Source organism: Achromobacter sp. 18P8.1.1 (genome assembly GCF_057799415.1).
Genome location: NZ_JBYOKH010000038.1, coordinates 1 through 56644, shown reverse-complemented (window position 1 = coordinate 56644; position 56644 = coordinate 1). Strand labels below are relative to the sequence as shown.

The 56644-nt window shown below is 66.2% G+C and carries 51 protein-coding genes (1 of these 51 cut by a window edge); 33 read left to right on the top strand and 18 right to left on the bottom strand.

Going from position 1 to position 56644, the window contains the following annotated elements:
- Together AC27VE_RS21835 and AC27VE_RS21830 are read left to right on the top strand one after the other, a co-directional pair.
- A protein-coding gene (locus tag AC27VE_RS21835; protein WP_488704943.1) for an NAD(P)/FAD-dependent oxidoreductase crosses the window boundary here: on the top strand, positions 1 to 681 show its 3' portion. Its footprint begins 222 nt before the window's first position; only the last 681 of its 903 coding nucleotides appear in the window; the start codon falls outside the window, past its left edge; its stop codon occupies positions 679 to 681.
- Between the two features lie 74 nt (positions 682 to 755).
- Positions 756 to 1634 (top strand): helix-turn-helix domain-containing protein, encoded by an 879-nt coding sequence (locus AC27VE_RS21830; protein WP_488704942.1) that lies wholly within the window; start codon positions 756 to 758, stop codon positions 1632 to 1634.
- 16 nt (positions 1635 to 1650) lie between these two features.
- Here AC27VE_RS21830 and AC27VE_RS21825 read toward each other — a convergent pair whose 3' ends face one another.
- Positions 1651 to 2448: an alpha/beta fold hydrolase gene (locus AC27VE_RS21825; RefSeq protein WP_488704941.1), complete on the bottom strand. Its 798-nt coding sequence runs from the start codon at positions 2446 to 2448 to the stop codon at positions 1651 to 1653.
- Between the two features lie 113 nt (positions 2449 to 2561).
- Between AC27VE_RS21825 and AC27VE_RS21820 the strand changes: the two genes are divergently transcribed.
- The 7 genes from AC27VE_RS21820 (at position 2562) to AC27VE_RS21790 (ending at position 9816) form a co-directional block, all read left to right on the top strand.
- The gene (locus AC27VE_RS21820; protein ID WP_488704940.1) at positions 2562 to 3464 is read left to right on the top strand and encodes a LysR family transcriptional regulator; all 903 of its coding nucleotides are present in this window, start codon (positions 2562 to 2564) and stop codon (positions 3462 to 3464) included.
- Positions 3465 to 3555: 91 nt separating this feature from the next.
- Positions 3556 to 5784, top strand: a complete 2229-nt coding sequence (locus tag AC27VE_RS21815) for a TonB-dependent siderophore receptor (RefSeq protein WP_488704939.1) — start codon at positions 3556 to 3558, stop codon at positions 5782 to 5784.
- A gap of 22 nt (positions 5785 to 5806) precedes the next feature.
- Positions 5807 to 6349, top strand: coding sequence for a hypothetical protein (locus AC27VE_RS21810; RefSeq protein ID WP_280029883.1), 543 nt, complete (start codon positions 5807 to 5809; stop codon positions 6347 to 6349).
- Between the two features lie 130 nt (positions 6350 to 6479).
- Positions 6480 to 7448, top strand: coding sequence for a Bug family tripartite tricarboxylate transporter substrate binding protein (locus AC27VE_RS21805; RefSeq protein WP_488704938.1), 969 nt, complete (start codon positions 6480 to 6482; stop codon positions 7446 to 7448).
- A 2-nt stretch (positions 7449 to 7450) separates the two neighbouring features.
- The gene (locus AC27VE_RS21800; RefSeq protein ID WP_280029885.1) at positions 7451 to 8116 is read left to right on the top strand and encodes a 3-oxoacid CoA-transferase subunit A; all 666 of its coding nucleotides are present in this window, start codon (positions 7451 to 7453) and stop codon (positions 8114 to 8116) included.
- 1 nt (position 8117) lies between these two features.
- The gene (locus AC27VE_RS21795; protein WP_488704937.1) at positions 8118 to 8816 is read left to right on the top strand and encodes a 3-oxoacid CoA-transferase subunit B; all 699 of its coding nucleotides are present in this window, start codon (positions 8118 to 8120) and stop codon (positions 8814 to 8816) included.
- A 37-nt stretch (positions 8817 to 8853) separates the two neighbouring features.
- Entirely contained in the window at positions 8854 to 9816 is a 963-nt protein-coding gene (locus AC27VE_RS21790; protein ID WP_488704936.1) for a Bug family tripartite tricarboxylate transporter substrate binding protein, read from the top strand.
- Positions 9817 to 9862: 46 nt separating this feature from the next.
- Here the strand turns inward: AC27VE_RS21790 and AC27VE_RS21785 are convergent, their stop codons facing one another.
- Positions 9863 to 11638, bottom strand: coding sequence for a M61 family metallopeptidase (locus tag AC27VE_RS21785; protein WP_488704935.1), 1776 nt, complete (start codon positions 11636 to 11638; stop codon positions 9863 to 9865).
- A gap of 28 nt (positions 11639 to 11666) precedes the next feature.
- On the opposite strand from AC27VE_RS21785, the gene AC27VE_RS21780 reads away from it, so the two are divergent.
- The 16 genes from AC27VE_RS21780 to AC27VE_RS21705 all read left to right on the top strand — a co-directional run bounded on the left by AC27VE_RS21780 (position 11667) and on the right by AC27VE_RS21705 (position 29973).
- On the top strand, positions 11667 to 12443 hold the full coding sequence (locus AC27VE_RS21780; RefSeq protein WP_488704934.1) for an enoyl-CoA hydratase: 777 nt from the start codon (positions 11667 to 11669) through the stop codon (positions 12441 to 12443).
- Between the two features lie 253 nt (positions 12444 to 12696).
- Complete coding sequence (locus AC27VE_RS21775; RefSeq protein WP_088591230.1) at positions 12697 to 14250, top strand: DUF1254 domain-containing protein; 1554 nt, start codon at positions 12697 to 12699, stop codon at positions 14248 to 14250.
- A 531-nt stretch (positions 14251 to 14781) separates the two neighbouring features.
- The gene (locus AC27VE_RS21770; protein WP_035214069.1) at positions 14782 to 15195 is read left to right on the top strand and encodes an ATP synthase subunit I; all 414 of its coding nucleotides are present in this window, start codon (positions 14782 to 14784) and stop codon (positions 15193 to 15195) included.
- 87 nt (positions 15196 to 15282) lie between these two features.
- Positions 15283 to 16164, top strand: coding sequence for a F0F1 ATP synthase subunit A (gene atpB / locus AC27VE_RS21765; RefSeq protein ID WP_006227276.1), 882 nt, complete (start codon positions 15283 to 15285; stop codon positions 16162 to 16164).
- A gap of 118 nt (positions 16165 to 16282) precedes the next feature.
- Positions 16283 to 16525, top strand: a complete 243-nt coding sequence (gene atpE, locus AC27VE_RS21760; protein WP_003815363.1) for a F0F1 ATP synthase subunit C — start codon at positions 16283 to 16285, stop codon at positions 16523 to 16525.
- A 144-nt stretch (positions 16526 to 16669) separates the two neighbouring features.
- Positions 16670 to 17140 (top strand): F0F1 ATP synthase subunit B, encoded by a 471-nt coding sequence (locus tag AC27VE_RS21755; protein WP_006227275.1) that lies wholly within the window; start codon positions 16670 to 16672, stop codon positions 17138 to 17140.
- Between the two features lie 12 nt (positions 17141 to 17152).
- Positions 17153 to 17692 carry a F0F1 ATP synthase subunit delta gene (locus AC27VE_RS21750; protein WP_088591229.1) on the top strand — a complete coding sequence of 180 codons (540 nt, stop codon included), beginning with the start codon at positions 17153 to 17155 and terminating at the stop codon, positions 17690 to 17692.
- Between the two features lie 28 nt (positions 17693 to 17720).
- Complete coding sequence (gene atpA, locus AC27VE_RS21745) at positions 17721 to 19262, top strand: F0F1 ATP synthase subunit alpha (protein WP_175170565.1); 1542 nt, start codon at positions 17721 to 17723, stop codon at positions 19260 to 19262.
- Positions 19263 to 19360: 98 nt separating this feature from the next.
- The gene (gene atpG, locus AC27VE_RS21740; protein WP_427956151.1) at positions 19361 to 20266 is read left to right on the top strand and encodes a F0F1 ATP synthase subunit gamma; all 906 of its coding nucleotides are present in this window, start codon (positions 19361 to 19363) and stop codon (positions 20264 to 20266) included.
- Positions 20267 to 20308: 42 nt separating this feature from the next.
- Positions 20309 to 21712, top strand: coding sequence for a F0F1 ATP synthase subunit beta (gene atpD / locus AC27VE_RS21735; RefSeq protein ID WP_006227272.1), 1404 nt, complete (start codon positions 20309 to 20311; stop codon positions 21710 to 21712).
- A 9-nt stretch (positions 21713 to 21721) separates the two neighbouring features.
- Positions 21722 to 22147 carry a F0F1 ATP synthase subunit epsilon gene (locus tag AC27VE_RS21730; RefSeq protein ID WP_006227271.1) on the top strand — a complete coding sequence of 142 codons (426 nt, stop codon included), beginning with the start codon at positions 21722 to 21724 and terminating at the stop codon, positions 22145 to 22147.
- Between the two features lie 195 nt (positions 22148 to 22342).
- Positions 22343 to 23185 (top strand): helix-turn-helix domain-containing protein, encoded by an 843-nt coding sequence (locus tag AC27VE_RS21725; RefSeq protein ID WP_488704933.1) that lies wholly within the window; start codon positions 22343 to 22345, stop codon positions 23183 to 23185.
- Between the two features lie 155 nt (positions 23186 to 23340).
- Positions 23341 to 24414 carry a uroporphyrinogen decarboxylase gene (gene hemE / locus AC27VE_RS21720; protein ID WP_006227269.1) on the top strand — a complete coding sequence of 358 codons (1074 nt, stop codon included), beginning with the start codon at positions 23341 to 23343 and terminating at the stop codon, positions 24412 to 24414.
- A gap of 351 nt (positions 24415 to 24765) precedes the next feature.
- Positions 24766 to 26856: a primosomal protein N' gene (locus tag AC27VE_RS21715; protein ID WP_315140484.1), complete on the top strand. Its 2091-nt coding sequence runs from the start codon at positions 24766 to 24768 to the stop codon at positions 26854 to 26856.
- Between the two features lie 207 nt (positions 26857 to 27063).
- Entirely contained in the window at positions 27064 to 29127 is a 2064-nt protein-coding gene (locus tag AC27VE_RS21710) for a UvrD-helicase domain-containing protein (RefSeq protein WP_088591225.1), read from the top strand.
- A gap of 18 nt (positions 29128 to 29145) precedes the next feature.
- Positions 29146 to 29973, top strand: a complete 828-nt coding sequence (locus tag AC27VE_RS21705; protein ID WP_488704932.1) for a helix-turn-helix domain-containing protein — start codon at positions 29146 to 29148, stop codon at positions 29971 to 29973.
- A gap of 28 nt (positions 29974 to 30001) precedes the next feature.
- On the opposite strand, the gene AC27VE_RS21700 is transcribed toward AC27VE_RS21705, so the two are convergent.
- Positions 30002 to 31063, bottom strand: coding sequence for a threonine aldolase family protein (locus AC27VE_RS21700; protein ID WP_488704931.1), 1062 nt, complete (start codon positions 31061 to 31063; stop codon positions 30002 to 30004).
- A 117-nt stretch (positions 31064 to 31180) separates the two neighbouring features.
- Here AC27VE_RS21700 and AC27VE_RS21695 point away from each other — a divergent pair, with 117 nt between their 5' ends.
- Both AC27VE_RS21695 and AC27VE_RS21690 read left to right on the top strand, forming a co-directional pair.
- The gene (locus AC27VE_RS21695) at positions 31181 to 32035 is read left to right on the top strand and encodes a class II glutamine amidotransferase (RefSeq protein WP_006227264.1); all 855 of its coding nucleotides are present in this window, start codon (positions 31181 to 31183) and stop codon (positions 32033 to 32035) included.
- A gap of 154 nt (positions 32036 to 32189) precedes the next feature.
- Positions 32190 to 32807 (top strand): hypothetical protein, encoded by a 618-nt coding sequence (locus tag AC27VE_RS21690; protein ID WP_035214049.1) that lies wholly within the window; start codon positions 32190 to 32192, stop codon positions 32805 to 32807.
- Between the two features lie 82 nt (positions 32808 to 32889).
- Here the strand turns inward: AC27VE_RS21690 and dapD are convergent, their stop codons facing one another.
- The 9 genes from dapD to AC27VE_RS21645 all read right to left on the bottom strand — a co-directional run bounded on the left by dapD (position 32890) and on the right by AC27VE_RS21645 (position 43814).
- A complete protein-coding gene (gene dapD, locus AC27VE_RS21685; protein ID WP_488704930.1) occupies positions 32890 to 33873 on the bottom strand; it encodes a 2,3,4,5-tetrahydropyridine-2,6-dicarboxylate N-succinyltransferase in 984 nt (327 codons plus the stop codon).
- A 1096-nt stretch (positions 33874 to 34969) separates the two neighbouring features.
- The gene (locus tag AC27VE_RS21680) at positions 34970 to 36100 is read right to left on the bottom strand and encodes a M20 family metallopeptidase (protein ID WP_315139716.1); all 1131 of its coding nucleotides are present in this window, start codon (positions 36098 to 36100) and stop codon (positions 34970 to 34972) included.
- A 39-nt stretch (positions 36101 to 36139) separates the two neighbouring features.
- A complete protein-coding gene (locus tag AC27VE_RS21675; protein ID WP_006227260.1) occupies positions 36140 to 37045 on the bottom strand; it encodes a prolyl oligopeptidase family serine peptidase in 906 nt (301 codons plus the stop codon).
- Positions 37045 to 38055 carry an ABC transporter ATP-binding protein gene (locus tag AC27VE_RS21670; protein ID WP_006227259.1) on the bottom strand — a complete coding sequence of 337 codons (1011 nt, stop codon included), beginning with the start codon at positions 38053 to 38055 and terminating at the stop codon, positions 37045 to 37047. Before AC27VE_RS21670 ends, AC27VE_RS21675 begins: the two co-directional genes overlap by 1 nt.
- Positions 38052 to 39035, bottom strand: coding sequence for an ABC transporter ATP-binding protein (locus AC27VE_RS21665; protein WP_088591028.1), 984 nt, complete (start codon positions 39033 to 39035; stop codon positions 38052 to 38054). Before AC27VE_RS21665 ends, AC27VE_RS21670 begins: the two co-directional genes overlap by 4 nt.
- A gap of 132 nt (positions 39036 to 39167) precedes the next feature.
- Positions 39168 to 40085 carry an ABC transporter permease gene (locus AC27VE_RS21660; RefSeq protein WP_088591027.1) on the bottom strand — a complete coding sequence of 306 codons (918 nt, stop codon included), beginning with the start codon at positions 40083 to 40085 and terminating at the stop codon, positions 39168 to 39170.
- A 6-nt stretch (positions 40086 to 40091) separates the two neighbouring features.
- The gene (locus tag AC27VE_RS21655; RefSeq protein ID WP_006227256.1) at positions 40092 to 41069 is read right to left on the bottom strand and encodes an ABC transporter permease; all 978 of its coding nucleotides are present in this window, start codon (positions 41067 to 41069) and stop codon (positions 40092 to 40094) included.
- A gap of 45 nt (positions 41070 to 41114) precedes the next feature.
- A complete protein-coding gene (locus AC27VE_RS21650) occupies positions 41115 to 42746 on the bottom strand; it encodes an ABC transporter substrate-binding protein (RefSeq protein ID WP_488704929.1) in 1632 nt (543 codons plus the stop codon).
- Positions 42747 to 42842: 96 nt separating this feature from the next.
- Positions 42843 to 43814 (bottom strand): M14 family metallopeptidase, encoded by a 972-nt coding sequence (locus tag AC27VE_RS21645; RefSeq protein ID WP_006227254.1) that lies wholly within the window; start codon positions 43812 to 43814, stop codon positions 42843 to 42845.
- A gap of 180 nt (positions 43815 to 43994) precedes the next feature.
- On the opposite strand from AC27VE_RS21645, the gene AC27VE_RS21640 reads away from it, so the two are divergent.
- A complete protein-coding gene (locus tag AC27VE_RS21640) occupies positions 43995 to 44915 on the top strand; it encodes a LysR family transcriptional regulator (protein ID WP_088591025.1) in 921 nt (306 codons plus the stop codon).
- A gap of 110 nt (positions 44916 to 45025) precedes the next feature.
- On the opposite strand, the gene AC27VE_RS21635 is transcribed toward AC27VE_RS21640, so the two are convergent.
- The 3 genes from AC27VE_RS21635 to AC27VE_RS21625 all read right to left on the bottom strand — a co-directional run bounded on the left by AC27VE_RS21635 (position 45026) and on the right by AC27VE_RS21625 (position 48280).
- Entirely contained in the window at positions 45026 to 46639 is a 1614-nt protein-coding gene (locus AC27VE_RS21635) for an ABC transporter substrate-binding protein (protein ID WP_006227252.1), read from the bottom strand.
- A gap of 407 nt (positions 46640 to 47046) precedes the next feature.
- A complete protein-coding gene (locus AC27VE_RS21630; protein WP_006227251.1) occupies positions 47047 to 47280 on the bottom strand; it encodes a hypothetical protein in 234 nt (77 codons plus the stop codon).
- A gap of 139 nt (positions 47281 to 47419) precedes the next feature.
- Complete coding sequence (locus AC27VE_RS21625; RefSeq protein WP_488704928.1) at positions 47420 to 48280, bottom strand: NAD(P)H-hydrate dehydratase; 861 nt, start codon at positions 48278 to 48280, stop codon at positions 47420 to 47422.
- 114 nt (positions 48281 to 48394) lie between these two features.
- Here AC27VE_RS21625 and AC27VE_RS21620 point away from each other — a divergent pair, with 114 nt between their 5' ends.
- On the top strand, positions 48395 to 49228 hold the full coding sequence (locus tag AC27VE_RS21620; protein WP_006227249.1) for an enoyl-CoA hydratase/isomerase family protein: 834 nt from the start codon (positions 48395 to 48397) through the stop codon (positions 49226 to 49228).
- A 205-nt stretch (positions 49229 to 49433) separates the two neighbouring features.
- Here AC27VE_RS21620 and AC27VE_RS21615 read toward each other — a convergent pair whose 3' ends face one another.
- Together AC27VE_RS21615 and AC27VE_RS21610 are read right to left on the bottom strand one after the other, a co-directional pair.
- Positions 49434 to 50171, bottom strand: coding sequence for an enoyl-CoA hydratase-related protein (locus tag AC27VE_RS21615; RefSeq protein WP_488704927.1), 738 nt, complete (start codon positions 50169 to 50171; stop codon positions 49434 to 49436).
- A complete protein-coding gene (locus AC27VE_RS21610) occupies positions 50168 to 51139 on the bottom strand; it encodes an NAD(P)H-dependent flavin oxidoreductase (protein ID WP_035214045.1) in 972 nt (323 codons plus the stop codon). The genes AC27VE_RS21615 and AC27VE_RS21610 overlap by 4 nt, the downstream gene beginning before the upstream one ends.
- Before the next feature lie 205 nt (positions 51140 to 51344).
- Here AC27VE_RS21610 and AC27VE_RS21605 point away from each other — a divergent pair, with 205 nt between their 5' ends.
- From AC27VE_RS21605 to AC27VE_RS21590, 4 genes are all read left to right on the top strand, one after another.
- Complete coding sequence (locus AC27VE_RS21605; RefSeq protein ID WP_488704926.1) at positions 51345 to 51968, top strand: TetR/AcrR family transcriptional regulator; 624 nt, start codon at positions 51345 to 51347, stop codon at positions 51966 to 51968.
- A gap of 67 nt (positions 51969 to 52035) precedes the next feature.
- The gene (locus tag AC27VE_RS21600) at positions 52036 to 53184 is read left to right on the top strand and encodes an acyl-CoA dehydrogenase family protein (RefSeq protein ID WP_006227245.1); all 1149 of its coding nucleotides are present in this window, start codon (positions 52036 to 52038) and stop codon (positions 53182 to 53184) included.
- Positions 53185 to 53422: 238 nt separating this feature from the next.
- Positions 53423 to 54652: a CaiB/BaiF CoA transferase family protein gene (locus AC27VE_RS21595; RefSeq protein ID WP_488704925.1), complete on the top strand. Its 1230-nt coding sequence runs from the start codon at positions 53423 to 53425 to the stop codon at positions 54650 to 54652.
- A 97-nt stretch (positions 54653 to 54749) separates the two neighbouring features.
- Positions 54750 to 56273 carry a 3-hydroxyacyl-CoA dehydrogenase gene (locus AC27VE_RS21590; RefSeq protein ID WP_006227243.1) on the top strand — a complete coding sequence of 508 codons (1524 nt, stop codon included), beginning with the start codon at positions 54750 to 54752 and terminating at the stop codon, positions 56271 to 56273.
- A gap of 129 nt (positions 56274 to 56402) precedes the next feature.
- Here AC27VE_RS21590 and AC27VE_RS21585 read toward each other — a convergent pair.
- Positions 56403 to 56644 (bottom strand): c-type cytochrome (locus tag AC27VE_RS21585; protein WP_488704924.1); only part of this gene is annotated, 242 nt, incomplete at its 5' end.

Sequence of the window (56644 nt, the reverse complement as noted above, 5' to 3'; positions counted from 1 at the left end):
GCCGGCGTGCCGCTGCGCCTGGAAACCCGCGTGACGGGCGTCTTGCCTTGCAAGGGCGGCATCCAGGCCACTCTGACCGGTCCCGACGGCGGCCAGACGCAGGTGCGCGGACGCACGCTCGTCATCGCCTCGGGCGTGCGCGCCAAGGGACTGCCGGACCACCCGCCGGGCGCATCCTGGCCCGGCGTGCTGACCGGCCCGGGGTCCCCCATCGTGGCGCAGGACTATTCCGGCCTGTCGGTCGCGGTGCTGGGCGGCGGCGACAACGCGTTCGAAAACTACGTCTATGTGCGCAACCGCGGCGCCCGCGCCGTGCATCTGTACGCCCGCAGCGTCCGCGCCCAGCAGCAATGGGTGACGCGCGCCGGCCGCGAAGGGGTGCGCATCGGCCCGTACCAGGTGGATCCCGCCCGGCGCAGCGTGGACGGCCAGCAGTACGACCTGATCCTGGTCTTCTACGGCTGGGAGCCGCAAGCCGCCTTCGCCGACGGCCTGCGGCTGGCCCGCGACGACCGCGGCTACATTCGCACGGATTTCGCCACCGCCGAAACCAGCGTGCCGGACATCTACGCCGTGGGCGAAGTGGCGCACCGCATGCATCCCTGCGTAGTCACGTCGATGGCGGACGGGGTCGTGGCGGCCAAGGCCATCCAGCGCCGCTGGGAGCGCGCAGGGGAATAAGCCTGCCGCCGTCCGGACAGGCGGGCCTTATTTGGGTAATAATAATTATTCTCAAATAAGAACCGGATCCGTCCATGCCTTCCCTGCGCGCCGCCGCCGAACACCATCGCGTTGACGCGGCAGTGAGCCAGCCCGGCGGCGTCGCCCTGCACGCGGGCGTGTTCCGGCGCAACGCCACCCGCTGGCGCGACGAACCGCTGCACCGCGGCCTGAAAGTCATCATGCTCGATGGGGATGTGCACAGCCGGATCGAAGACCGCACCGCCTTGCGCTTGCAGGGCCCCACGCTGTTCCTGGCGTGGAACACCGGCCAGGCGCAAGGCGCGGACGCCTTCGAGGCGGGCGTGGACCAGCAGTACGCGATGGTCAGCCTGCCGGAGACGGCGTTGTGGTCGGAACTGGGGCTGGAGCCTGACTTCTTCAAGCGACTCTCGCCGGGGCAGCCGTCGAGTGAGCCGATCGTCTGGCACGGTGCCGCCGGGCGCGACGCGCGCCGCATCGCCGACCAGGTGCGCGTCTGCGCCTTCGACGGGGCGGCGCGCCGCCTGTATCTGGCTGCCAAGGGGCTGGAACTGGCGGCCGTGGCCTTGGCGCAGGCGACCCGGACCGCCGCCTTGTCCGCGGAACCCACCCACGCTGCCGCGCGGGAACTGGACGCGGCGCATGAAGCGCGCCGCCGGCTGTTGGCCGACCTGCGCCAGCCGCCAGGGGCCTCCGAACTGGCGCGAGATTTCGGTCTGCACACGCGCAAGCTGGAACAGGCGTTCAAGCGCGTGTTCGGCCTGAGCATGGCGCGTTGCGTGCAAGAGGCGCGGTTGTTGCGCGGCCGCGATCTGATACTGAACGGCGGCATGAGCGTGTCGGAAGCCGCCTGGCACGTGGGCTACGCGCCCGCCCATTTCTCGGTAGCGTTCCGCCGCCGCTTCAACGCCAGCCCCAGCGCCTTGCGCTGATGCCGGGCGGGCCGCTTCAGCGCGGCAGCAGGAACCCCAGCACCGCGTCCATGAACGCCTCGGGCTGTTCGACGTTCGACAGGTGCACCACCGGCAATTCCAGCGACTGCGCGCCCGGTACCGTGGCCGCGATGGCGGCGCCGTGGCTGGCCGCCGTCACGGTGTCGTCGCGCCCTGAAATGACCAGGGTCGGCGCCGTGATCAACGCGATGGTGCGCCGCAAGTCCGCGTCGCGCACGGCCGCGAACGCGCCCGCCAGGCCATGCTTGTCGGTGGCCATCAGCCCGGCGCGGAACGCGTCGATGACGGGGCCGCCGGCGTGCAGCAGGCGGGCGGGGAACCAGTTTCCCAGGAACATGGCGGTTGTGTCCGTCATGTCGGGCGCCTCCAGCGTCGCGGCGATGCGCGCGTCCCATTGCGGCGCGGGTCCCAGGTAGGCGGACGTGTTGGCCAGGATCAGGCGGTCGATGCGATCCGGCGCATGCACGCCCAGCCATTGCCCGATGAAGCCGCCCAGCGACAGACCCAGGAAGTGGGCGCGCGGGATGTCCAGGCCGTCCAGCAGCTCAATGACGTCGCGGCCCAGCCGGTCCATCGAATAGGCGCCTGCCGGCACGCCGGACGCGCCGTGGCCGCGGGTGTCGTAGCGCAGCACGCGGAAGTGGCGCGACAGGGCGGGGATCTGGCCGTCCCACATGTGCAGCGTGGTGCCGATGGAGTTGGACAGCACCAGCACCGGCAGGCGGACGTCGCCATCGATGCGGTAGGCGATGCGCACGCCGTCGCCGGTGGTGAAGAAGGAAAGGTCTTGCATGGCGGGTCTGCCTGGTCGGGTGGAGATGAGGTAAATCGTAGTTGCGCGCCGATCCGGAAGAAATTACAAAGTCCGGACCATCATTATCAGAAAAACAGACATCAGAGGCACGCATGAGCGACTTCACCCTGCACGACCTGCAGTGCTTCGACGCCGTGGCGCGCGCGGGCGGCTTCCAGGCCGCTGCCGTCGCGCTGCATCGTTCGCACCCCGCGGTGTTCGCGGCCGTGGCCAAGCTGGAGCGCCAACTGGATCTGGCGTTGCTGGACCGCAGCGGCTATCGCGTGCGGCTGACGCCTGCGGGGCAGTCCTTCCACCGCCGCGCGCAAGGCCTGCTGCGCGAACTGGAAGGCTTGCGCACACACGCCGCGCAGTTGGCGATGGGCGAGGAAAGCGACCTGCATGTGGTGATCGGCGACTTCTGTCCGCGGCCGTGGATGCTGGCCATGTTGAACCGCTTTTCCGCGCAGTGCCCCGGCACGCGCCTGCATCTGCACTTCGAGGCCGTGGGCGGCCCGGCCGAACGCCTGCTCGATGGCGACGCGGACCTGATCCTGCATCGCGTGGACAAGCAGGATCCGCGCATCGAATGGCTGGACCTGGCCAAGGTGCCGTTCGTTCCGGTGGCGGCGCCGGGGTTCCTGCCCGCCGCGCGCGGCCGCGCCATCAGCTTCCCGCAATTGCGCGAGGCCACGCAATGCGTGATGCGCGACACGGCCCGCCATACGCCGCCGCGCGATTACTTCATGGTCGATGGTGCCCCGCAATGCACGGTGCCTGACCAGCTCATGAAGAAGGACGTCATCCTGCAAGGCATGGGCTGGGGCCATCTGCCGCGTTTCCTGATCGAAGACGAATTGCGCGACGGCCGGCTGGTGTCGATTGCCAGCCGCCATCTGCCCGGCAGCATCGAAGAACTGGTGGCCGCCCGGCGCAGCGATCGCCCGCAAGGCCCCGTCGCGAACCGGTTGTGGCTGGCCTTGCAAGCGGCGTCCGCAGAAATTCGAAAGCCTTAGTCCCAAAATCGAAAGCCTTTTCGATTGCCCGCAATTCCCCCATTGAAGATGATTATCAGTCTTATTTGAGGACGGATCGTCGGAGGGAATTGTGGGTATCAAGACAGGTGGGGGCCGGCGGGCCCGGCAGGGCGGGGCGCGCGTGGGCCGCGCGGTCTGGCTGGGATGCGGCGCCATGATGTTCGGCCTGGCCGCGGGGGCGGCCTCGGCGCAGACGGCGCCGGAAACCACCACGCTGGCGCCGGTGACGGTGCGGGGCGAGGAAGCGGGCGTGACCGAAGGCAGCGCGTCCTACACCGCGCCCAGCGTCACCATCGGCGGCAAACTGCCGTTGTCGCTGCGCGAGATCCCGCAATCGGTGTCCGTCATCACGCGCCAGCGCATCGAAGACCAGAACATGACGTCGCTGGAAGACGCCATGGCGCAGACCCCCGGCATCACCACCGACCTGGCAGCCACCGCGGCCATTCCGCAGTTCTATTCGCGCGGCTTTCAGATCGAATACTTCCAGTATGACGGCGTGCCCATGCAGACGGGCGGCGCGTCGTGGGCGCAGCCGGATCTGTTCATGTTCGATCACGTGGAGCTGCTGCGGGGTGCCGCCGGCCTGTTCAACGGCGCCGGCCAGCCAGGCGGCGTGATCAATCTGGTCCGCAAGCGCCCCACGCGAGAATTCCAGTTCTCGGGCTCGGCCAGCGCCGGCTCCTGGGACAACTACCGCGGCGAAGCGGACTTGTCTTCGCCGCTGAACGCCTCGGGGTCGGTGCGCGGCCGCGTGGCCGCCGCCTATGAAGACCGCAAGTACTTTTACGACGTCGCCAACTCGCAGAAGCAGGCCTACTACGGCATCCTGGAATCCGACCTGACGCCGGACACGCTGTTGACGCTGGGCGGCAGCTATCAGCAGCGCGATTGGCTGCCGTTCATGATGCAGATGCCGCGCTACAAGGACGGCGGCGATCTTGGGTTGACGCGCGGCACCTATCTGGGCGCCGACTGGAACCGGTGGGATTTCGAGAACACGCAGATCTTCGCGGAACTGGCGCACCGATTCTCGTCGGACTGGACGGTCAAGCTCAACGTCAACCAGGCCGAAGAAACCAGCAAGTTGAAGTACGCCTATGTGCGCGGCGCGGTGGACCGCGCAACCGGGCTGGGCCCGCGCCTGTACGGCGGCGGCAACCAGTACCGCAATCGGCAACTGGGTATCGACCTGATGGTGTCGGGCGCGTTCGAAGCGCTGGGCCGGCGCCATGAGCTCGTCTTCGGCGGCAACTGGTACGACCGCAGCGCGCGTTCGTACAACGCCTATTCGCTGCCGGGATTCCCGGCGCAGCCGGTGGACGTCTTCCACTACGACGTCCGCGACTATCCCGAACCTGGCGATCCGCAATGGGGCAGCCAAAGCGACGTGAAGACGCGTCAGTCCGGCGTCTACGCGATGGCCCGCCTGAAGGTGGCCGACCCGCTGACGCTGGTGCTGGGCACGCGCATGAGCTGGTGGCGCACGCAGAGCGAAAACCTGATGACGGACGTGACCGCCCCGGCCGTCACCGAACACGGCCGGATGACGCCGTATGCCGGTCTGGTCTACGACATCGACGACCACTGGAGCGCCTACGCCAGCTACGCCGACATCTTTCGCGTGCAAAGCGACCTGCGCACCGCCGACGGCGGTTCGCTGCCGCCCGTGGTGGGGTCGAACTACGAAGCCGGCGTGAAGAGCGAATGGCTGGACGGGCGCCTGAACACCTCGTTCGCGCTGTTCCGCATCACCGAACGCAACCGTGCGCAGAGCGACCCCAACTATCCGGAAGTCGGCGACTGCTGCTACCAGGCCAGCGGGCAGGTGCGCAGCCAGGGCTTCGAGGCGGAAGTATCCGGCCGGCTGGCGCCGGGCTGGGAAGTGGCGGGCGGCTACACCTTCAACACCACGCGCTATCTGAAGGATGCGGAGAACGGCGGCGCGCCGTTCCGCACCTTCACGCCCAAGCACATCTTCCAGCTCTGGACGACCTATCAGCTGCCCAGCCAATGGAACCGCTGGAGCGTCGGCGGTGGCGTCAATGTGAAAAGCGGCGTCTACACCGAAAGCGCGGTGCAGGGCCCCGTCTCGGGCAGTTCGGTGCGCGTGTCGCAGGGCGGCTACGCCATCTGGAACGCGCGGATCGGCTACCGCGTGAGCGACCACGTGTCGCTGGGACTGAATGTGAACAACCTGTTCGACAAGGTCTATTACCAGCGGCTGGGCAACGCCGACATGGGCAACGCCTACGGCGAACCGCGCAGCGTCATGCTGAACATGCGCGTCAAGTATTGATCGAACCCTCAGGAGAAAAGCGATGAAGATTTCCTTGCAACAGGCGCTGCGCGCCGCCGCCTTCGGCGTTGCGCTGTGCGCAGGTTTGCCGGCGCAAGCCGCCCCGGCGGCGCCCACCCCGCAGGCGGCCGCGGTGTCGCCCGTCTTGTCCGCCGGCGAGTACCGCTGGACGATCGACGACGGCCGGGGCGAACCGCCCTACACCTTGCGCCTCTACGTGCAGCCGCTGCCCACGGGCGACTACGCGCTGACCGGCAGCCTGCTGCTGGACGACGCCGAGCTGGGCGCCTCCGGGTCGGCGCGGGTGCGCGATGGCAAGCTGGTGCTGGACCTGACTGCCAGCGGCGGCGTGCTGCAAGCGCCGATGGAAGACAGCAAGCGCGCCCTTTACCCCAAAGGCGGTGCGCCGGCGCGCGTGGATTCGGCGGGTTTCGCGACGATGCGCGCGCTGCTGGATCCCGCGACGCTAGGCGGCGTCATGCAGCGTTATCAGACCAACGTCATGACCGGCCATCTGGTGCAAGGCCCGATGTACGCCAACAGCGTCATCCGCCGTCAGCCGTAGCGCGCAGGCGGGGCGGCGTTCACCTCAGGCGAAGGCCGCCCTCCAGATTGCAGAATAGGCATTTGCCCCCGCGACGCCCACACTCTGTCTCCACAAGTTGATCAATCAATGATCACGTCGGGAGACAAGCATGTTGCACGCGCATCGCTGGCTGGCTGCCGGCGCGGTGGCATTCGCCCTGGCAAGCCAGGCCCATGCCGCCTGGCCTGAACGGCCGATCACCCTTATCGTTCCGGCCGCGCCCGGCGGCACTACCGACATCGCCGCGCGGCTGATCGCGGACAAGCTGGGCACCCGGCTGGGGCAGCAGGTCATCGTGGAAAACCGCGCGGGCGCCGCAGGCATCATCGGCGCGCAGACAATGGCGCGCGCCAAGCCCGATGGCTACACCTTGCTGATGGGCAACATCGGCCCCAACGCCATCAACTACGCGCTGTACAAGACGCTGCCCTACAAGCCCGCCGACTTCGCTCCCGTGACGCTGGTGATCTCGGTGCCCAACGTGCTGGTCGTGAACGAAGCCTCGTCCGCCCGCACGGTCGCCGACCTGCTGGCCCTGGCCAGGCAGAACCCGGCCAAGGTGTCCTTCGGCAGTTCCGGCGCGGGACAATCGCCGCATCTGTCGGCCGAACTGTTCAAGCAACGCGCCGGCATCCCCGGCACGCATGTGCCCTATAAGGGCGCGGGCCCCGCAGTGGCCGCGCTGCTGGGTCAGCAGTTCACGTTCATGATCGACAACCTGCCCAGCTCGATGCCGTTCATCCAGTCCGGCAAGCTGCGCGCGCTTGCCGTTACGAGCGACCGCCGGCTAGCCGAACTGCCAGACGTGCCGACGATGGCCGAAGCCGGCGTGAAGGACATGGTGGTGACTGCCTGGTTCGGCCTGGTTGCGCCGGCCGGCACGCCGGAGGACGTCATCGGCAAGCTTTACGCCGCCACGCGCGACGTCGTGCAGAGCCCCGAAGTCAGCGACCGCTTCAAGGCCATGGGCGGGCAGGCCGGCGGCAACACGCCCGCCGAATTTACCGCGTTCATCGGCCAGGAGCGCGCTCGCTGGAAGCAGATCGTGGACACGGCCGGACTGGCACAGGAGCAATAGACGTGATCGACAAGATCCAAGCATCCATGGCCGAGGCCGTGGCGGTGATTCCCGACGGCGCGTCCGTGCTGGTGGGCGGCTTTGGCGAAGCGGGCGTGCCTTACGAGCTGCTGCAATGCCTGGCGGAATCGGGCCGGCGCGACCTGACCATCATCTCGAACAACGCCGGCACGTTCGAGCGCGGCATTGCGGCGCTGCTGATCCGCAAGCAGGTCCGCAAGATCATCTGCTCGCATCCGCGTCCGCCCAATTCCGATGCGTTCGCGCGTGCGTTTCGCGCTGGCGAGGTGGAACTGGAATGCGTGCCGCAGGGCACGCTGGCCGAACGGCTGCGCGCCGCGGGCGCGGGGCTGGGGCCGTTCTACACGCCCACCGGCTACGGCACCGAACTGGCCGCGGGCCGTCGCCAGGAAGTGATCGACGGCGTGGGCTACGTGCTGGAGCATCCGCTGCGCGGCGATTACGCGCTGATCCGCGCCCATCTGGGCGACCGCTGGGGCAATCTGATGTACCGGCACGCGGCGCGCAACTTCAACCCGGTGATGTGCATGGCCGCCGGCCACGCCATCGCGCAGGTCGACGAGGTCGTGCCGCTGGGCGCGTTCGTGCCCGAGCAGGTCATGACGCAAGGCATTTTCGTGAAATCCGTGGTGCGGGTGGAGGCCTGACATGCAAGACATCACCGGCTTGACCCGCCAGCAGATCGCGCAGCTGCTGGCCAGCGACATCCCCGACGGCTCCATCGTCAACCTGGGCATCGGCATGCCGACGCTGGTGGGCGACTACCTGCCCTCCGACAAGGACATCCTGCTGCACAGCGAAAACGGCATCCTGGGCATGGGCCCGGCCGCCAGCGGCGGAAACGTGGACCTGGACCTGATCAACGCCAGCCGCCAGCCCATCACGCTGCTGGACGGCGCCTCGATCACCGAGCACACCGTGTCGTTCGCGATGATGCGCGGCGGCCACCTTGACTACGCCGTGCTCGGCGCGTTCCAGGTATCGGAGTCAGGCGACCTGGCCAATTGGAAGACCGATGCGGCCGACGCCATTCCCGCCGTGGGCGGCGCGATGGACCTGGCCGTGGGCGCCAAGCAGGTCCTGGTCACGATGGAGCACCGCGGCCGCGACGGCACGCCCAAGGTGCTGCGGCAATGCACGTATCCGCTGACGGGCAAGGGCGTCGTGACGCGCATCTATACCGATCTGGCGGTGATCGACGTGACGCCCGGCGGCTTGAATGTCTACGCCATGAAGGCAGGCGTTACCGCGGCCTTCCTGCGTTCCGTGACCGAGGCGCCGCTGCATTTCCCGGCGACGCCGCGCGTGATCGTGCTGGATCCAGCCGGCACGCCGCGCTACGCCTGACGGTGTGCATCCGCCTTCGGGCAAAGGAGACCCCCTGATGATCCGTTCGCTTCTGATCGCCGCGTCGCTCGGCGTCCTGTCCCTGGGTGCTGTCGAAGCCGCCCCGGCCTACCCCGACAGGCCCATCACCTTGCTGATCCCGTATCCGCCGGGCGGCAGCGCCGATATGCTGGCCCGGCCGCTGGGCGCGGAACTGCAGAAGAAGTGGGGTCAGCCGGTCGTGCTGGAATACAAGCCGGGCGCGGGCGGCGCCATCGCGTCCGCGCAATTGGCGCGCGCCAAGCCTGACGGCTACACCTTGCTGATGGTGCTGGCCGCGCATGCCATCAACCCCAGCCTGTATCCGTCCTTGCCCTACGATACCCGCCGTGACTTCGCGCCGGTCTCGCTGGTGGCGACGTTGCCGATGCTGGTGGCTGCGCCGTTGTCCACGCCGGCCAGCACCATCCCCGAACTGATCGCCTACGGCAAGAGCCATCCCGGCAAGCTCAGTTTCGCGTCCGCCGGCAACGGCAACACCAGCCATCTGGCCGCCGAGATGTTCAAGAACCAGACGGGCGTGGACATGATGCACGTGCCGTACAAAGGCAGCGGCCCCGCGGTCGTCGCCTTGCTGGGCGGCGAGGTGTCGTTGATGTTCGACAGCATCTCCACGTCGTTGCCACAGGTGCAGGCAGGCAAGTTGAAGGCCATCGCGGTCACCGGCGAACGCCGCTCGCCCTTGCTGCCCGATGTGCCCACGGTGGCCGAAAGCGTGCCTGGCTTCGTGGTGAACGGCTGGTACGGGGTGCTGGCGCCGGCGGGCACGCCGCCCGATGTCGTCAACGCCTTGAGCCGCGGCATCGCCGACGCCGTGGCGTTGCCCGCGTTGAAGCAGCAACTGGCGGGCTATGGCTATGAAACCGTGGGCTCTACGCCGGCCGACTTCGCCAGCCATATCGACCGCGAACTGGACGCATGGAAAAAGGCGGTGGACGCCTCGGGGGCCAAGCTGAATTAAGCAGGGGCCCGATGGGCCCCTGTGCCGTGTCCCCCGACGCGCGGCGCTATACCGTCAACACGCAATCCAGCGCCTCGGGCGCGGTGAGCCTCACGCGGTACGCGCGCAACTCGTCGCGGCGGAACACGTGCACTGTCACGCGATCACCGGGGCGATACTGCGCCAGCAGCAGGTCCAGGCCGGCGGGTGCATCCACCCGCAAACCATCCACCGCCACCAGCACATCGCCCGCCGACAGGCCGGCCTGGTGGCCCGCGCCGCCTTCCAGCACGGTGGCCAGCAGCAGCGAGTCGCCCTGTTTGCGCGTGCGCACGTCCAGCGACGGGATGTTGGCCGCCGTCTTCCATTGCAGCGTGATGCCTTCGGCGGCCAGCAGTTCGGCCAGCGGCACGTCGGCCGTGCCGTAGGCATGGCGCGCGATGAAGCGGCGGGCATCCACGCCGGTGGCTTCCTGGATCAGCGCGGGCAGGCCGTCTTCGGGCAAGCCCTGCGGATTGCCCTGATAGAAGTCGCGGCCATAGCGCTCCCACAGCAGGCGCATCACGTCGTCCAGCGAATGGCGGCCGGCGGAGTCGCGGCGGATCAGCAAGTCCAGGCCCAGCGCCACCAGCGCGCCCTTCGTGTAGTAACTGACCAGCGCGTTGGGCGAGTTCTCGTCCTGCTTGTAATAGCGCGTCCACGCGTCGAACGAGCTTTCCGCCACCGACTGCTTGGCGCGGCCCGGCGTGCGGGCCACGCTGGTGATGGTCTTGGCCAGCAAGCGCAGGTAGTCGGACTGCGTGATCGCGCCCGAGCGCAGCAGCAGCAGGTCGTCGTAATAGGACGTGAAGCCTTCGAACACCCACAGCAGGCGCGTCAGGTCGGGCTGCTCAAGGTGGTAGGGGGCAAACGCCTGCGGCTTGATGCGCTTGACGTTCCAGGTATGGAAGTATTCATGGCTGACCAGGCCAAGAAAGCCGCGGTAGCCTTCGCCCTGGCCTTGCTGGCCCAGCACCGGCAAGTCCTTGCGGGACGTCATCAGCGCCGTGCTGGCGCGATGCTCCAGGCCGCCGTAGCCGTCGCCCGTCACCATGGTCATGAAGACGTAGCGGTTGGAACTGTCCAGGAACGGCGCGCGTTTCGTGCGGGGCTCGAAGAACGCGATCTGCGTCTCGCAGATCTTTTTCACGTCGCCCGTGATGCGGGCCAGATCCAGGTTCGGCGTCACGCCAGTAAACACCAGTTCGTGTTCCGCGCCGTGGGCCGTGAACGTCGCCACATGGGGCGTGCCCATTTCCACGGGATGGTCGATCAGCGCGTCGTAATCCGGCGCCAGGTACAGGCCGAAGCCGTGGCGGCGGGCGGCGCCCTTGTGGCCGCGGGCCTCGGGCAGGCTGGTGTAGACCTTCCAGCCGTCCAGGCCGCGCGGCGGCGCCAGGTCCACCAGGCAGGGCAGGTGGTCCTGGCCATGCACGCGCAGGAACACGCTGGTGCCGTTGAAGAAGCCGTGGCTTTCGTCCAGATGCGCGCCGCGCACCGACAGGTCCCACGCGTAAACCACGTATTCGACCCGCAACGGGCCGTCGCAAGGCGCGGCCTGCCAGGTGTGGTTATCGATTTTGTCGACATTCACGCGCCGCGTGCCCGCATGGGCCGACAGCGATTCGATCTGGCGCGAGAAATCGCGGATGAGGTAGCTGCCCGGAATCCAGGCCGGCAGCGACAGGCGCTGGCCTTCAGGAGAAGGCGTATCGATGGTTAGGGTTATCCGGTAGCGGTGTCCTGCCGGATCGAACGGCGCAAGGCGGTAAAGTATCGGAAAAGCGGCATCTGATTTTTTCATGCTTCTATCTTATTACTGGAGACATTCAATGAGCGAGTCGTTTGTACTGGTCGAGACCCGGGGCCGCGTCGGCCTGCTGACGCTGAACCGCCCCAAGGCGCTCAATGCGCTGAACGATCAACTGATGGATGAGCTCGGCGCGGCACTGCTGGCGTTCGAAGCGAATGCCGACATCGGCTGCGTGGTCATTACCGGCAGCGAGAAGGCCTTTGCCGCAGGCGCCGATATCGGCGCGATGAAAGACTGGTCGTACATGGATGTGTACGGCAGCGAATACATCACCCGCAACTGGGAAACCTTGAAGCGCATCCGGAAGCCCGTAATCGCCGCCGTGGGCGGCTACGCGCTGGGCGGCGGCTGCGAACTGGCCATGATGTGCGACATCATCATCGCCGCTGACACCGCCAAGTTCGGCCAGCCGGAGATCAAGCTGGGCGTGATCCCGGGCGCCGGCGGCACGCAGCGCCTGCCGCGCGCCGTGGGCAAGTCCAAGGCCATGGACTTGGCGCTGACCGCCCGCATGATGGGCGCCGAAGAAGCGGAGCGCGCCGGCCTGGTGTCGCGCGTGGTCCCCGCCGACAAGCTGATGGAAGAAGCCCTGGATGCCGCCACCGTCATCGCGTCGATGTCGCTGCCGTCCGTGATGATGGCCAAGGAATGCGTGAATCGCGCGTTCGAAAGCTCGCTGAACGAAGGCCTGCTGTTCGAACGCCGCGTCTTCCATTCGCTGTTCGCCACCGGAGACCAGAAGGAAGGCATGGCCGCGTTCACCGAAAAGCGCAAACCGGACTTTAAACACCGTTAAGCCTTGTTACGTCCGCGCAAGCGGCGTGTGCATGTCCTGATACACCCGACGCGCCCGGCAGGGCGCGTTTTTCATGGGCGCCGAATACGGGTTTTCCCGTTGCGCCTTGAAACGTCTGGGCAGCACCTTGTTGCAGACTTCTTCCCTATCCTGATTAGGCGTCATCAAGAGGTGCCGCGCCAGAGCGGCTTGCCCAACCTGGCAAGTCCCGCGCGGCGGCTCGCTTGCAAACAAAATCAAGAAGGAGCCTTGCATGCGTACTTTTATCGCCAATCGCCGGTGGTCCGCCGCGGTCCTTGCGGGCGCGCTCAGCGCCTGCTTCGTGACCGCCACTCAGGCTCAATCGCCGCAGCCCACGCTGCGCCTGGTGTCCGAAACGCCCTATCCCGCCTCGGCTGCCGCGCCGCAGATGAGCGAGCAGGATCTGCGCGACACGGCCATCGATGCCTACGTCTACGCCTATCCCATGGTGTTGATGGAGCTGGCGCGCCGCAAGGCCACCGCCGTGCAAAGTCCGCTGGACGGGCGCGCGCCGGTGAACCAGTTCGGCCACAAGACCGCTTTCCCTGACCCGCGTGCCGCCGACACGCCGTGGCCCAGCGCCGACGCGCTGTACTCCAGCCTGTGGTTCGATGTTTCGCAGGCGCCGCTGATCGTGAACCTGCCCGACACGGGCGGGCGCTATTCGGTGCTGTCGGCGCTGGATATGTGGAGCGACGTGTTCGCCTCGCGCGGCACCCGCACCAACGGCCCCGGCGCGCAATCCTTCGCCATCGTCGGCCCCAACTGGCAGGGCAGCGTGCCCGCCGGCATCGACGTGATCCGCAGCCCGACCTCGACCGGCTGGTTGATCGGCTGGACCCAGACCGGCGGTCCGCAGGACTACGCGGCCGTCAATCAGATCCAGGCCGGCATGACTGCTGTGCCGCTTGTCACGCAGACCGCCGCGACGCCGATGCGCAGCGGCCGCTACACCGCGGGCAACGCCTATCCGCAGACCGGATCGGGCGTGGGCTCGGCCCCGATCGGCAGCGGCCTGCCGTTGCCGACGCCGGTAAACCTGCCCGAGGGCACGCCCGCCGAGCAGGCGGCCAGCATGGACGCGGCATCCTTCTTTGCACTGTTCTTCGATGTGTTGCGCAACAATCCGCCGCACGCCAACGATTCGCCGATCCTGGACCGCATGCGCCGCATCGGCTTGGACAGCCGCCAACCGTTCTCGTATGGCCGCCTGAGCCCGGCCGTGCAGCAGGCCCTGGCTGACGCCCAGCCGCTGGCGGGTCGCCGCATCGCCGATGGCGTGTCGCGCCTGGGCACGCCGATCAACGGCTGGAACACCGTCCTGTCGGGCATCGGCACCTACGGCACCGACTACGCGCGCCGCGCCGCCATCGCTTATGCGGGCCTGGGCGCGCCGACGCCGGAAGACGTGCTGTACCCGGTGACCGTGGCCGATTCGAAGGGCCGTCCGTTGAACTCCAACGAGGACTACGTGCTGCACTTCGACAAGGGCCAGCTGCCGCCCGTTAACGCGTTCTGGTCGCTGCACGTCTATAACGACAAGCACGGCTTTGCCGACAACCCCGCCAACCGCTACGCGCTGCGCAGCACCGACGGGCTGAAGTACAACTCGGACGGCTCGCTGGACATCTACATCCAGCGCCGCGACCCGGGCGAGAAGAAGCGTTCGAACTGGATCAGCACGCCGGCCGCCGACGGTCCGTTCCTGTTGAGCCTGCGCCTGTACTGGCCGCAAGACACGGCGCTGGATGGCCAGTGGGCGCCGCCGCCGGTCAAGGAAGACTAAGCCCGAGAGCCGGTTAACACCGCCTGCCGGAACAAAGCGGCCCCGATGTCGGGGCCGCTTTTTTAGAGTGCAAAGGCGGGTTGCGCAAGGCTTGAGCAGGTGGAACAAGGGCCGCGCTCGCGTCCCTATTTTTCGTGCGGTATCTAGTACGCCCGGGCCGTTGTTTGCACCTTACAAACCCCCGAAAGTTCATTTGCTCGAGCAAAAAGAATCACGCTATACTCTGCGGGTTTGACGCTTGCGGGATAAGAACACGTGGCGGCTGGTAAGCGGTGGATGGGCGCGGATTGCAGGGTAGAGACGCTAAATTAGCGGATGCTGAAAAGCATGGGCTGAAAGGCGAACCCAGGCAAGCCGAAGCCAGACACTAGCGCGTACTGAAAGCGGTGCCTTTGACCTATGTAAGGACAAAGCATCAGGTTTCAAGTGCGGGCACGCCGGTTCTGATAGGGGCAAGAAGTACAGCGGGGAAGTTTGATGCAGCAGAACTCGATGCAACATGTGCAACAGGGTTTGTTGGACCAGGACGAGATGGACAAGGTTCTGGTTCTCAGCGACGCGGATCGCGCGGCGCTGAATGCTCAAGCTAGCCGCGGGCTCCTGTTGGCATTGGCGGCGCAAGGCGCCATGGGGCTCGCAGCAGCAGTAATTGCGGGGGTTGTCGGAGGGGCAGCGGCTGGTTGGTCGGCGCTGGCGGGGGCGGGAGCGTATTTCATACCCAATGCGTTGTTCGCATTGCGCCTGGTTGTCAGCGTTCGGGCCGGTCGAGCCAGTCCCTTTACCTTTCTCTCTGGTGAGTTGATCAAGTTGTTCGCAACGGCATTGCTGTTGTGGGGGCTTTCGCGTGTGGCGCAGGACACCCTGGTGTGGCCCGCTGCATTGCTCGGTCTGATACTCACATTGAAGGGTTACCTCCTGCTTTTGATGTTCCGCAAGTTGTCTTAGCGCCGAGTAGTCAGTAGCGGCAAACGTGATCGTGGAATCGTCCGGCTCGCAAGGGTTCGGGCATACAGCAAATAGGGTAGGATTCAAATGGCTGCTGCCAGCGACGTGTCGCCTCAGTCCGCGTATATTCAGCATCACTTGGTGCATCTGAACAATACCGGTGAGAAACAGAGCGCAATTGCTCAGTTCGACATCATCAATTACGACTCGTTGTTCTGGTCCGGCCTGATGGGTCTGATCGTGATTTTCTTCCTGTGGCGCGCTGCTCGCCGCGCCACCAGTGGCGTGCCGACCCGCTTCCAGGCTTTCGTGGAAATGATCGTCGACATGGTCGACGACCAGGCCAAGGGCATCGTCCACAACGCCAAGAGCCGTCTTTTCATCGCCCCGCTGGCGCTCACCGTGTTCCTCTGGATCATCCTGATGAATGCGCTGGACTTGCTGCCGGTTGACCTGTTGCCCTCCATCTGGCGCCTGACCGGCCTGGGTGCGGAGCACGGCGATCCCCTCTATTACCACCGCATTCTGCCGACCGCCGACCTGAACGTGCCGATGGGCATGTCGCTGGGCGTGCTGCTGCTGATGTTCTATTACGGCATCAAGATCAAGCACCCGGGCGGCTTCGTCAAAGAACTGTTCACCGCGCCGTTCCATGCGCATGGCCTGGGCGCCGTCGTGCTGGCCCCGTTCAACCTGCTGCTGAACCTGATCGAATACGCCGCCAAGTCCGTGTCGCTGGGCATGCGGTTGTTCGGCAACATGTTCGCCGGCGAACTGATTTTCATGCTGATCGCCCTCCTGGGCGGCGCCTGGACCGGCTTCAACGGTGCCAGCATCGGCTTGGGAATCGGCCACATCCTGGCCGGCTCCATCTGGGCGATCTTCCACATCCTGATCGTTCTTCTGCAGGCCTTCATCTTCATGATGCTGACGCTGGTGTATCTCGGCCAGGCACACGAAGGCCACTGATCCCCCGAATTTCCTGCGCTGGCCACCCGGCCAGCGTGGGATAGCAAGATTATCTTGCATTGAGCTGTACCCCTTATTTTTCAATTTTTGACTTCAGATTTCTAACCAAGGAGTTGTCATGACCAACGTCGCTTTCGTTGCCCTCGCTTGCGGTCTCATCATCGGTTTGGGTGCTATCGGCGCTTGCATCGGCATCGCACTGATGGGCGGCAAGTATCTGGAAGCTTCGGCTCGTCAGCCTGAGCTGATGAACGCTCTGCAAACGAAGATGTTCCTGCTGGCTGGCCTGATCGACGCGGCATTCCTGATCGGCGTGGGTATTGCCATGCTGTTCGCCTTCGCCAACCCGTTCGTCGGCTAAGGCAGCGCCCGCCGGCGAATAGGCGGGTCATGACGCTGGCGGCGATGAGGGCGCAAGTCCCATCGCCGGTCAGCAAAGTATCGAGTGCTCCGTGACGCCCCTTTCCGGGTGCGGTCGGAGCCGCAAGGTGTTAAAGGAACGACCGTGAATCTGAACGCGACGATCATTTTCCAGATGCTCGTGTTCTTCGTTCTGGGCTGGTTCACGATGAAATTCGTGTGGCCTCCTCTGACGAAGGCGATGGACGAGCGCCGCCAAAAAATCGCCGACGGCCTTGCCGCCGCCGAGAAGGGCAAAGCCGACTTGGCTCAAGCCCAGGCGCGTGTCAGTCTTATCGAGGCTTCTGCCAAGTCCGAAAACCACGCCCGCATCATCGAGGCCGAAAAGCAAGCCGCCTCCCTGATCGAGCAAGCCCGCCGTGAAGCGGAAGCTGAACGCGCCCGTATCGTGGCTCAAGCAGCTCAAGATGCCGCGCAGGAAGTTCAGCGCGCTCGTGACTCGCTGCGCGACGACGTTGCCGCGTTGGCTGTCAAGGGTGCTGAACAGATCCTCAAGCGCGAGGTTGACGCCCGCGCCCACGCCGAGCTGCTGAACCAGCTTCGCGCGCAGCTTTAATCCGGGACCGTCATGGCTGAACTTTCCACTGTTGCCCGTCCCTACGCTGAAGCGCTCTTCAGCGCAGCGCGCGACGACAAGGCCGGCTTGCCGGCTTGGGCCGACCTGGTCAGCGAAATGTCGCAGGTCGCCTCCAACCCCGACGTGCGCGAGGCCATGGCCGACCCGCGTCTGGGCGACAAGCAGCGCGTTGAGCTGTTTTCCGGCCTGATCAAGGTCGAACTGCCGCAGGCCGCCCGTAATTTCATCGAGCTGCTGGTTGAAAACGACCGACTGCTGCTGCTGCCCGACATCGCCACGCAATTCGTGGTGCTGCGGAATCGTCACGAGGGCACGGCGCAGGCGGAAATCACCAGCGCGTTCGAACTGAGCGACGACCAGGTCAAAGAACTGGTCGCCGCGCTCGAACAAAAATTCGGCCTCAAGCTCAAGCCCAACGTCACCGTCGACAAGTCGTTGATCGGCGGCGTGCGCGTGGCTGTCGGTGACCAGGTGCTCGATACTTCCGTACAAGCCCAATTGGTCCGCATGCGCGATCAGCTCGCCGCTTAAGGCAACTAACAGGATTCCAGGAGTCAATATGCAACTCAATCCCTCCGAGATCAGCGAACTGCTCAAGAGCCGCATCGAGGGCCTGGGCGCTTCGGCTGATGTCCGTACTCAGGGCACCGTCGTGTCCGTGACCGACGGTATTACCCGCATCCACGGCTTGTCCGATGTGATGCAGGGCGAAATGCTCGAATTTCCCAACAACGTTTTCGGTCTGGCGCTCAACCTTGAGCGCGATTCCGTCGGCGCCGTTATCCTCGGCGACTACACCGGCATCTCCGAAGGCGACCAGGTCAAGACGACCGGCCGCATTCTGGAAGTCCCGGTCGGTCCGGAACTGAAAGGCCGCGTGGTAAACACGCTGGGCGAGCCGATCGACGGCAAGGGCCCGATCAACGCCAAGGCAACCGACATCATCGAAAAAGTGGCGCCTGGCGTTATCGCCCGCCGCTCGGTGTCGCAGCCGCTGCAAACCGGCGTCAAGGCTATCGACTCGATGGTGCCGATCGGCCGCGGCCAACGCGAACTGATCATTGGCGACCGCCAGACCGGCAAGACCGCCGTCGCTGTCGACACGATCATCAGCCAGAAGGGCAAGGGCGTCACCTGCGTGTACGTCGCCATCGGCCAGAAGGCTTCCACGATCAACAACGTGGTCCGCAAGCTGGAAGAGCACGGCGCGATGGAATACACCATCGTCGTGGCCGCTACCGCTTCTGACTCGGCCGCCATGCAATACCTGGCTGCTTACGCCGGTTGCACGATGGGCGAATACTTCCGCGATCGTGGCGAAGACGCCCTGATCGTTTATGACGATCTGACCAAGCAAGCCTGGGCCTATCGCCAAGTGTCGCTGCTGCTGCGCCGTCCGCCGGGCCGTGAAGCCTACCCGGGCGACGTGTTCTACCTGCACTCGCGTCTGCTGGAACGTGCTGCCCGCGTGAACGAAGACTACGTCGAAAAGTTCACCGATGGCGCCGTCAAGGGCAAGACCGGTTCGCTGACCGCACTGCCGATCATCGAAACCCAGGCAGGCGACGTTTCCGCCTTCGTTCCGACCAACGTGATCTCGATCACCGACGGCCAGATCTTCCTGGAAACCGACCTGTTCAACGCCGGTGTCCGCCCCGCAATCAACGCCGGTATCTCGGTGTCGCGTGTGGGTGGTGCTGCGCAGACCAAGGTCGTCAAGAAGCTGTCCGGCGGTATCCGTACCGACTTGGCGCAGTACCGTGAACTGGCCGCCTTCGCGCAGTTCGCTTCCGACCTGGACGACGCTACCCGTCGCCAGCTGGAACGCGGCAAGCGCGTGGTCGAACTGCTCAAGCAGCCGCAATATCAGCCGCTGCAAGTGTGGGAACTGGCCGTCACGCTGTACACGGTCAACAACGGCTACCTGGATGACGTGGACGTGGCCCAAGTGCTGTCGTTCGAGAAGTCGCTCAAGGATCAACTGAAGGCCAAGCATGCGGCCATGATCCAGCGCATCGAAGACACCAAGGAACTGTCCAAGGACGACGAGGCCGAATTGGCCACCGCCGTTCAGGAATTCAAGAAGCACGGTGCTTTTTAAGAAAGTGATGGGTTAGGCGTCTGCAACGCCTCACCCATCCTTACCGGATGGTTGAGGCGTGAGCGGAACCCATCGGCCAGTCTTCACAGGAAAGCGCAATGCCCGGAATTAAGGAAATCCGAACCAAGATCAAGAGCGTGCAAAACACGCGCAAGATCACCAAGGCGATGGAAATGGTCGCCGCATCCAAAATGCGCAAGGCGCAGGAACGGATGCGTGCTGGTCGTCCGTACGCCACCAAGGTGCGCGAGATTGCTGCGCACCTGATGCAGGCCAACCCCGAGTACAGCCACCCGTACCTGGTCGAACGCGAAATCAAAGCGGTCGGCGTGGTCATGGTGACGACTGACAAGGGTTTGTGCGGCGGCTTGAACACCAACATCACTCGCGTGACGTTGGGCAAGCTGAAAGAGTTCGAGAAAAACGGCATCGCCGTGCAAGCGACCGCTTTCGGCAATAAGGGCGTGGGTGTGCTGACCCGTATCGGCGCCAAACTGGTTTCCCAGGAAGTGCAACTGGGCGACAAGCCGCAACTGGACCGCCTGCTGGGCGCGATCAAGGTGCAGCTGGACGCCTACCTGGATGGCCGCATCGACGCGCTGTACGTGGCATCGACCCGCTTCGTCAATACGATGAAGCAGGAGCCGCTGTTCTTGCGTCTGCTGCCGTTGGCCAGTGGTTTGGAAGATCCGTACCAGACGGGTGCTGATAGCCTGGCCAAGACGTCGGAAGTGAAGTCGGACTACAGCTGGGATTACATCTACGAACCCGACGCCCGTAGCGTGATCGACGACCTGCTGCAGCGTTACGTTGAAGGCCTGCTGTATCAAGCCGTGGCCGAGAACATGGCTTCGGAGCAGTCGGCCCGGATGGTCGCCATGAAGGCGGCGTCGGACAACGCCAAGAAGGTCATCGGAGAGCTGCAACTGGTCTACAACAAGACCCGTCAGGCCGCGATCACCAAAGAAATTTCGGAAATCGTAGGGGGCGCTGCCGCCGTTTAAGGCAGGCAGCTCCCATCTAAAGCTATCAAGCAAGGAATCGACATGAGCAACGGAACCATCGTTCAGTGCATCGGCGCCGTGGTGGATATTCAGTTCCCCCGCGATCACATGCCCAAGATTTATGAAGCGCTTACTCTGGCCGACGACGAGTCCTCCTCGTTCGCCGAAAAGGGTCTGACGCTGGAAGTGCAGCAACAGTTGGGCGACGGCGTGGTGCGTACCATTGCGCTGGGCTCCAGCGACGGCCTGCGCCGCGGCATGAAGGTCACCGGCACGGGCGCCCCGATCTCGGTGCCGGTCGGCACCGGCACGCTGGGCCGCATCATGGACGTGCTGGGTCGTCCCATCGACGAAGCCGGCCCGATCCAACACGAAGAAAAGCGTGGCATCCACCAAAGCGCTCCCCGCTTCGACGAACTGTCGCCGTCGGTGGAACTGCTGGAAACCGGCATCAAGGTTATTGACTTGGTCTGCCCGTTCGCAAAGGGCGGCAAGGTCGGCCTGTTCGGCGGCGCCGGCGTGGGCAAGACCGTGAACATGATGGAACTCATCAACAACATCGCCAAGCAGCACAGCGGTTTGTCGGTGTTTGCCGGCGTGGGTGAGCGTACCCGCGAAGGCAACGACTTCTACCACGAAATGGAAGAGTCGAACGTTCTGGACAAGGTCGCGATGGTGTTCGGTCAGATGAACGAACCCCCGGGCAACCGTCTGCGCGTGGCGCTGACCGGCCTGACGATGGCCGAGAAGTTCCGTGACGAAGGCCGCGACATCCTGTTCTTCGTGGACAACATCTACCGCTACACGCTGGCCGGTACCGAAGTGTCCGCACTGCTGGGCCGTATGCCGTCGGCCGTGGGCTACCAGCCCACGCTGGCTGAAGAAATGGGCAAGCTGCAAGAGCGCATCACGTCGACCAAGACGGGCTCGATCACCTCGATCCAGGCCGTGTACGTCCCTGCGGATGACTTGACCGACCCGTCGCCTGCCACGACCTTCCAGCATTTGGACTCCACCGTCGTGCTGTCGCGTGACATCGCTTCGCTGGGTATCTACCCGGCCGTGGACCCGCTGGATTCGTCCAGCCGCCAGCTCGACCCGCAAGTCGTCGGCGAAGAGCACTACGCCGTTGCTCGTGGCGTGCAGCAAACGCTGCAGCGCTACAAGGAACTGCGCGACATTATCGCGATTCTGGGTATGGACGAACTGTCGCCCGACGACAAGCAGGCCGTGGCCCGCGCTCGTAAGATCCAGCGTTTCCTGTCGCAGCCGTTCCACGTTGCTGAAGTGTTTACCGGCTCGCCCGGCAAGTACGTTCCGCTGGCCGAAACCATCCGTGGTTTCAAGATGATCGTGAACGGCGAGTGCGATGCCCTGCCGGAACAGGCCTTCTACATGGTCGGTTCGATCGACGAGGCCTTCGAGAAGGCCAAGAAACTGCAATAAGGAACCGATATGGCTACCCTGCATGTGGATGTCGTCAGCGCAGAGGAAGCGATCTTCTCCGGTGAGGCGAAGTTCGTGGTGCTGCCTGGCGAAGCGGGTGAACTGGGCATTCTGCCCGGCCACACCCCGCTGATTTCGCGCATACGCCCCGGGACGGTCAAGATCGTTCGTGCCGACCAAGGCGAGGAAAACATCTTCGTCGCCGGGGGCATTCTGGAAGTGCAGCCGGGCAGCGTGACGGTTCTGGCCGACACGGCTATCCGTGCCGCCGACCTGGACGAAGCCCGTGCCCTGGAAGCTCGCAAGAAGGCCGAAGAGGCCCTTGCGAACGCCAAGGACAAGGCTGACATCGCGGTCGTCGAAGCGGAACTCGCCATGCTGGCTGCGCAAGCCATCGCGGCGCGCAAGCTGCGCCAAGGCGGTCGTTCGCACTAAGCGGCAAAGCAGTACCCCGGGGTTCGCTCCGGATTGGAAAAAGCGGCCAATGGCCGCTTTTTTCATGCCCGCGCGTTTCATGCCAGCGCATCATTTGTCCTTGTGCGGGGCGACCGCAATGCGTTCACTACGAATGGCGACGAGGCTTGCACGACAGTAGCCTTCAACTTTGCCTACATAGCCAAAGGGGAAAGCGTGCGAGAAGTCCTGGATTGCGGGGTGCTGCTGGCGCCGGGCCATGAAGGCGCCATGCGCGATTGGGTCGCCCGGCATCAAGCCCGGCTGACGCGGATCCGGCTGCACCTGGTGCCGCTGGTTCGCACACACGCAGCGGAGGCCAATGCCGAGCTTCTCGCGGCTCCTGCGCACGGCGCGGGCGTCCACCCACATCTGCTGCAGGACGTCCAGGTGCTCGCGCGCCTGGCGATATCGCTCAAGCGCTATGACGGCTGCATCCTGCCTGTGACGCCGTCCACGGTCGCGTGGGCGCGCATGGCCCTGGCTCAGGCAGGCGCCGCGCTGACGACGCCTATCCTGCTGCTGATGGACGACATGAAGGCCCCCGCCATCGAAGACCTGCTGGGCTTAGGCGTGGCGGACTTCATCGCGCAGCCCGCCTGCCTGGAAAGCATGCGGGTGCGCCTGGACCGGATGGCGCGGCCCGCCGTGTGGCGCCAGCCGCCGCGCGCCAGTGTGCGGGAACCGGCGGCCAGTTATCCGGGCGGGTCAGAAGCCGCAGCGCACGAGGCGGCTCGCCCGCGGTTGCCGGCAGAACTTGTCGAACAGGCCGCGGCCGGCATGCGCGAGGCACGGCGCCTGCCGGCGCAGGAGTCGTTCCGCCTGGCCAAATCGCGGGTGGTGGACGGTTTCGAGCGGGACTACATTCGCCACGCGCTGTCACGCCACGGCGGCAACGTGGCGCAGGCCGCGCGCGCCTGCGACAAGCACCGGCGCGCATTCTGGGCGCTGATGCGCAAGCACGGCATCGAGGCCGCGCCGTATCGGCAGGCGGCGCTGGCGCGTCGGGCGGAGTATTGAAATACCGGGGATCGACCCCGCGCCGACGCCGAAAAAGTTGAAATGCCCGGCAGAACTGCCGCTCACTTGCGCCCAAGCAAGCCGGGTCTGCCGGCCTGGCGCGCCTTGTCAGCTTGGGGAAGTAAAATCACGGCTTCCGATCATCGAGGATAGTCGTGTCTGCTTCCAGCTTGAAGAACGATGTGTTCTTGCGCTCGCTCTTGCGCGAGCCCGTGCCCTATACCCCGATCTGGCTGATGCGCCAGGCGGGTCGCTACCTGCCCGAATACCGCGCGACGCGCGCCCGGGCGGGCTCTTTCATGGGCCTGGCTCAGAATCCGGACTACGCGATGGAAGTCACGTTGCAGCCGCTCGAGCGTTTCGACCTGGATGCGGCCATCCTGTTCTCGGACATCCTGACCGTGCCGCATGCGATGGGCCTGGGCCTGGATTTCGCCGAAGGCGAGGGCCCGCGCTTTGCCCGCCCCGTGCGCACCGAGGACGACGTGGCGCGTCTGGCCGTGCCCGACATGGACAAGCTGCGCTACGTGTTCGACGCGGTCAGCGTCATCCGCCGCGAACTGGACGGCAAGGTGCCGCTGATCGGCTTTGCCGGCAGCCCGTTCACCATCGCCTGCTACATGGTCGAAGGGCAGGGCAGCGACGACTACCGCCTGATCAAGACGATGCTGTATTCGCGTCCGGATCTGCTGCACCGCATTTTGGAAATCAACGCCGAAGCCACGCTGCAGTACCTGAACGCGCAGATCGCCGCCGGCGCGCAAGCCGTCATGCTGTTCGACAGCTGGGGCGGGGTGCTGGCCGATGGCCTGTTCCAGCAGTTCTCGCTGGCGTACACGAAAAAGGTCGTGGACGGCCTGACCCGCGAGCACGAAGGCCGGCGCGTGCCGGTCATCGTTTTCACCAAGGGTGGCGGCCAGTGGCTCGAGCAAATCGCGGCTTGCGGCTGCGACGCGGTAGGCCTGGATTGGACGGTGGACCTGGCCGCGGCCCGCCGCCGCACGGGCGACTCCGTGGCCTTCCAGGGCAACCTGGACCCGATGGCGCTGTTCGGCGGCGCGTCCGCCATCCGTACGGAAGCCCGCCGCGTGCTGGACGCCTTCGGCCCGGTGGGCAAGGGCGGCCACGTGTTCAACCTGGGCCACGGCATTTCGCGGTTTACACCGCCGGAAGCAGTAGCGGAATTGGTCGACGAAGTCCACCAACACAGCCGCTTGCTGCGGGGGTAAGTGAGTGAACGCTTCGGTCCAAAGGGCCGAAGTTTGAGGGCCCCGGCGGACACTTGTGCACAGCAAGATTTTGCTCGGGGAAAACCCTTTAGAAGCTAGTTTACAATCTTGGAAGACTGTTTAAGTCTTTGTTTTAATAGACAAAAATCAAGTTTTCCACCGGATTGCAACAGCGTACGCAATCTACGCTTATTCCAAATCTTGACGTTGCCCCAGCCTTTTCCCCAAAGTTATCCACAGGCGGGGGCTGGAGCAAGCCGACGCATTGGGGCGACAATTGCCCCGCTGCGCCTTCCTTAGCAATTTCCCGCCATCCAGGTCTTACCCGCCCCATGCACCCTCCCAGCATCCATGTCTGAAGCGCCGCCGATTACGACTCCCGCAGCGGTTTGCTGGGTGCGCGTGGCGCTGGACGTGCCCTTGCCCGGCCCCTTCGATTACCGCAGCGAGACCCCCGTGCCGGTGGGCCTGCGGGTGATCGTGCCGTTCGGGCGGCGCAAGATGATCGGGGTGGTGGTGGAGAACCCGGCCGAGCCCTCGTTCGACCCGAAGCAAATCCGCCCCATCGAGCAAGTGCTGGACGACCTGCCGCCTTTTGACGAGGACTGGCTGCGCCTGGCGCGGTTTGCCGCGGAGTACTACCAGCGGCCCCTGGGCGAGGTGATGCTGCCGACCTTGCCGCCACCCCTGCGAAAACCCACGGCGTATCAGGGCAAACGGTCGGCGGGCGGGCCGGTGGCGCGGCTGGACAACCGCAAGCGCAAGACAGCGCGCGCGCCGGCCAAGGCCGACCAGCCGCCCGAACTGAACGAGGCCCAAGCCGCCGCCGTGGACGCCATTGGCGCCCTGGCCGGCTTCAAGCCCGTGCTGCTGCATGGCGTGACGGGCAGCGGCAAGACCGAGGTGTACCTGCGGGCCGCCGAACGGGTGCTGGCCCAGGGGCGCCAGGTGCTGCTGATGGTGCCCGAAATCAACCTGACGCCGCAGCTGGAAGGCGCGCTGCGCGCCCGCCTTGAGGCGCTGGTGGGCCCGGACGGCCTGGCCGTCATGCACAGCGGCTTGTCCGACGGCGAACGCCTGCAGGCCTGGGCGCGCGCCCAGCGCGGCGACGCGCGCATGCTGCTGGGCACGCGCATGTCGATCTTCGCGCCCTTGAGCAAGCTGGGCCTGATCGTCGTGGACGAAGAACACGATGCCTCCTACAAGCAGCAGGACGGCCTGCGCTATTCGGCGCGCGACCTGGCCGTGTGGCGGGCCCATGACCTGGACATTCCCGTGGTGCTGGGTTCAGCCACGCCGTCGCTGGAAACGTGGCAACACGCCGAGCGCGGCCGCTATCTGCGCCTGACGCTGCCGGCGCGCGCGCGATCCAGCAGCTTGCCGTCGATGCGGCTGGTGGACACGCGCCGCCTGCAGATGAAGCACGGTATGTCGCCGCATCTGCTGGAGGCGATCGGCCAGCGGCTGGAGCGCAAAGAGCAGTCGCTGATCTTCCTGAACCGGCGCGGCTATTCGCCCGTGCTGCATTGCCAGTCGTGCGCGTGGGTCAGTAATTGCCCGCGCTGCACGGCCTTTACCGTGCTGCATCGCACCGACGGCCGCGGCCACCGGCTGCAGTGCCACCATTGCGGCTATCAGGCGCCCGTGCCCCGCGCATGCCCCGAATGCGGCGACCAGGACCTGGCGCCGATGGGCCGCGGCACGCAGCGCATTGAAGAGCATCTGGCCGAGCTTTTTCCCGGCGCGCGCATCTTGCGCATCGATGCGGACAGCACGCGCAAGAAGGGCAGCGCCGAGGCGTTGTTCGCCTCGGTGCATGCGGGCGAGGTCGACATCCTGGTGGGCACGCAGATGGTGGCCAAGGGCCACGATTTCGCGCGCCTGGGATTGGTGGGCGTGCTGAATTCCGATTCGATGCTGTTCGCGCACGACTTCCGCGCGCCCGAGCGTCTGTTCGCCCAATTGATGCAGGTGGCCGGCCGTGCCGGGCGCCACCAAGGCAACGGCGAGGTGCTGATCCAGACCGGCTATCCCGAGCAGCCCGTCTACCAGGCGCTGCTGCGTCACGACTACGCGGGCTTTGCGCGGCATGCGCTGCATGAACGCGAAAGCACCGGCCTGCCGCCGTTCGTCTACCAGGCGCTGCTGACGGCCGAGGCGCGCGAGTTGAAGGTGGCGCAGGCTTTCCTGGAACGCGCGCGCGTGCTGCCCGAAGGGGAGTGGGCGGCCGACTTTCCGGGCCTGGACGCGATCATGCTGTATGACCCGGTGCCGCTGCGGGTGGTGCGGGTGGCCAATATCGAACGCGCGCAACTGCTGGTGGAAAGCAGCAGCCGGCCGGCCCTGCAGGCGTTCCTGGCGTCGTGGTCGCACCATCTGCCCTACATTGCCAACGAGGCGCGCGTGCGCTGGCAACTGGAAGTCGATCCGCTGGAGATCTGACCCCTCGGCATCTGCCGATGCGTCATCCATCCGATTGTTCTATGATCGTCTTCCTCTATCGCGCTGGCGCGGCAGGCCCGCATCGGCGGCTGCGCCCGTCCCCATTTTCTCGCGTAGTACCAGCCCGCTGACGGGCGGCTGCCGGCCCTGCGCCTGGCGGCCGCATCCGCGTTGCGGCGAGCGCGATGCATGACGACCCAACTCAAAATGTCCGCAAGCGAATCTATTGGTCAAGGCATGAATCCCGCCCAGAAAGAGGCGGTGCTTTACCTGGACGGCCCGTGCCTCGTGCTGGCCGGCGCCGGCAGCGGCAAGACGCGCGTGATCACGCAGAAGATCGCTTACTTGCTGCGCGAGTGCGGCTACATGGGCCGCAACGTGGTGGCGCTGACCTTCACCAACAAGGCCGCGCGCGAGATGGACGAGCGCGTGAAGACCCTGGTGGACCGCAAGCTGTCCAAGGGCCTGATCATCAGCACGTTCCATTCTCTGGGCGTGAAGATGCTGCGCGAAGAGGCGCGCAACGCGGGCCTGAAACCCACGTTCTCGATCCTGGACGCCGATGACGCCATGTCCATCATCCAGGAACTGCTGGCCACGACCGACAAGGCCCGCCTGCGCCACGTGCAAGGCATCATCTCGTTGTGGAAGAACGCGTTGCTGGAGCCGGACGACGCCGCGCGCGAGGCGGTCACGCCGGGCGATGTCGAAGCGGCCAACGTCTACCGCAGCTACGCGGCCACGCTGGCGGCCTATCAGGCGGTGGACTTCGACGACCTGATCCGCATCCCGGCGTTGCTGCTGGCCAGCAACGAGGAAGTGCGCACGCGCTGGCAGAACCGCGTGCGCTACCTGCTGGTGGACGAATACCAGGACACCAACGTGTGCCAGTACCGCCTGGTGCAGCTGCTGACCGGGTCGCGCGCCATGTTCACGGCGGTGGGCGACGACGACCAGGCAATCTATGCCTGGCGCGGCGCCACGATCGAGAACCTGGCCAAGCTGACGACCGACTACCCCAACATCAAGCTCATCAAGCTTGAACAGAACTACCGGTCGGTGCAGCGCATCCTGGCCGCCGCCAACCAGGTCATCGAGAAGAACCCCAAGCTGTTCGACAAGAAGCTGTGGTCAGACCTGGGCGTGGGCGAACCGATTCTGGTGTCGGCGATGGACGGCGAAGAGCAGGAAGCCGAATCCATCGCCATGAAGGTGTCGGCCTCGCGCTTCGAACGCCAGGCGCAGTGGAAGGATTTCGCCATCCTGTACCGCAGCAACCACCAGTCGCGCATCCTGGAGCAGGCGCTGCGCAATCTGAAGATTCCGTACACGATCTCGGGCGGGCAGAGCTTTTTCGACAAGACCGAAGTGCGCGACGTGCTGTCGTATCTGCGCCTCTTGGCCAATGACGACGACGACCCCGCGTTCATCCGCGCGGCCACCACGCCCAAGCGCGGCATCGGCCAGGCGACGCTGCAGGTGCTGGGCCAGTACGCGGCCTCGCGCGAGATCTCGCTGCTGGCGGCGGTGGCCGAAACCGGCCTGGAAAGCCTGTTGGCGCCGCGTCAGCTGGACCCGCTGCGCACCTTTGCCGAGTTCATCCGCCGCATGCAGTGGCGCGCTGGGCGCGGCGCGGCCTCGGGCAAGGACGCCGCGCCCGCCGAACCCGCCGGCGTCATCCTGGACGATCTGGTGGAAGCCATCCAGTACGAGCGTCACCTGTTCGAATTGTTCGAGGAACGTCCGGCGCAGACGCGCTGGCAGAACGTGCTGGAACTGACGGGCTGGCTCAAGCGCAAGGCCGAAGAAGACAACATGACGCTCTTCGACCTGGTGCAGCACGTGGCGCTGGTGACCATGCTGGAGCGCGGCGAAGAAGAAGAGCCCGACGCCGTCAAGATGTCGACGCTGCACGCCTCCAAGGGACTGGAGTATCCGCACGTGTATCTGGCCGGCGTGGAAGAGGGGCTGCTGCCTCACCTGGGCAAGGACGACGAAGTCGGCGACCCGGCGCGCGCGGCCGAGAACCTGGCCACGCGCATCCAGGAAGAACGCCGCCTGATGTACGTGGGCATCACGCGTGCGCAGCGCAGCCTGAACCTGAGCTGGTGCAAGCGTCGCCGCCGCGCCCGTGAAGACCTGGTGCGGGAGCCGTCGCGCTTCATCGAAGAGATGGGCTTGGGTGATGTGCGGGTGCAGGAAGACGAAGCCACGGCCGCCATGAATCCCAAGGAGCGCATGGCGATGCTGAAGGCGCTGTTGAAGAAGTAGCGCGCGGGAGCCGACGCCATGAAAGACGACGTCCGATATCACCCGGTGCCCGGCACGCCGGGGCTGGTGCTGGGCCAGGCGCGGTTCAGCGAATTCCAGTTCGACCGCCACTACCATGTGGACTATCACATCGGCCTGGTGACGCAGGGCGTGCAGCGCCAGTGTTTCCGCGGCAGAAGCATCCTGCTGGGCCCCGGCGGCCTTGCCCTGATGCCGCCGGGCGAGATCCACGATGGCGCGGGCGTCGACGCTTATGGTGCTTCGTACACACTGAAGACCTTCCGGCTGTCGGCCGAGCTGATGCGCGGCTTTATCGAAGACGTGTCGGGGGCGGCTGCGGATGAACGCTTTTCTGCGACGCTGGTGGAAGACGCCGCGTTGGCCGCCCGTTTCATGGCGCTGCACAGCGTGTGGATGTCGGGCGCGCCGGATGAGCCGCTGGCGCAGGAATCGCAGTCGCTGGCGTTGATGGGCACCTTGTTCGCGCGTACTGGCGCCGTGCAGCCTGAAACGGTCAAGGGCGGCTTGTCGTCCACGCATCTGCACGCCGTGCGCGACTATTGCCAGGCGCACCTGTGCGAGAAGATCGCGCTGGACGACCTGGCCCGGCTATGCGGATTGAGCCGCTTCCAGTTCCTGCGGCGTTTCACGCATTCGGCTGGCCTGACGCCGCACGCGTGGCTGGTGCGGTTGCGGCTGGAGCGCGCCTGCGCGGCGCTGGCCACCGAGCGGGTGTCGGTGGCCCAGGTGGCGGCGGACGTGGGCTTCTATGACCAGAGCCACTTCAACCGCGCCTTCCGCATGGCGTACGGCGCGCCGCCTTCGGCGTACCAGCCCGCGGCCTAGGCCGCGGACCCGCACGCGAACACAGGTCTTAAGCAACTTGCGCGCGCAGCGCCGACAGGAAGTGGTCCACGTCCTGCTCCTGCGTCGCGAACGACGTCACCAGGCGCACGACGCCCGGACCCCAGCGGTCGTGGTAGAAGCGGAAGCCATCGGCCAGCAGGCCTTCGATGGCCTGGGCAGGCAATTGGCAAAACAGGATGTTGGCGTCGACGGTGCCTTGCAGCGCCACGCCCGGCAGCCCTTGCATGCCGGCCGCCAGCCGCGCGGCCATGGCGTTGGCCTGGCGTGCGTTGCGCAGCCACAGGTCGTTGTCCAGATACGCTTCCAGCTGGGCCGACAGCAAGCGCATCTTCGAGAACAGATGGCCGCCGCGTTTGCGGCGGAACTCCAGTTCACGGGCCCGTTCCGGGTTGAACAGCACAATGGCCTCGGCGCCCAGCACACCGTTCTTGGTGGCGCCGAACGACAGGACCTCTACGCCCGCCTTCCACGTCATTTCCGCCGGCGTGCAGTCCAGGCTGACCAGCGCATTCGCAAAGCGCGCGCCGTCCATGTGCAAGGGCAGGCCGGCATCGCGGCAGATGCCGCCGATGACGTTGATTTCATCCAGCGTGTAGACGCCGCCGGTTTCGGTGGCCTGGGTGATGCTGACGCACGAGGGTTGGACCGAGTGCACGTCGCCGACTTTGCGGCGGGCTTCCACGGCCAGTTCTGCCGGATCGATCTTGGCGGCCTGGCCACCCAGGAGCTTCAGGCGCGCGCCGTTGGTGTAGAACTCGGGCGCACCGCATTCGTCATTGGCGATGTGGGCCTGCGCGTGGCACAGCACGGCGCCCCAAGGGGGCGTCAACGCCGACAGGCTGATGGAATTGGCGGCGGTGCCGGTGGGCACCAGCAGCACGTCCACGTCGCGTTCGAAAATGTCGGCCAGCTTGCGCTGCACGCGCAAGGAGCCGTCGTCGGCGCCATAGGCCGGGGCCTGGCCGGTGCCGGCGCGCAGCAGGGCGTCGAAGACTTCCGGGCTGGCGCCCGCGATGTTGTCGCTGGAAAAACCCTGTTGCAGGGCGGGGACGGATGAGGGCGTAGTCACAGGCAAGTTCCGGCTGATGCGGGGAAAAGGCCACTATGCCGCGGCGCGGACGGGCAAGCTTGTAGAAAATTGCGGGTCGCTCCTACACTGGGCAAGTCTGTCTTGAAGGAGTGCGTCATGTGTCGTTGGCTGGCTTACACCGGTAGTCCCCTGCAGATGGAGAGCGTGCTCTTCAAAGCCAAGCACTCGCTGATCGACCAGAGCCTGCACGCGCGCCTGGGCGCCACCACCACGAACGGCGACGGCTTCGGCCTGGGCTGGTATGGCCGCGCCCCGGCGGGTCAGTCTCCCGAACCGCCGTTCCGCTATCGCAGCGTGCATCCCGCCTGGAACGACCGCAACCTGCGCGAGGCGGCGCGCGCGATCCATGCGCCGCTCTTCGTCGCGCACATCCGCGCGGCCACCGATACGCCCGCGCAAGAGACCAACTGCCATCCGTTCCGGCACGGGCAGTGGCTGTTCGTACATAACGGCGTCATCCGCGACTATCCGCTCTTGCGCCGGGATCTGATGCTGATGATCGCGCCGGCGTATTTCGGGTCGCTGGAAGGGTCGACGGATTCCGAGGTGATGTTCCTGCTGGCGCTGACGTTCGGCCTGGAGGAAGACCCGATCCCGGCGCTGGCCCGCATGGTGGGCGCGGTGGAAGAGACCGGGCGGCGTCATGGCGTCACGCATCCCATCAACATGACCGTCTGCGCACTGGACGGCCACCGCCTGATCGCCGTGCGCTATTCCAGCGAGGCCGAATCGCGCACCTTGTTCCACAACACCTGCGTGCGCCACCTGCGCGAACTGTATCCGCAGGACGCGCAGATCGCCGCGCTGGACGAGAACGCCTTCCTGCTGCTGTCCGAACCCTTGAGCGAGATGCCGGGAGCCTGGGAAGAGGTGCCCGAGGCGACGGCGATCATCGCCGGGGGCGGGGACGTGCAGCACCATCCCTTCGTGCCGATTCCGCCAGGCGCGTGACGCGAGCGGGTGCTTGGTGTCCGCCAAGGGGACACCTTTATCGGCGATAAAAGGGGTCATCAAGCACGTATTCCTCATATGGGGGAGAATGCGTGTCGCATGACTTTGCGACGTCCTGGGCCGCGAAAGCACCCTAACTGAATAAGGAAGTTGCATGACTAATAGCAAAACCCCGCAGGCATCTGACGCATTGGCGGTGTTTACGCACACGGGGAGCGCCCCGGATCGCTTTGAATTGCATGACAAGGGCGTGGTCAGCCAGCATGGCGACACGCGTAATTACGCGGCTTTCGCGGACATCCAGGATCTTTGCCTGTTCGCCTCCGGCCCGGCCGCGGCGGTTCAGGTAGACAGCTTTGCCTACCGCACGGATTCGGCCCAAGACTGGACCGTGGTGCCCAGCGGCACCAGCGAATTTCCCGCATTCATGGACGGATTCCGCTCGCGCTACGTCGAGCAGCGCCTGCCCGTGCTGGAAGCCATGATCGCCAATGGCACGCGCGTTCCGTTCCGCTATATCAAGGCCGGCGAGTTCCCTGGCCTGGAAACGCAAGAACTGGCCCTGTCGGCGCAAGGCCTGCACATCGGCGGCGCCACCTGGCCCTACGAGTCGCTCAAGCGCATCGACCTGAACGACTGGACCGAGACGGTCACCCTGCAAGACGACAGCGGCAAGACGGTGTTCTCGTGCCTGGCCACGCGCATCCTGAGCTCGGACCTGTTGGTGAATCTGGTGTACGACCAGTTGGGGCAGACGGCGGAATACGCCTGACCGGGACACGACCCCAAGCGGCGCCGGGCGCGCCAGCTTTTCCCGGATGAAGAAAGGGCCGCTTGCAGCGGCCCTTTTCCATTCAATGCCCCGCGTGCAGCGCGGGGTTCAAGGTGCCCCAGGCGGCGGTGCGCACCAGGCACTCCACGGCGCCCGTCTGCGAGTTGCGGCGGAACAGCAGGCCATGTTGGCCCGCCAGCGACACGGCTTTCACCACGGCGCCTTCCGGCGTCAGCACGCGTGTGCCGGCGGTGACGTAGCAGCCGGCCTCGACCACGCAATCATCGCCCAGCGAGATGCCCAGGCCCGAGTTGGCGCCCAACAGGCAGCGCTTGCCGATGGACACCACCTGTTTGCCGCCGCCGGACATGGTGCCCATGATGGAGGCGCCGCCGCCGATGTCGGTGCCGTCATCGACGATGACGCCTGCGCTGATGCGGCCTTCGACCATCGACGCGCCGAGCGTGCCGGCGTTGAAGTTGCAGAATCCTTCGTGCAGCACGGTGGTGCGTGCCGCCAGGTGTGCGCCCAGCCGCACGCGCGCGGTGTCCGCGATGCGCACGCCGCCGGGCACGACGTAGTCGGTCATGCGGGGAATCTTGTCGATGCCGCGGATCTCCAGGGTCTGGCCGATGGCGCGCAACTGCCAGCGCAAGGCGTCGACCTGGTCGATGGCGCAGGGCCCGACGGAGGTCCACGCGACGTTGGCGAGCACGCCGAACAGGCCGTCCAAGTTGGCGTCATGGGGGCGGATCAGCCGGTGGCTGAGCAGATGCAGCCGCAGATAGGCGTCATGCGCGTCGACAGGCGCTTCGGCAAGCGAGGGGATCGCGGTGCGCACGGCGACGATGTCGACTTTGCGGCGTGTGTCCCGGATGAGGGCCGTGGGAACGTGCTCACCAAGCGCGGCGCGCGCTTCTTCAGGCGTCAGATGCCGGGTGCCGCCGGCAGGGGTGTGATCGGCCAGCGACGGACGCGGATACCAGGTATCAAGAATGGTGCCGTCGGCGGCAAGAGTGGCAAGGCCGTAGGCGATGGCGCTTTGAGGTGCGGGGGCGGCGGACATGGCGGGGAGTTCTGGACTGGAATTGGGAGGATTCTAGGCGATTGAAGGTTTTGGCGGTATTTGATGGTTATTCGTAGGCGTCGGCGGAGCTTCGTCGGTTGCGGGGCGGTTGCCGGCGTTTCAGGTTTTCGTAGGTCGCCCATCGGCGCTGTCGGCGTGACGGCGCGCGCCCACGATTGCGGTCCGGAGCCTTCGCTCCGGACGTCCCCGTCGTCATCCTCGTCCGCCTTCGGCTCCCTTCGGATTCCCTCGGGCGCATCAAGGTTGCGCGCCGTCACGCCGACAGCGCCGACGGGCTACCGAAGTCTTGGATCGCGGCGCAGTCAGGCCGCTGTTTACTGACGAGATTTGCGTGGCCCGCCTCAAGCGACCGCGCAGGCGGCCGCATTCGGCATGCGCATTGTCGAGGCGTCGGAGCGGTGATCGCTTGCGCGCCGGTGAAGAGCAGTTTGCTAATGATCCCCGCAGTCACGGGGTGGGGTGGAGCGACGGGTGGCGCGCGGCAGAGCTGTGTGCGTAGCCAGACCTGCGCGCGCCACCCGTCTAATAGGAAGACTGTCGATGCGATCCGGCTGATCGTGCGTCGTAGGATGGGTGGAGCGCGGCAAATCTGGCATGAGGACGCGGGGGGCCATCGCGCGTAACCCATCATGGTGGCAGGCATCGATGATGGGTTACGTGCGGCATACGCCCGTGTACTTGGGCCTGCCGGATCGCACTCCACCCATCCTACGGAGCACCATCAACCACATCGCGACGCAAGACGATGCGTAAGCTCCCCAAGGCCGCCCGCGCGGCCGGCGGGGAGCGGGCACCGCAAGATCCTTCGCCCCTCAAAATTGTTGACGAGAATCCTAAGCACACGGTTCTCCCCAGCGACGGTGAGATTGCAGCCACCAGAGTCCGTCACGGCGGTCCCGCGGGGAGTGCGGGGAGTCGATAAGCCCGAGGGAATCTGAAGGAACTGCCGCAGGCAGCGACGAAGATGACGACGGGGAAGTCCGGAGCGAAGGCTCCGGACCGCAATCGTTGACCCGCACTCCCCGCGGGACCGCCGTGACGGGCGTCTAAAGAACCATCAACGTCACAAAAAAACCTAAGCCAATTCCCGAAGCAACAATTCCCAGAACTTCAACCGCTGCTCCAACGTCGACACCAGAATATATTCATTCAACGTATGTGCCCCGTCGCCGTCGGCGCCCAGGCCGTCCAACGTCGGAATCCCCATCGCCGATGTGAAGTTCGCGTCGCTGCCGCCGCCGGTCATCGGGGCGTCTTCCAGCAGGAAACCTGCCCGGTCCGCATAGCCTTGCACCAGTGCCAGCAGGTCTGCCGCGGCTTGCGTCTTCACCATCGGCGGGCGGTTCAGTTCCACGTTGATGTCCAGTTCCACATCCGGACCCACCGCGCACAGCTCGCGCATGCGGCGCAGCACGTCTTCCGCGGCCCCCATGTCCGGCACGCGGAAATCCACCACGCAACGGCACAGGGCCGGCACCGTGTTGGTGACCGTGCCGCCGGCGATGGTGCCGACGCTGACCGTGATGCCGCGGTCGTAGTCGGTCATCGCTTCCAGCGCCAGTACCTGGTGCGCCATTTCGCGGATCGCGCTGCGGCCCTTTTCGTGTTGCATGCCGGCGTGGGCCGGGCGGCCCTTGACGTTCAGGTTCAGCATGCCCGTGCCCTTGCGCGCGGTGACGCACTTGCCGCCGTTGGGGCGGGCCGGTTCGCAGACCAGCGCGTACTTGGCGTTGGCGGCGAAGCGTTCGATGTGCACGCGGGAAGCGTGGCTGCCGGTTTCTTCGTCGGGCACCACCAGGAAGTCCACGGGCAGCTGCGTCGCGCCCGGGCGGGCCACGCCGGCCAGCGCCGTCAGCGCCAGGTAGATGCCCGCCTTCATGTCATAGCTGCCGGGGCCGTAGAGGCGGTCACCGTCGATGCGTACCGGGTTCTCCAGCAGCGTGCCGACCGGATGCACCGTGTCCATGTGCGCCAGGATCAGGATGCCGGGGCGCGTGTCGCCGGGGGCGCGGTTGGTGGCGTACAGCAGCGGGCCCGTGGTGGGGCCCAGCGACGATAGTTCCACCGTCAGGCCGGCGGCGGCCGCGTAGTCGGCGATGATGCGCGCCATCGCGGCGATGCCTTCCGGAAAGTTCGACGGCGATTCGCATTGCAGCCAGCTTTGGATGCCGGCGACGATCTGTTCAGTGCTCTGAGTGTTGGACATGGCGGTATCGGTATTCAGCGATGGAGAGGAAGAGGGCGATCAGGCGACCTGCTGGCCGGCCAGGCGGGCCAGTTCGGCGGCATCCGGCATCTTGCCGTCGAACCACAGGCTGGCGCACACGGCCGACATGGCGCGGCCGTCGTGGCCGATGCCGGGCACCACTTGCAGCGTCCAGCCGAACGGCACGCCGCGGCGTTCGGCTTCTTTCTTGCCGAACTCGTAGTAGTTTTGCGCACGCGCAAAGCGGTGCGGGCCCTGGCGCATGGCGGCGGGCTCGGACGGCAGGTTGGGGTCGTCGGTCGCGATGTCCTGATCGCCCGCCAGGATGGTCATCGGGTAAGCCAGCAACTTCACCAGATGTTCTTCGGTCAGGCCGACGCCGTCCATGCCTTCCGGGAACGGGAAGTCGAACGTGGGCAACGTGTACCAGCCGGGGTTACCGGCCGCGACGGCCTTGAACGGCGCATGCGACTGGCTGCTCATCAGGCGGTGCACGAACTGGCCGCCGGCCGAATGGCCGAACAGGTAGATGTTCTGGCCGTCGGTGATTTCGCCGTCGATCATGTCGCGGATGACGTTGCCCACCAGCGCATACGTCCAGCCGTCGATGTGGCGCGGATTGCCGCCGGCCGAGAACACGCGGCCGTTGTTGTAGCTTTCGACGCCGGGCCAGATCTCGTTGGAGAACGTCAGCGCCACGATCAGCAGCTTGTGCTTGTCGGCGGCCTCGACCCAGAAGTCGCGGTATTCGTCGCCGTTGCGCAGCACGCCGTGCTGCACGATGACGACCGGGCGGTCCGGCGTGTAGCCGTAGGGGCGGTACGTCTGCAGCTTGAACGGACGATCGGAGTTGCGGTCTTCATCCACGTACAGGATGGCGTTGCGGCCCGCATGGCCCATTTCAATGGCGATGCGGTCCACGTTGGACATGTCGGAGGGTTTCATCAGGCGCTCGCTTCATTCAGGTGACAGGCCGACCAATGGCCCGCCGAGATTTCTTTCAGGACCGGCGCCTGCTCGCGGCAACGCGGCATGGCGTGGGGGCAACGGGGGTTGAACGTGCAGCCCGGGGGCGGGTTCAGCGGCGACGGGATTTCCCCCTTGATCGGCGTGAACTTGCGGCCGCGGCGGGCCACGTCCGGCACTTCGGCCATCAGGGCCTGGGTGTAGGGGTGGTTGGCGCGCGCGAAGATCTCGGCCGCGGTGGAGATCTCCACGATCTTGCCCAGATACATGATCGCCACGCGGTCCGAGATGTGCTTGACCACACCCAGGTCGTGGCTGATGAACAGATACGTGAAGCCGTGCTGCTCACGCAGATCCATGAACAGGTTGATCACCTGCGCCTGGATCGACACGTCCAGCGCGGCGACCGGTTCGTCGCAGACGAGGAACTTGGGCGCCACCATCAGCGCACGGGCGATGCCGATGCGCTGGCGCTGCCCGCCCGAGATCTGGTGCGGGAAACGGTCGCGGTATTCGGCGTCCAGGCCCACTTCCTTCAGGGCCTGGTCGATGCGGCCGGGAATCTCGGCGGGCGGGGCCAGCTTGTGGACCTTGAGCGATTCGCCCAGGATCTGGCGCAGGCGCTGACGCGGGTTCAAGGATGCCTGCGGGTCCTGGAAGATCATCTGCACGCCCAGCGTGTAGGCCAGCTTTTCAGCGCCGCGCAGGCGCACGGCGTCCTGGCCCAGATAGCGCAGTTCGCCTTCGGTCTGGCGATGCAGGCCGGCCACGACGCGGCCCAGCGTGGACTTGCCGCAGCCGGACTCGCCCACCAGCCCGACCACTTCGCCGCGCTTGATGGACAGGTCCACGCCGTTGACGGCATACACCGTGCGGCGGTCGATGGGGCGGCCGGTCAGGGCCAAAATGCGTTGGGCCAGGTCGGGTCGCTGCTCGAAGCGCTTGTGGACGTTCTTGAGCTCGATGACGGGGGTATCGGCTTGGCTCATGCTTCTTGTGCCTCGCGGGCTATCGGCACGTAACAGCGATAGCTGCGCGGACCTTCGGTGGTGACGGAGGGGGCTTGTTCGGTGCACCGCGGGATCACCCGGGTGCAACGCGGGCGGAACGCACAGCCCGACGGGCGGCCGGCCAGGCTGGGCGCCATGCCGTTGATCTGGTGCAAGCGTGCGCCGGGTTGCGTGGCGCCGGGCATCGAATCCAGCAAGCCCTTGGTGTAGGGGTGGCGCGGCGATTCCAGCACCTGTTCGACCGGGCCGCTTTCAACGATGCGGCCGGCATACATCACGGCCACGCGGTCGGCCAGTTCGGCCACAACGCCCAGGTCGTGGGTGATCCAGATCAGGGCGGTGTTGTGCTCGCGGCAGATCTCCTGCATGCGGTAGAGGATCTGGCCCTGGATGGTGACGTCCAGCGCGGTGGTGGGCTCGTCGCAGATGATCAGGTCGGGCTTGTTCAGCATGGCGATGGCGATCGCCACGCGCTGGCGCATGCCGCCCGAGAACTCGTGCGGATAGCTTTTCAAGCGCTTTTCCGGCGACGGGATGCCGACCATGGCCAGCGCCTCGCGGCAGCGTTCTTCCGCTTGCGCGCGCGACACGTTCTCGTGCGTCAGGATGGCTTCCATCATCTGCTCGCCGATGCGCAGCACCGGGTTGAGCGTCATCAGCGGGTCCTGGAAGATCATGGCGATGCGGTTGCCGCGCAACTGGCGCATCTGCTCTTCCGAGAGCTTGCGCAGGTCGGTGCCCTTGAACTTCACTTCGCCGTCCACGACTTCCCCGGGCGGGTCGATCAGGCCCAGCAGCGAGAAGCCGGTGACGGATTTGCCGGAACCCGATTCGCCGACCAGGCCGACGATTTCGCCGCGGCGCACGGTAAGGTCGACGCCGTCGACCGCCAGATACGCGCCGGCCTCGGTATGGAATGCAGTGCGCAGTCCGCGCACATCAAGAAGGGTTTCGCTCATTTCAGTTGTCCATTGCGCCACTGGCAGCGCGTGCAACGGGCGCCGCCCGATCGGGATGCCGCGGAGCCGGCTTTGCCGGTCCGCAGGCATGCCCCCTTGAGGGGGAAGCGCGTAGCGCTTCGGGGGTGGGCGTCATCGCTTGGGGTCCAGGCTTTCACGCAGGCGATCGCCCACGATGTTGATGGAAAGGATCAGCACCAGCAGGGCGATGCCCGGGAACAGGCTGATCCAGTAGTCGCCCGACAGCAGGTATTGGAAACCGTTGGAGATCAACAAGCCCAGCGACGGCTCGGTAATCGGCACGCCGACCCCCAGGAAGGACAGCGTTGCTTCCAGCGCGATCGCGGTGGCGATCTGGATGGTGGCGAACACCATGACGGGGCCCAGGCAGTTGGGCAGCAGGTGGAACACCATGATGCGCCAGGCCGGAAAGCCCAGGTTGGCGGCCGCTTCCACGTATTCCTTGCGGCGCTCCTGCAGCGCGCGGCTGCGCATGATGCGGGCGTAGTGGCCCCATTGCACCAGCACCAGCGCCAGGATCACCTTGTCGACCCCGCGCCCCAGCACCACCAGCAGCACCAGCGCCACCAGGATGGTCGGGAAACCCAGGATGAAGTCGACGATGCGCATCAGCACGGTGTCGACCAGGCCGCCGACATAGGCGGCGACCAGGCCGACCGCGCCGCCGACGGCGGTGGCCAGCACGACGGCGGACAGGCCCACCATCAGGCTGATGCGCAGGCCATACAGGATGGCGCTGAGCATGTCGCGGCCCTGGTCGTCGGTGCCGAGCCAGGCGATGCTGCCGTCCATCAGCGCCTGGCGCGGCGCCAGGCGGCCGTCCATCAGCGACAGGTTGGCCAGGTCATACGGGTTCTGCGGCGCAAAGTACGGGGCGAAGATCACCAGGACCACCAGGATGGCCAGCGCGATTACCGAACCGCGCACCGTGGGGCGCGCGCGCAGTTTCTTCAGGATGGAGGCGCGCTGCGGCGTCTCAGCCAGAGGCTGGACGGTGCGGGTGCGGCCGGGATTGGGAGAGTTAGCCATGGCGGATTATTGAGCGGGGGTCACGAGCTGCACGCGCGGGTCGAGCGCGGCGTACAGGATGTCCACAACCAGGTTGATGACCACGAAGATCAGGGTGACCAGCATCACGTACGCGACCACCACGGGGCGGTCCAGCTGGTAGACGCTGTCGATCAGCAGCTTGCCCATGCCAGGCCATGCGAACACGGTCTCGGTGATGGTGGAGTAGGCGATCAGGCTGCCGAATTCCATGCCGATCACGGTCACGACCGGGATCAGGATGTTGCGCAGGATGTGGCGGCGCACGATGCGGCCGGGCTTGACGCCCTTGGCGCGCGCGAACTTCACGTAGTCCTGGCTGCGGGCCTCGACCACGCCGGAGGCGGTCAGGCGCAGCACCAGCGCGATGTTGGCCAGCGCCAGGTTGATGGCCGGCATGATCAGGTGCGACCAGCCGTCGGCCGTCAGGATGGACAGGCGCACGCCCAGCACCGTGACGGTGTCGCCGCGCCCGGTGGCGGGCAGCCACCCCAGCCAGACGGCGAACAGCAGGATCAGCATCATGCCCTGCCAGAAGTTCGGCAGCGAAAAGCCCAGGACGGACGACGCCATGATGCCGCGGCCCAGGTAGTCGTCGCGGTACAGGCCGGCGACGAGCCCCAGCGGGATGCCGACCACACAGGTCAGCATGATGGCCACGAAGACGAGCTCGAAGGTGGCGGGGATGCGTTGCACGATCAGTTCGACCGCGGGGATGCCGTGCACGAAGGACGTGCCCAGGTCACCGTGCAGCGCGCGCCACAGGAACCCGGTGTATTGCTGCCACACGGGCAGGTCCAGGCCCAGGCGGGCGATCATCGCCTCGCGGGCGGCCTGGCTGGCTTCGGGGCTGACCAGCAGTTCGATCGGGTCGCCCACGGCGTATACCGCGAAGAAGACCACGACCGAAACGGCCAGCAGCACGAACAGACTCTGTATCAGTCTGCGTAGGATGAACAAGGCCACTTGATGATTTCCTTGGTGGGCTCAGGGTTTCTTGGCGCCGCGTGCTTACTTGGCGGGTTTGGCCGACATGGCCAGGGTGTACTGATCGGCCCGGCCTTCGTAGGCCAGCCCCTTCTTGAACGCCCAGATACTGCTTTCAAAGTGCAGGGGGATGCTGGGCAGGTCGGCCAGTGCAAGGGTCAGGGACTGTTGCAGCAGCTTTTCCCGCTCGGCCGGGTCCACGGTTACCAGCGCGCGCTTGAACACGCCGTCGAACTCGGGGTTGTCGTAACCGCCGTAGTTGCTGGTGCCCAGGCCTTGCGCTTTGTCGAACCGGGTAATCCAGTATTGTAGGAAAGACGAGGCTTCACCGGTTTCGGATGACCAGCCGCCCATCGCAAAGCTGAATTCGCGCTTGGCGCGCTTGGGGAAATACACCGAGCGCGTCATCGCGTCGACGGTCGTCTTGATGCCCACGCGCGACAGGTACTGCGCCACCGCCTGCGAGATCTGGGCGTCGTTGATGTAGCGGTCGTTGGTGGACGAGACGGCCAGTTCGAAGCCGTTGGGGTAGCCGGCTTCGGCCAGCAGCTTCTTGGCGCCTTCCGGGTCGTACTTCAGTTCGGGCGGATGGGGCAGCGTGCCGAACATGCCGTCGGGCAGGAACTGGTTCGCGGGGGTGGCCGCGCCGTCCATGATGCGGTCGGCGATGGTCTTGCGGTCGATGGCCATCGAAATGGCGCGGCGCACGCGCACGTCCTGCAAGGGGTTCTTGCCGTCGGCCGCCTTGACCGTGGGGCTGGGGCTGCGGGCCACGTCAAACTGGAAATACACCACGCGCACGGACGGCGTGATTACGTAGCCGTAGCCCGGGGTTTGCGAAATGCGCTTTACGTCGCGGGCGGCGGGGTTTTCGATCAGGTCGAAATCGCCGGCCAGAAGGCCCGTCAGGCGCGGGCCCGCCGCCGGCACCGGCACCAGCTTGACGGCCGGCCAGGCAGGCTTGTCGCCCCAGTAGCCGTCGTTGCGGACCAGTTCGATGGCGGTGCCCTTCACGTAGGACTTCAGCGTGTAGGGCCCGGTGCCGATCACGTCGCGGCCGCCGTTGAAGTCGGCCACCGTGGGCCAGGGGCCCGTCACGCCGCACTTGTTCTTCAGGTCGAACGTGATGGGGCCGTGCTCGACGATGCCGCTCCACAGCATGGCGGTGCGGGTCAGGTCGTTGGGCAAGAGCGGGTAGGGCTTGTGCGTCTTGATGACCAGCGTGTTGCCGTCGCGCGCCTGCACATCGGCGAACTTCTGGATGACGGCGGGGTACGAGCCGCCGATGGACTGTTCGTTGTTCATCACGCGGCAGAACGTGAAGATCACGTCCTGCGCGGTGAAGGGCTGGCCGTTTGCGAACTTCACGCCGTCGCGCAGCTTGAACTCCCAGGTGGTGTCGTCAACCGCCTTCCAGGCCGTGGCCAGCCGCGGGATCAGGTCCATCTTGGCGTCCTGCCCCACCAGCGTCTCGAACATGTGCGAGGTCATCGCATCGTTCGGCGTGGCCTGATGGTAGTGCGGGTCCATCGACGTCGGTTCGGACGACAGGCCGATCTTCAGGGTAGAGGGTGGGGTCTGAGCCTGGACGGCCGCCGTACAGGCGGCAAGCGTACAGGCCAGCAAGGCGCTGCGGATGAATACCTGGGCTGACATGTTTTTCCCTAGTTGTTATGGGTAGTGCCGGTCGTGCTCGTCGTGCCGAAGGGCGCCTCTGGCGGGCGCTCCCTCGTGGTGAATCAGGGATGCGGATCAGGCGATAGGCTGGGCCAGGCGGACGACCGTCACGCCGGGCCGCAGGTTCGCGGTGGACGGCATGATCAGTACGCAGTTGTCGTAGGGGGTGGCGACGGGTTCGCCTTCGGACCAGCCGATCACGGTGCCGGCGGCCGCCAGCGTTTCCAGGCCCTTCCAGGGCTCGGCGAAACGGAAGTCGGCGCTCTTGGCGGCCACCGCATGCGTCACGCGCAGCGCGCGCTGCGCCGGGGCGCCGGGCGCGACCCAGCCAGCGGGGATGTCTTGGGCATCGACCGTGCCGGCTTCCAGCAGGAAGCGCGCCATCTGGTCCACGGCCACGCCACGCGCCTCGGGTGCGCCGTGAAAGCCGCATTCGATCAGCAGGGAACGCGTGCCGTTGTCGCCCGCTTCGCCGAAGCGGCCGTAATCGCGCATGCGCACGCCGGCGGCATGGCCGGCGTCGGCGATGATGGTGGCGGGATTGCCCAGCGCGAGCGCCAGGTCGATATTGCGCTGTTCCATGCCGGTCAGTTGCAGCGGCACGTCGGAATTGCTCATCGAGTGGAAGTCCAGCAGCCAGTCGGCCTGTTCCACCCACGGACGGATCTCGGCGGCGCGGCGGCGTTCCTGGCTGATCGGCAGGCCCAGCTTGTCGTCGCTCCAGACGCGGTTCATGTCTTCGTCGACGAAGCGCGCGGGGGCGTAGTTGGCGGCGTCGAAACGGTCGAACGCGGCCAGGTTGCAGAACGCCAGCGTCAGCGAACCGCGGCGCGGACGCAGACCGGCAGCCAGCGCTTCCTTCAACGCCCAGGCGCCGCACAGCTCATTGCCGTGGATCAGCGCACTCAGCATGACCCGCTTGCCCGGCACGCCCGAATCGAAATGCCAGACGCCCGGCGTATCCGTATTGCCCAGGCGTTCGGCCGACAGGTCGGGACAGGCAAGCAGGAAAGGGCGCGGACGGGGCGCGGACGGGGACGTGGGCATGGGAACTCCGATGAAGCGAGGGGATTGTATAGGGGTTGGGGCCAGGCGAGCTTCATTCGCGCACCGGTGCGATGCGGTCCCCGCGAATTCTAGGAGTTTGGCAGCTTTCTCTACAATTAGAATATTTATCGGCAGCTTTGCTGAAAAGGCAAAGGTCTGGGCTGGCAGCGAGGCTTGAGCATGCACGGAATCGCCTTGAAGTACTTTCTGGAGGTTGCCCAGGCGGGCAGCCTGAGCGGCGCGTCCGAGCGCCTGCATGTGGCGGTGTCGGCAATCAGCCGGCAGATCGCCAAGCTGGAAGAGGAAGCGGGCGCGCCGCTTTTCGAGCGCGCCGCCCGGGGCATGGTCCTGAGCCCGGCGGGCCAGTTGCTGCTGGTGCACGCCCGGCGCACCATGCTTGAGGCCGAGTCGGTCTTGCAGGAGATCGCCGCCGCCCGCGGCATGGCGCGCAACGAGATCCGGGTGGCGGCGGTCGAAGGCGTCGCGCGCATCTTCGTGCCTTCGGTGATGGCGCGCTTTCACCAGGAACGGCCGAACATCCGCTTCGACCTCTTCGTGGGATCCCCGGCCGAGGTAAGCCGCCGGGTGGCGGAAGGCGGGGCCGATCTGGGCATGACGTTCATCGCCGAACGGGTCAACGGGGTCAGCGTGCGGTATTCGCGCCGGGCGCCGGTGCACGCCGTCATGGCGTCCAACCACCCGCTGGCCGGCCGCCGCAGCGTCAGCCTGCAGGACCTCAGCGATTTTCCGCTGGCGTTGACCGGGGCGGGCACCACCACGCGCCAGCTCTTCGAAATGGGCTGCGCGCTGGAATCGGTGCAACTGGACCCGGTGCTGACCTGCAACGATTCGTCGCCCCTGCACGGTTTCGTGTTCGGCACGGACGCCATCATGCTCAGCGGCTATATCTCGGTGGCGTGGAGCCTGCGGCGCGACGAACTGGTGGCCGTGCCGATTTCCAACGCCGAACTGCAATCGCGCACGCTGCAAATCCAGGTGATGCCGGGGCGGGTGCTGCCGCCCAAGGCAGAGGCGTTCATCGAACTGCTGTCCCGGGAACTGGATCAGGCGCTGGCGGCGGGCCCGGCGGGGCGGCCATAAGGGGTGGCCACGGCGCGGCGCTAAGGCGTGTTCCCAGCGCCGGTTCTAGTGGCTGGGCAATAAAAAACGGCTGCCCGAAGGCAGCCGTTCTGTCGTTCAGGCGGACCTGATTACTTCTTTTCGGGCGTGACCGAGGTGGCCAGCGTGTACTGGTCGCGGCGGCCTTCGTAGGTGATGCCCTTGCGGAAGGCCCAGATGCTGCTTTCGAAGTGCAGCGGGATCAGCGGCACGTTGTCCAGGGCGATCTGGGTGGATTCCTGCAGCAGCTTTTCGCGCTTGGGCGCGTCCACCGTCACGATGGCCTGCTTGTACACCTTGTCGAAATCAGCGTTGGAGAAACCGCCGTAGTTGCTGGTGCCCAGGCTGTTGGGCGAATCCAGGGATGCGACCCACAGCTGGAACAGCGCCGAGGCTTCACCCGTTTCCGCCGGCCAGCCGCCCATCGAGAAGCTGAACTCGCGCTTGGCGCGCTTGGGGAAATAGATGGAGGCCGTCATGGCGTCCACGTTGGTCTTGATGCCGACGCGGGCCAGGTACTGGGCCACGGCCTGGGCCACCTGGCCGTCGTTGACGTAACGGTCGTTGGTGGACGACAGCGTCATTTCAAAGCCGTTCGGGTAGCCGGCTTCGGCCAGCAGCTTCTTGGCGCCTTCCGGGTCGTACTTGATTTCCGGTGCCTTGGGCAGCGCGCCGAACATGCCGTCGGGCATGAACTGGTAGGCCGGGGTGGCCATGCCGTCCATGATGCGGGCGGTGATGGTCTTGCGGTCGATGGCCATGGAAATAGCCTTGCGAACACGCAGGTCCTGCAGCGGGTTCTTGCCGTCGGTCGTCTTGACGAACGGGCTCGGGTTGCGGCCCACGTCCGGCTGGAAGAACACCAGGCGGGTGGACGGCGTGGCCACGAAGCCGAACTTCGGGTTGTCCTTCAGGCGCGGCAGGTCGCGGGCGGCCGGGTTTTCGATCATGTCGAAGTCGCCGGACAACAGGCCGGTCAGGCGCGGGCCGGCGGACGGCACCGGCACGAACTTCACTTCCTTCCAGTAGGGCTTCTCGCCCCAATATTGTTCGTTGCGGACCAGCTCGATGCCGGTGCCCTTCACGTACGACTTCAGGGTGTACGGGCCGGTGCCGATGGCGTCCTTGCCGTTGTTGAAGTCGGCCACCGTCGGCCAGGCGCCGGTCACGCCGCAACCCTTCTTCGGGTCGAACGTCAGTTTGCCGTGCTCCACGATGCCGTTCCAGACGATGGGCAGCGAACGGGCCAGTTCGGCGGGCATCAGCGGGAAGGGTTCACCGGTCTTGATGATGACGGTGTGCGCATCCGGCGTCTGGACGTCGGTGATGCGCTTGGTCATGTCCATGTAGGACTGCGACACGTTGGTTTCGTTGTTCAGCGTGCGGCAGATCGTGAACAGCACGTCCTCGGACGTGAACGGCTTGCCGTTGGAGAACTTGACGTCGTCGCGCAGCTTGAATTCCCAGGTCAGGTCGTCCAGGTTCTTCCACGACGTGGCCAGCTGGGGCGTCAGTTTCATGTCGGCGCTGCGGCCCACCAGCGAACTGTAGACGTGCGCGGAGAACGCGTCGTTCTGCGTCATCTTGTGATAGTGGGGGTCTGCCGAAGTGGGTTCGGCCGACAGGCCGATCTTCAGCGTCTGGGCTTGGGCGGCTGCCAAGGGGATGGCGGCGGCCACAAGGGCCAGGGTGGTGCGCAACTTCATGGTGACAACTCCGGATGGATAACGAACCGGATCGTGCCTGCGCAAGAGCCACCGGGCGGGCCGGGCGGGCAGCGGGTGCCGGCCGGGGGGCTTACGGTGTTTGGCGCCAGGCACGACGGCAAGGGGCCGATTATCGGTAGGGGCTTCGCGCGCTGTCAATGAAGAACGGCGAATCGGGCGCTAGGGAAAACGCCGAGAGGAGGGGTGCGGCAGCAGGGCCGGGAGGGCGTCGCGGGGGCTCCCAACAGCATGAATGGGAGCCGGCGCGGCGCGATGGCGCCCGTGAGGGGCAGGCGCCGGAGTCCGCCGAACGGGGTGCTTGGACCGGCCAAGCAGGCCGTTGCAACGGCAGCGCGCCGGGCTGAATCGCGGGAGATCGGTCGCGATTCAGTCCAGCGCAGCTGTACTTACCACTGAGAGCCGGAGAAGCGCGAGCTGGCGGCGCGGGCCTTGTTCATCGATTCGTTCACTTCGTCGATGAAGGCAAACACGCTGGCGACAGCGGCCATCACGGTTTGGCCAGCCTTCTTCAGGTTGGTCAGCGGGTGGGAATTCGGTTGGTTCTCGAGAGCGCCGCGGAGCAGGTCGCGCTCCAGCGCGTCGGTCAGGCGGGCAGTGCTATTCAAGGTCAGTTCGCTCATGGTCTTCTCCAGTCCGTTTCGTCTTGGGGTAAACCATTATAGGGATAACCCTAAATTAAAAGCAACGACCTTTTAGGGGAAAACCCTAGTATGTTGTAAAAATGTTTATGCAACGGGGACTTAGCGCACTTTTTGCCCCTTAGCGGCCATTTCGCAGGGCGCGGGCGGCGTCCGCGAGCTCTCCCGCCGTCAGCCCGGTGGGGCCGATGCCGCGGGCCACCAGTGCGTCGGCCGCGGCGCCGTGCAGCCAGACGGCGCCGGACACGGCTTGGTCGAAGGGCAGCTTCTGGGCGATCAACGATCCCAGCATCCCGGCCAATACGTCCCCCGTTCCGGCGGTGGCCAGTCCGGGGTTGCCGCTGGTGTTGGTCCGCCGGCTGCCGTCCGGCGAGCAGACGATGGTGCCGGCGCCTTTGAGCACCACCCAGGCATTGAAACGTTGCGCCAGTTGCCAGGCCGCGCCCCGCCGATCCGCCTGCACCTGTGCGGCCGTCAGCCCCAAGAGGCGGCCCGCTTCGGCGGGATGCGGGGTCAGCACGACGGGGCCCGGGCCCCAATTGGGCTGGATGTCGCCGTGGGCCAGCAGGTTCAGGCCGTCGGCGTCCAGCACCAGCGGGGCTTCATGCCGCAGGACGAACAGTTCCGACAGCATATTGGCTGCCAGCTGGCCCGTGCCGATGCCGCAGCCGGCGACCCAGGCCGTGATGCCCCAGTCTTCCTCCAGCAGCGACCGCGCGTCGCGCAGCATCAGTTCGGGTTGCAGCGGGTCGCAGGCAAGGGGCGCGGCGTCCTGGGCAAAGCCGACCAGCACCTTGCCGGCACCCACCTTCAGCGCGGCGCGGCCCGCCAGCAACACCGCGCCCGCCATGCCCGGGCCGCCGCCCACGATGCCGACGGTGCCGAAGCTGCCTTTGTGGGTGTCCGCGCCGCGGGGGGCGAACAGAGCAGGCAGGCTGGCGCGGTCGATGGGGGCGCCGGCGGACGGGGCGGGGGTGTTCATGGGGTGAGGCTCCTTCGGGCTGTCGGCGGGTGGACGCCGATGTATCCACTATAGTTCGCAAAAACGCGCCGGCCTCAGGCTTGCCCCACTGGTAAAGACAACGCGGAGAAGACAATGACTGATATCACGCTGCAACACTATTCGGCCTACGAGTCCCTGAAGCTGCGCCGGCATCCCGGCGGCGTGCTGGAACTGATCATGGGCGCCAAGGGCGGCGTGCCGGGCAAGCTGTCCACGGCGGACGACCGCATGCACCGCGAACTGGCCGATATCTGGCGCGATATCGACACCGACCCCGACACCCGGGTGGTGGTGATCCGCGGCGAAGGCAAGGGCTTTTCCGGCGGCGGCGACCTGGACCTGGTGCAGCAGATGGCGGACGACTTCGACGTGCGCACCCGCGTCTGGCGCGAAGCCCGCGACCTGGTCTACAACATCATCAATTGCAGCAAGCCCATCGTGTCCGCCATGCACGGCGCGGCCGTGGGCGCGGGGCTGGTGGCCGGGCTGCTGGCCGACATCTCGATCGCGGCGCGCGACGCGCGCATCATCGACGGCCACACCCGCCTGGGCGTGACCGCGGGCGACCACGCCGCTATCGTCTGGCCGCTGTTGTGCGGCATGGCCCGCGCCAAGTACTACCTGATGCTGTGCGAAACCGTCACGGGAGAGGAGGCCGAGCGCATCGGCCTGGTGTCGCTGTGCGTGGACGAAGCCGAGCTCATCACCCGCGCCTTCGAGGTGGCCAACAAGCTGGCCGCCGGCTCGCAGACCGCCATTCGCTGGACCAAGTATTCGCTGAACAACTGGCTGCGCATGGCCGGCCCCACCTTCGACACGTCGCTCGCGCTGGAATTCATGGGCTTCGGCGGCCCGGACGTCAAAGAAGGGGTCAAATCCCTGCGGGAGCGCCGGGCGCCCAATTTCCGGCCCGATTCGCCGTTCTGAAGCGATGGGTTGCACGAGCAACCCATCTGCCGGCATGCATCAGTGATGGGTTACGTGCGGCATGCCTCGGTGTGCTTTGGGGCGCCGGAACGCACTTCACCCATCCTACAAGCGGCGGTCTTGCCCCGTAGGATGGGTGGAGCGCGAAAAACCCGCCGCAAAAGCGCCGTAGCGCAGCGCGCGCAACCCATCTTCACGCGCACCGCTATTTCTTGAAGAACTTCGCGAACGCCGCCTGCGCCTCTTCGGTTTGCAGGCGGGCGCGGAATTGCTGGGCTTCGTAGTCCAGCGTTTCCTGGATGGCCTGCCGGTCGGCGCGTTTCATCATGGCCTTGGTCAGGCGCAGCGCCGCGGGCGGCTGGCGCGCCAGGTCGGCGGCGGTTGCCTGCGCGGCCGCAAGCGCCTGGCCCTTGGGCGCGACCGAGGTCGCCAAACCCGCCTCGTGCGCGTCGGCGGCCGTGAACGCCTTGCCCTGCAACAGCCATTCGGCGGCTCGGCGTCCGGCCAGGCGCGGCATCAGCAGGCTGGAGGCGCCTTCCGGGCACAGGCCCAGCGCCACGAACGGCATGCGCAAGGTGGCGCCTTCGCCGATATGGACGAAATCGCAGTGCTGCAGCAGGGTCACGCCGATGCCGATGGCGTAGCCCTCGACCGCGGCGATGACCGGCACCTCCGCCGTGGTCAGCGCCCGCAGGAACGTCAGGCCAGCGCTGTCGCCCGCGCCGCGTTCGGCCTGGAAGTCGCGCAGGTCGTTGCCGGCCGTGAAGTGTTCGCCCGCACCGGTGAGGATCACCGCCGACACCGACAGGTCGGCCGACGCCAGCGAGATCTGTTCGGTCAAGGCCGCGTACGTCGCCGTATCCAGCGCGTTGCGGCGATCCTGGCGGTCGATGGTCAGCGTCAGGACGGCGCCGTCGCGCGTCACGTTCAGGCCCGGGCTCATGCGTAGGTCCTGGCGGCCAGTTGCGCGCGGGCTTCGTCGTACTCGCGGCGGAGCGTGTCGACGATCTTGCGGGTGGGTTCGATGCTGGCGATGCCGCCCACGCCCTGGCCCGCGCCCCAGATGTCTTTCCACGGCTTGACCCGGGACGAACCGAAGTTGGACGCGCCGCTGTCCGGCTGCGGCAGGTTGGCCGGATCCAGCCCGGCGGCCGCGATGCTGGCCTTCAGGTAGTTGCCGGGGATGCCGGTGAAGAACGGGGTGTAGAGGATGTCGGACGCGCTGGCCTCGACGATGGCGGATTTGTAGCCTTCGCTGGCATTGGCCTCTTCGCTGGCGATGAAGCGCGTGCCCATGTAGGCGAAGTCGGCGCCCATGGCCAGCGCCGCCAGCACGTGTGCGCCGGACGTGATGGCGCCCGACAGGATCAGCGGGCCGTCATAGAAGCGGCGCACTTCGGATACCAGCGCGAAGGGGCTCAGCGTGCCGGCGTGGCCGCCTGCGCCTGCGCAGACCAGGATCAGCCCGTCCACGCCGGCTTCCAGCGCCTTTTCGGCGTGGCGGATGGTGGTGACGTCGTGGAACACCTTGCCGCCCCAGTCGTGCACGCCTTTGACCAGGTCGCCGGGGGCGCGCAGGCTGGTGATGATCAGCGGCACGCGGTGGCTGGCGCATACGGCCAGGTCCTGCTCCAGGCGGTCGTTGGACTGGTGGATGATCTGGTTCACGGCGAACGGCGCCACGGCGGCGCCCGGATTCGCTTCACGGTACGAGGCCAGGCCGGCCTGCACTTCGTCCAGCCAATCCGTCAGCAGGCTTTGCGGGCGCGCGTTCAGCGCGGGAAACGACCCCACGATGCCGCTGGTGCATTGGGCGACCACCAGCGTCGGGTTGGAGACGATGAACATGGGGGCGCTGATGACCGGCAGGGACATCTGGCCATACAAATCTGTCACGAGAGAGTGGGGCATAGCGTCGTCGCGTTGTGTTCAGGTCAGTCCAGAAGAGGCCGCCTGCGGACAGGCTTGAGTCCCCGAGGCGGATGTGCCTATAATTACCTACCGACCGTCCGGTAATTAATTAATCTTTATTTAACGGCATGCGCCGAACCGCTGTCAATGGAGGCCCGCCCGGCCCCCTGGCCGCCGGCGGCGCAACCCCTTTGCAAAGGCTGTCATGGCGACCTCCGCCCCTCCTGCCCAGAAGCGCGCCCGCGCCGGCCGGCCCCCCACGTTGGCGGCCCCGCGCGAACGCATCCTGGAAGAAGCCGCCAAGCTCTTCGCCCAAAGCGGCTACGACGGCAGCTCCGTGTCGGACCTGGCGGCCGCCATTGGCGTGTCCAAGGCGGCCATCTACCATTACTACACGACCAAGCAGGACATCTACGACGCCATCATCCTGGGTGTGTTGAGCGGCCTGACCCAGAACGTGGGCCAGGACGTCGAACGCGCCGAGGGCGCCGCCGCCCGGCTGCGCGCGTTCATGGTCGGCCATGCCCGCTACTTTGAACAGCACCACGCCGAATTCGTGACGATGCTGATCGGCTATTCCGGCATGGCCCTGCCCGAACGCGAAGACGCCGCCCGGTTGCGCGACAGCTACGAGAAGCGCCTGCGCGAACTGATTGCGCAGGGCGTGGCCGACGGCGCGTTCCGCCCGCTGGACGTGGCCGCCACCGGCCGCGCCGTGCTGTCCATGCTGAACTGGATGGTGCGCTGGTACAAGCCGGGGCAAGGCGACAGCGCCGAAACCATCGCCGCCGGCTACTTCGATCTGCTGCTGGGCGGCATGCGCGCCTGAGCGCCGCCGCCGATATTCGCTTCCCCACACCGCATCCCTGCACTGCATTCCTTGTGAGACTCCCATCATGGCCCTGGACACCGAAACCCTGAACCTCCTCCTGGACGCCGTGCGCCGCTTCGTGCACGAGCGCCTGATTCCCGCCGAAGACGAACTGGCCTCAAGCGGCCAGGTCCCGCCCGCCATCGTCAACGAAATGCGCGAACTGGGTCTCTTCGGCCTGTCGATCGCGCCGGAATTCGGCGGCCTGGGCCTGACGATGGAAGAAGAAGTGCGCGTGGTGTTCGAACTGGGCCAGACCTCGCCCGCGTTTCGTTCGCTGGCTGGCACCAACATCGGCATCGGTTCGCAGGCCATCGTGCTGGCCGGCACGGACGACCAGCGCGCCCGCTACCTGCCCAAGCTGGCCAGCGGCGAACTGATCGGCTCGTTCGCGCTGACCGAGCCCGATGCCGGCTCCGACGCGATGGCATTGCGCCTGTCCGCCGAACGCGATGGCGACGGTTACGTGCTGAACGGCACCAAGCGCTACATCACCAACGCGCCCATCGCCGGCCTGTTCTCGGTCATGGCGCGCACCGCGCCCGAACGCCGTGCCAACTCGATCTCGTGCTTCCTGGTCGAAGCCGGCACCCCGGGCCTGAGCATCGGCAAGCCCGACAAGAAGATGGGCCAGGCCGGCGCCCTGACGAGCGACGTGGTGTTCGACAACTGCCGCGTGCCCGCCAGCGCCTTGCTGGGCGGCGAAGAAGGCAATGGCTTTCGCACGTCGATGCGCGTGCTGGACAAAGGGCGCCTGCATATCTCGGCGCTGTGCGTGGGGATCGCCGACCGCTTGTTGTCCGACGCCGTCAAATACGCGATGGAGCGCAAGCAATTCGGCCAGCCGATTGCCGAGTTCCAGCTGATCCAGGCCATGATCGCCGACAGCCAGGCCGAGCTCTACGCCGCCCGTTGCATGGTGCTGGATGCCGCCCGCATGCGCGATCGCGGCGAAAACACGACGATGCAGGCCGCCTGCGCGAAGCTGTTCTCGACTGAAATGGTGGGCCGCGTCGCCGACCGCGCCGTGCAGATCCACGGCGGGGCGGGCTACATGTCGGAATACGCGGTGGAACGCTTCTACCGCGACGTGCGCCTGTTCCGCATCTTCGAAGGCACGTCGCAGATCCAGCAGCTGGTGATCGCGCGCGAAACGATCAAGGCCCATTCCTGATGCCAAGCCGGTCAGGGGGCGCGTGCGGCTGCGGGCGCCTGCACGCCACCCCTGCCGCGCACGCCCGCGTCCGTGCGCCGGCCGCCCGGCGATGCCGGCGACCGGCCCGGGGCTTGAACGGCTAATATCGCATATGACGCGCTGGCGGCCTGGCCCGCTGGCATGACGGACTCCAGTCTGGCTTGCGCTGGCCGCCAGCCCAGACGTTTTCATTTCCCATCTAGCGAAAAGAACACTGATGTCGCAACGTCCCGCTCCCCTTACCGGCATACGCGTGCTGGATCTCACCCGCGTACTGGCGGGCCCCTGGTGCACCCAGAACCTGGCCGACCTTGGCGCCGAAGTGATCAAGATCGAACGCCCCGGCGCCGGCGACGACACGCGCGCCTGGGGTCCTCCCTACCTGAAGGACGAAGCGGGCAACGACACCACCGAAGCCGCGTACTACCTGTCGGCCAACCGCAACAAGCTGTCGGTGGCGCTGGACATCGCGTCGCCGCGCGGCGCCGAGCTGGTGCGCGAACTGGCGCTGCAAAGCGACATCCTGGTCGAGAACTTCAAGGTGGGCGGGCTGAAGAAATACGGCCTGGACTACGAAAGCCTGAAGGCCATCAACCCGCGCCTGATCTATTGCTCGATCACCGGCTTCGGCCAGACGGGCCCGTACGCCAGCCGCCCCGGTTACGACTTCATGATCCAGGGCATGGGCGGGCTGATGAGCATCACCGGCGAACGCGATGACCTGCCCGGCGGCGGTCCGCAAAAGGCCGGCGTGGCGGTGGCCGACCTGATGACCGGCATGTATTCCACGGTGGGCATCCTGGCCGCGCTGCTGGAACGCGCCAACAGCGGCCTGGGGCAGCACATTGACATGGCGCTGCTGGATTGCCAGGTCTCGATGCTGGCCAACCAGAACCTGAACTTCATGACCTCGGGCGTGGCGCCCAAGCGCGCGGGCAATGCGCACCAGAACCTGGTGCCCTACCAGGTGTTCGCGGCGGCTGATGGCCACCTGATCGTGGCGGTCGGCAACGACAGCCAGTTCCGCAACTACTGCGGCGCGATCGGCCTGCCTGAACTGTCGGCGGACCCGCGCTTCTCGACCAACCCGCAGCGCGTGAAGAACCGGGCGGAACTGGTGCCGTTGCTGGCCGAACGCATGGCGACCGGCGCGCGGGACCACTGGCTGGTCGCGCTGGAAGGCGTGGGCGTGCCGGCAGGCCCTATCAATACGCTGGACCAGGTCTATGAAGACCCGCATGTGCTGGCGCGCGGCATGAAGCGCGAGCTGCCGCACCCGGCGGCCGGCCGCGTGCCCATGGCGTCCAGCCCGCTGAAGTTCTCGGACAGCCCGGTCGAGTACCGCCGCCCGCCGCCCATGCTGGGCGAACACACCGCGCAGGTCCTGGCTGAAAAGCTGGGGCTGTCGGCCGAAGACATCCAGGCGCTGGCCCAGAGCCAGACTTGAACGGAAGCGGAGCGGCCAGGCGGCCGCTCCGTTTTCGATTGCGCCCCGCCACGCCGCGGCGCACACGATCCATTCCAATAAAGGCAGGAGAAAGTTGATGACGGAGATTCAAACCATCGGCGTCGTGGGCGCCGGGGCCATGGGGCGCGGCATTGCCCAGATCGCGGCGCAAGCGGGCTTGCGCGTGCGCCTGTACGACACCAGCGCTGATGCGGTTGCCGCGGCGCGCGAGTCGCTGCGCCAGACGTGGGAGAAGCTGGCCCAGAAGGGCAAGATCACCGCCGCCGACGCGCAAGCCTCGCTTGAGCGCGTGGAATCCGCCACGGCGCTGACCGACATGTCGGTGTGCCAACTGGTGGTGGAAGCCATCGTCGAACGCCTGGACGTCAAGCGCGATCTGTTCGCCGCGCTGGAAGGCGTGGTGTCGGAAGACTGCATCCTGGCGTCGAACACGTCGTCGCTGTCCATCACCGCCATCGCCGCCGCCTGCAAGCGTCCGCAGCGCGTCGTGGGTTACCACTTCTTCAACCCGGTGGCGTTGATGAAGGTGGTGGAAGTGATCGACGGCCTACGCAGCGCGCCGGAAGCTGGCGACGCGCTGGCCGCGCTTGCCCGCCGCATGGGCCACACGCCCGTGCGCGCCAAGGACATGCCCGGCTTCATCGTGAACCACGCCGGTCGCGGCATGAATACCGAAGGCCTGCGCGTGGCGCAGGAGGCCGTGGCCACCTTCGCCCAAGTGGATGCCGTCATGCGCGAGCAGGCAGGCTTTCGCATGGGCCCGTTCGAACTGCTGGACCTGACCGCGCTGGACGTGTCGCATCCGGTGATGGAATCCATCTACCGCCAATTCTTCGACGAGCCGCGCTTCCGCCCCTCGCCGATCACCACCGTGCGCCTGGCGGGCGGCCTGATCGGCCGCAAGGCCGGCGAAGGCTTCTATGTCTACGCCGACGGCCAGAAGCAGGTGCCCGCCGAACCGCCCGTGCCGGCGCTGCCGGAAGGCCTGAAGGTGTGGGTCAGCCCCAAGCACGCGGAAGGCTACGCGCGCGCCTCGGCGCTGGTCGAGAAGCTGGGCGCGACGCTCGTGACGGGCGCCACGCCCGACGCCGATGCGCTGATCATCGTCACGCCGTTCGGCGACGACGTCTCGACCTCGGTGTCCGCGCAGGGCTTGAACGCGGGCCGCACGGTTGGCCTGGACACGCTGTACGCGTTCGACGGCGCCAAGCGCCGCACGATCATGGTGTCGCCCGCCACCGAAGGCAAATGGCGCGACGCCGCCCATGCGCTGCTGGCCGCCGACGGCGTGCCGGTCACCGTGATCGAGGATTCGCCGGGCTTCATCGCCCAACGCATCGTCGCCATGATCGTCAACATTGCCAGCGACATCGCGCAGCAGCAGATCGCCACGCCGGAAGACATCGACCAGGCCGTGACGCTGGGCCTGGGTTACCCGGTGGGTCCGCTGGCGCTGGGCGACAAGCTGGGCGCCGACCGCATCCTGGAAATCTTGAAGAGCATGCAGCGCGTGACGGGCGACCCCCGCTATCGCCCCAGCCTGTGGCTGCAACGCCGCGTGCAGCTGGGCTTGTCGCTGCTGAAGTCGTCGGCGGAATAATTCACCGCCCGTAGGATGGGTGAAGCGCGTTCCGATCTGCCGACGCACACGGACGATTGCCGCGCGTAACCCATCACGCAGAAAAAGAAAAAGCCCCTTTGAAAGGGGCTTTTTCTTGGGCACGCCAATTTATTTGGCGGCGTCCACCATGTATTGCACGGCTGCGCGGATGTCGTCTTCCGAGGCATTGGCCGCGCCGCCCTTCGGGGGCATCGGCGGCTTGCCTTGCATGGCGACCTTCACCATGGCGTCCATGCCGGTCTTGATATAAGGATCCCAGGCGGCCTTGTCGCCGAACTTGGGCGCGTTGGCGACACCGGTGGCGTGGCAGGCGAAGCAGACGCTCTTGTAGAGCTTCTCGCCGGCCGGGT

What these genes read in the sequence shown, in the direction of transcription:
- AC27VE_RS21830 (WP_488704942.1), top strand. Translation starts at nt 756, where the DNA reads ATGCCTTCCCTGCGCGCCGCCGCCGAACACCATCGCGTTGACGCGGCA.
- AC27VE_RS21825 (WP_488704941.1), bottom strand. Translation starts at nt 2,448, where the DNA reads ATGCAAGACCTTTCCTTCTTCACCACCGGCGACGGCGTGCGCATCGCC.
- AC27VE_RS21820 (WP_488704940.1), top strand. Translation starts at nt 2,562, where the DNA reads ATGAGCGACTTCACCCTGCACGACCTGCAGTGCTTCGACGCCGTGGCG.
- AC27VE_RS21810 (WP_280029883.1), top strand. Translation starts at nt 5,807, where the DNA reads ATGAAGATTTCCTTGCAACAGGCGCTGCGCGCCGCCGCCTTCGGCGTT.
- AC27VE_RS21805 (WP_488704938.1), top strand. Translation starts at nt 6,480, where the DNA reads ATGTTGCACGCGCATCGCTGGCTGGCTGCCGGCGCGGTGGCATTCGCC.
- AC27VE_RS21795 (WP_488704937.1), top strand. Translation starts at nt 8,118, where the DNA reads ATGCAAGACATCACCGGCTTGACCCGCCAGCAGATCGCGCAGCTGCTG.
- AC27VE_RS21790 (WP_488704936.1), top strand. Translation starts at nt 8,854, where the DNA reads ATGATCCGTTCGCTTCTGATCGCCGCGTCGCTCGGCGTCCTGTCCCTG.
- AC27VE_RS21785 (WP_488704935.1), bottom strand. Translation starts at nt 11,638, where the DNA reads ATGAAAAAATCAGATGCCGCTTTTCCGATACTTTACCGCCTTGCGCCG.
- AC27VE_RS21780 (WP_488704934.1), top strand. Translation starts at nt 11,667, where the DNA reads ATGAGCGAGTCGTTTGTACTGGTCGAGACCCGGGGCCGCGTCGGCCTG.
- AC27VE_RS21775 (WP_088591230.1), top strand. Translation starts at nt 12,697, where the DNA reads ATGCGTACTTTTATCGCCAATCGCCGGTGGTCCGCCGCGGTCCTTGCG.
- AC27VE_RS21770 (WP_035214069.1), top strand. Translation starts at nt 14,782, where the DNA reads ATGGACAAGGTTCTGGTTCTCAGCGACGCGGATCGCGCGGCGCTGAAT.
- atpB (WP_006227276.1), top strand. Translation starts at nt 15,283, where the DNA reads ATGGCTGCTGCCAGCGACGTGTCGCCTCAGTCCGCGTATATTCAGCAT.
- atpE (WP_003815363.1), top strand. Translation starts at nt 16,283, where the DNA reads ATGACCAACGTCGCTTTCGTTGCCCTCGCTTGCGGTCTCATCATCGGT.
- AC27VE_RS21750 (WP_088591229.1), top strand. Translation starts at nt 17,153, where the DNA reads ATGGCTGAACTTTCCACTGTTGCCCGTCCCTACGCTGAAGCGCTCTTC.
- atpA (WP_175170565.1), top strand. Translation starts at nt 17,721, where the DNA reads ATGCAACTCAATCCCTCCGAGATCAGCGAACTGCTCAAGAGCCGCATC.
- atpG (WP_427956151.1), top strand. Translation starts at nt 19,361, where the DNA reads ATGCCCGGAATTAAGGAAATCCGAACCAAGATCAAGAGCGTGCAAAAC.
- atpD (WP_006227272.1), top strand. Translation starts at nt 20,309, where the DNA reads ATGAGCAACGGAACCATCGTTCAGTGCATCGGCGCCGTGGTGGATATT.
- AC27VE_RS21730 (WP_006227271.1), top strand. Translation starts at nt 21,722, where the DNA reads ATGGCTACCCTGCATGTGGATGTCGTCAGCGCAGAGGAAGCGATCTTC.
- AC27VE_RS21715 (WP_315140484.1), top strand. Translation starts at nt 24,766, where the DNA reads ATGTCTGAAGCGCCGCCGATTACGACTCCCGCAGCGGTTTGCTGGGTG.
- AC27VE_RS21710 (WP_088591225.1), top strand. Translation starts at nt 27,064, where the DNA reads ATGTCCGCAAGCGAATCTATTGGTCAAGGCATGAATCCCGCCCAGAAA.
- AC27VE_RS21705 (WP_488704932.1), top strand. Translation starts at nt 29,146, where the DNA reads ATGAAAGACGACGTCCGATATCACCCGGTGCCCGGCACGCCGGGGCTG.
- AC27VE_RS21695 (WP_006227264.1), top strand. Translation starts at nt 31,181, where the DNA reads ATGTGTCGTTGGCTGGCTTACACCGGTAGTCCCCTGCAGATGGAGAGC.
- AC27VE_RS21690 (WP_035214049.1), top strand. Translation starts at nt 32,190, where the DNA reads ATGACTAATAGCAAAACCCCGCAGGCATCTGACGCATTGGCGGTGTTT.
- dapD (WP_488704930.1), bottom strand. Translation starts at nt 33,873, where the DNA reads ATGTCCGCCGCCCCCGCACCTCAAAGCGCCATCGCCTACGGCCTTGCC.
- AC27VE_RS21680 (WP_315139716.1), bottom strand. Translation starts at nt 36,100, where the DNA reads ATGTCCAACACTCAGAGCACTGAACAGATCGTCGCCGGCATCCAAAGC.
- AC27VE_RS21675 (WP_006227260.1), bottom strand. Translation starts at nt 37,045, where the DNA reads ATGAAACCCTCCGACATGTCCAACGTGGACCGCATCGCCATTGAAATG.
- AC27VE_RS21670 (WP_006227259.1), bottom strand. Translation starts at nt 38,055, where the DNA reads ATGAGCCAAGCCGATACCCCCGTCATCGAGCTCAAGAACGTCCACAAG.
- AC27VE_RS21665 (WP_088591028.1), bottom strand. Translation starts at nt 39,035, where the DNA reads ATGAGCGAAACCCTTCTTGATGTGCGCGGACTGCGCACTGCATTCCAT.
- AC27VE_RS21660 (WP_088591027.1), bottom strand. Translation starts at nt 40,085, where the DNA reads ATGGCTAACTCTCCCAATCCCGGCCGCACCCGCACCGTCCAGCCTCTG.
- AC27VE_RS21650 (WP_488704929.1), bottom strand. Translation starts at nt 42,746, where the DNA reads ATGTCAGCCCAGGTATTCATCCGCAGCGCCTTGCTGGCCTGTACGCTT.
- AC27VE_RS21645 (WP_006227254.1), bottom strand. Translation starts at nt 43,814, where the DNA reads ATGCCCACGTCCCCGTCCGCGCCCCGTCCGCGCCCTTTCCTGCTTGCC.
- AC27VE_RS21640 (WP_088591025.1), top strand. Translation starts at nt 43,995, where the DNA reads ATGCACGGAATCGCCTTGAAGTACTTTCTGGAGGTTGCCCAGGCGGGC.
- AC27VE_RS21635 (WP_006227252.1), bottom strand. Translation starts at nt 46,639, where the DNA reads ATGAAGTTGCGCACCACCCTGGCCCTTGTGGCCGCCGCCATCCCCTTG.
- AC27VE_RS21630 (WP_006227251.1), bottom strand. Translation starts at nt 47,280, where the DNA reads ATGAGCGAACTGACCTTGAATAGCACTGCCCGCCTGACCGACGCGCTG.
- AC27VE_RS21625 (WP_488704928.1), bottom strand. Translation starts at nt 48,280, where the DNA reads ATGAACACCCCCGCCCCGTCCGCCGGCGCCCCCATCGACCGCGCCAGC.
- AC27VE_RS21620 (WP_006227249.1), top strand. Translation starts at nt 48,395, where the DNA reads ATGACTGATATCACGCTGCAACACTATTCGGCCTACGAGTCCCTGAAG.
- AC27VE_RS21615 (WP_488704927.1), bottom strand. Translation starts at nt 50,171, where the DNA reads ATGAGCCCGGGCCTGAACGTGACGCGCGACGGCGCCGTCCTGACGCTG.
- AC27VE_RS21610 (WP_035214045.1), bottom strand. Translation starts at nt 51,139, where the DNA reads ATGCCCCACTCTCTCGTGACAGATTTGTATGGCCAGATGTCCCTGCCG.
- AC27VE_RS21605 (WP_488704926.1), top strand. Translation starts at nt 51,345, where the DNA reads ATGGCGACCTCCGCCCCTCCTGCCCAGAAGCGCGCCCGCGCCGGCCGG.
- AC27VE_RS21600 (WP_006227245.1), top strand. Translation starts at nt 52,036, where the DNA reads ATGGCCCTGGACACCGAAACCCTGAACCTCCTCCTGGACGCCGTGCGC.
- AC27VE_RS21595 (WP_488704925.1), top strand. Translation starts at nt 53,423, where the DNA reads ATGTCGCAACGTCCCGCTCCCCTTACCGGCATACGCGTGCTGGATCTC.
- AC27VE_RS21590 (WP_006227243.1), top strand. Translation starts at nt 54,750, where the DNA reads ATGACGGAGATTCAAACCATCGGCGTCGTGGGCGCCGGGGCCATGGGG.